Source organism: Psychromonas sp. psych-6C06 (genome assembly GCF_002835465.1).
In the GTDB taxonomy this organism is placed as follows: Bacteria; Pseudomonadota; Gammaproteobacteria; order Enterobacterales; family Psychromonadaceae; genus Psychromonas.
The window spans coordinates 461,372-519,042 of sequence record NZ_PIZM01000006.1; the positions used below are offsets into that span (position 1 = coordinate 461,372).

Sequence of the window (57,671 nt, forward strand, 5' to 3'; positions counted from 1 at the left end):
AGCCAGTTATCGATAATGGATAGCGTGCCTCCCCATTCCTCTTTTGCTTGTTCTAATTTGGTTAGCATTGGACTTCCTTATTATTGCTTTTGTGGAAAATTGAATTCGAAAACTAAAGAATATTGCTGTTATCGTCAACTTGAATTTGAGTTTAGCGCTTATCTTCATGTATAACTGTGAAGTGATTAAGGATTTATAAAGGTAAAAAATGAATAAAGGGAAAAATTGTTGGTGGTTTATCATTGCGCAGGGACAGATTTTGTTGCAACCTCAGGGCGAACTTATCCCTTATGGTAATTTAGATGATCTTCCTTTAACCGAATCCATCGTCAAAGACAGAGTGCATATTGGAGAATACCAATCTAGCCCATGTTATCTAATTAATCTTAAGCAACCGCAAGATATTGGCTTTGGTGAGTACAGTGAACTACGTGCTTTATTAGGTGTGGTTGATGATCGCTTATTTGATATGGCTGGCCGTGCATTTCAACTCGTGCTGTTTTACCAAACCCATCAATTTTGTGGTCAGTGTGGCAATAAAATGCATGCGATTGATTGGGAGGTGGCGATGAAATGTTACCACTGTCAGCATCGTTGCTACCCAAGGGTTTCCCCTTGCATGATTGTTTCGGTACGCAAAGGTAAAAAATTGTTACTTGCTTTGCATCGACGTCATCAGAAAAATAATTTACAAGTATTCACTACGCTTGCGGGTTTTACAGAAGCTGGTGAGACACTAGAACATTGCGTTGAACGTGAAGTATTTGAAGAAGTTGGCCTCAAAGTAAAAAATATTGAGTATGTCGCTAGCCAGCCTTGGCCATTCCCACATTCTTTGATGATGGGGTATGTCGCAGAGTATCAATCAGGTGATATTAATATTGATCCAAAGGAGTTAGTCAGTGCAGCTTGGTACGACTTAGATGACTTACCAAACTTGCCTAATGAAGGAACCTTAGCGAGGCGATTAATTAATTGTCAGATAGATAAGATCTGCTAGAAAGTTATTAAAATAACGGTTAAAAGTGTTAGCATACGCGCAACCTAATTATAAAGAATAACAGGAAAGATAAGCATGACGGAATTAAAAAATGATCGTTATATTCGCGCTTTGTTAAAGCAAGATGTTGATAAAACACCGGTATGGATGATGCGTCAGGCTGGTCGTTACTTGCCAGAATATAAAGCTACACGTGCACAAGCAGGTGATTTTATGTCGCTTTGCCGTAATGCTGATCTTGCCTGTGAAGTGACACTGCAACCTCTGCGCCGTTTCGATCTTGATGCTGCTATTCTATTTTCTGATATTCTAACCATTCCTGATGCGATGGGATTAGGTTTATATTTTGCAGAGGGTGAAGGCCCTAAATTCGAACGACCAATTAGTTGTAAGAAAGATGTTGATAACCTAATCATGCCTGATCCTGAAGGTGAACTGCAGTATGTCATGAATGCGGTACGTACGATTCGTCGTGATTTAAAGGGCGAAGTGCCTTTGATCGGTTTCTCAGGAAGCCCATGGACTTTAGCGACTTATATGATTGAAGGTAGTGGCTCAAAATTTTTCACTAAAATTAAAAAAATGGCCTTTGCTGATCCTCAAATTTTACACGCATTATTAGATAAGTTAGCGGATTCTGTGATTAGTTACTTAAACGCACAAATTGCTGCGGGCGCGCAATCTGTGATGGTATTTGATACCTGGGGCGGTATTTTATCACCACGCGATTACAAAGACTTCTCGCTGCAATATATGGCAAAAATAGTTGATGGCTTAACCCGCAGCTATGATGGTCAAAAAATTCCAGTGACGTTATTTACAAAAAATGGCGGTCAATGGATCGAGCAGATTGCAGATACGGGTTGTGATGGAATCGGTCTGGATTGGACGATTGATATGGCAGAGGCGAAAGCACGTGTTGGCTCTCGTGTTGCGCTTCAGGGTAATATGGACCCATCAATGTTATACGCTTCTCCAGAAAGAATTCGTCAGGAAGTTGCCACTATTCTGGAAGGCTTTGGTACGGGGAATGGTCATGTGTTTAATCTAGGGCACGGTATTCATTTAGATGTGCCACCTGAAAATGCCAAAGTGTTTGTTGATGCAGTACATGAGTTAAGTGTGCCTTACCATCAATAATTATCATTTGTATTTTTCCTGAAAAATATTAAAGCCATGTTTCTGACATGGCTTTTTACTTTCTATCTTCACTAACTCCCTATATTAAAGGCATTTCCCACCTTTTAAAGCACTTTCACTCCTGTTTTAAAGACTAAAAAACCCAGCAAATAAAAATAAATAGCTCAAATTAGCTTCATTTTCGGGTAGAATACCGCGCTTAGATATACATGAGTACAAATAGCTCATTTCGAACTATTGCTGATGATTAATTTAACCGAGGAAAGAGTAAGAAAATGGAAACTAGCCGACCGATCAAAAGAGCACTACTGAGTGTTTCTGACAAAGCAGGTATTGTTGAATTTGCACGTGAATTAGCAGAGAAAGGTGTTGAAATCCTTTCTACAGGTGGTACTTGTAAACTACTTGCTGATAACGGCATTAATGTAACTGAAGTTTCAGATTACACAGGTTTTCCTGAAATGATGGATGGGCGTGTTAAAACACTTCACCCGAAAATCCATGGTGGCATTCTTGCTCGCCGCGGTGTTGACGAAGAGATTATGTCAGCAAACGATATTCAAGCGATTGATATGGTTGTTGTAAACCTATATCCATTTGCTGCAACGGTTGCGAACCCAGATTGTAAACTCGAAGATGCGATTGAAAATATCGATATCGGTGGTCCAACAATGGTTCGCTCTGCAGCGAAAAACCACAAAGATGTAACGATTGTAGTTAATGCGTCTGACTACTCACGTATTTTAGAAGAGATGAACAGCAACGATGGTAGCCTAACTTACCAAACGCGTTTTGACCTAGCGATTGCTGCTTTTGAGCATACTGCTCAATACGATGGCATGATTGCAAACTACTTCGGTACTAAAGTGCCGAGTTACGGTGAAAATAAAGAAGGCGATGAGGAATCTCAATTCCCACGCACTTTCAACATGCAATTCCAGAAGAAGCAAGACATGCGTTACGGTGAGAACTCTCATCAAGCTGCTGCTTTCTATGTTGAAAATGAAGTTCAGGAAGCATCTGTTTCTACTGCAACACAGCTTCAAGGTAAAGCGCTTTCGTATAACAATATCGCCGATACTGACGCGGCACTTGAGTGTGTTAAAGAGTTCTCTGAGCCGGCGTGTGTGATCGTGAAGCATGCAAACCCATGTGGTGTTGCAGTTGCAGGTAATATCTTAGATGCTTACGAAGGTGCTTACAAAACAGATCCTACCTCTGCATTCGGTGGCATTATCGCGTTTAACCGTGAACTAGATGCAGACACGGCAGAAGCGATTGTTTCTCGTCAATTTGTTGAAGTTATTATTGCACCAACAGTAAGCGCAGAAGCTGCACAAATTGTTGCTGCTAAGAAAAATCTACGTTTGCTTGAATGTGGTCAGTGGGCTGATAAAACTACTGAATTCGACATCAAACGTGTTAACGGCGGTTTATTAGTGCAAGACAGAGACCAAGGTATGGTTGGACTTGATGATCTTAAAGTAGTTTCTAAACGTCAACCAACAGAGTCTGAAATGACAGATCTTCTATTTAGCTGGAAAGTGGCTAAATTTGTTAAGTCTAATGCGATTGTTTACGTTAAAAATAGCGCAACGGTTGGCGTTGGTGCAGGTCAAATGAGCCGTGTTTATAGTGCGAAAATCGCAGGTATTAAAGCTGCTGACGAAAACCTAGTGGTTGAAGGTTCAGTAATGGCGTCGGATGCATTCTTCCCATTCCGTGATGGTATCGATGCAGCTGCAGAAGCAGGCATTAGCTGTGTTATTCAGCCAGGTGGTTCAATGCGTGATGACGAAGTTATCGCAGCCGCTGACGAGCACGGCATGGCGATGGTGTTCACGGGGATGCGTCACTTCCGCCATTAATTGGTTTTTACGTCGTGTTTTAATTCGTACTCTGCGTCGGAAGTACTCACTTGCAGTAGCAAGCTCCGTGCTTCCTTCTTGATTACGAACTAAACCACTTAGTAAAAACGCAATTAATCTAATTGTAATTTTAAGGTGGAAAGCGCTTACTTGCAGTAGCAAACTCCGCGCTTCCTTCTTGATTTCGAAAGAAATCACTTAGCAAAAATACAATTAATCTTTTACCTGGATTTAAAATGAAATCATTTAGTAAAAGATAACAAACTTTTTAAATTATTATTAAAGAATTGCAGTGAGTCAGAGTTAAGCTATTTAGCGTTAGTTCAAGAAAAAAGCGCGCAGTTTAGTCGTCTAAATGATCACTTTTGACGATGAAATAGCGTTAAATGGCGACGTTCTGGCTTACGTAAGGAAAACAAAATGAATGTTTTGATTATTGGTAGTGGTGGTCGTGAGCATGCTTTAGCATGGAAAGTGGCACAAAATGAACAAGTTAAAAATATCTTTGTTGCACCGGGTAATGCGGGTAGCGCACTAGAAGCTAAAGTAACTAACGTTAATATCGGTGTTGAAGATATCGATGCATTAGTTGCGTTTGCAAAAGAAAACAACGTTGAGCTAACGATTGTTGGCCCAGAAGCGCCACTTGTCATTGGTGTCGTTGATGCGTTCCAAGAAGCGGGGCTTGCTTGTTTTGGTCCTACTAAAGGTGCTGCACAGTTAGAAGGCTCTAAAGCATTCACTAAAGACTTTTTAGCGCGTCATGATATCCCTACGGCTTGGTACCAAAACTTCACTGAAATTGAACCTGCTTTAGCGTATGTTCGTGAAAAAGGTGCACCAATTGTAATCAAGGCTGATGGTCTTGCTGCTGGTAAAGGTGTCATTGTAGCGATGACCTTACAAGAAGCTGAAGATGCTATTCAAGATATGTTAGCTGGTAACGCTTTTGGCGAAGCTGGTCATCGTGTTGTTGTTGAAGAGTTCTTAGACGGTGAAGAAGCATCATTTATCGTGATGGTCGATGGTAAAAACGTAGTGGCGATGGCAACAAGCCAAGATCACAAACGTGTTGGTGATGGCGATACCGGTCCAAATACCGGTGGAATGGGCGCTTACTCTCCTGCTCCTGTTGTGACACCTGAGATGCATCAGCGTGTGATGGACTTAGTTATTAACCCAACAGTTGAAGGTATGGCTGCCGAAGGTAATACTTACACAGGTTTCCTCTATGCAGGACTGATGATCATGGCAGATGGCACACCAAAAGTGATCGAATATAACTGTCGTTTTGGTGATCCTGAAACACAACCTATCATGTTACGCATGAAGTCTGACATTGTTACTTTATGTCTTGCTGGTGTAAACGGTGAGCTAGATGGAATGGTTGCTGAGTTTGATGAGCGAGCTGCTATTGGTGTTGTTTTAGCCGCTGGCGGTTACCCTGCTGATTACAAAAAAGGTTTAGAAATTTCTGGTATTCCTGCTGAATCTGAAGGGCTGAAAGTATTCCACGCGGGTACTGCTGAAGTCGATGGTAAAGTAGTAACAAGCGGTGGTCGTGTACTTTGTGCTACTGCACTGGGTAACACAGTGACAGAAGCGCAACAGAAAGCTTACCAGCTAACTAAACAGATCAGTTGGGATGGTATGTTCCATCGTAACGACATCGCTTACCGTGCAATTGCACGTGAAGCTGAGAAGTAGTTTTAACAAAGCTGTCAGTTTTTAGCTGTCAGCTATCAGTTAAGGCCTAATACTAAAAAGCCGATGTTCCTAATTTATAGGAGCATCGGCTTTTTTATTTAGTAAGCTTTTGGCTAACAGCTAGGCTCTAAAGCCCAAGTCTGTTTTTTATTATAAAATGGATACTTTACGGACAAACTGAAGAATGAGTGCGACACAAATGCCTTCTATTTTTCTTGCTAAGGCAGGATTGCTTAGCAAGTCCCGCCATGGATGGCGGGCTAGGCTTGACCTGCACAGGGATGTGCAGGTCAAGCCGGTGCGTTTAAGCAATCAGGTAGTGCAAGATAAAAAATAGCGGGTCGGCCTTTCTTTTGGTTCCGTTTTCTTTGGCCGTTCAAAGAAAATGAACTCGACAACGTCGAAATACCCACTGAGAAATACCGAAAACGTAAAAGTTTTAGCTCGAAACGTGCATGTAAAAGTTGAATCAAGCCAGCGCTTAGTCGTTAATGTTCTACAGTTCCACAATCAAGTCTGAATTTGCCTTGGTGCTACAGCTTAACACATAACCCTGTTCAATTTGTTCCGCTGTTAGGGCTTCACTGCTACTACTGACAACCTCTCCTGAGACTTTACATTTACATGCGCCACAGATGCCTGATTTACATGAATATGGGACTTTAACGCCAGCGCCTTGCATTGCATCTAAAAGAGTTTGCTGGTCATTAGCCATAAACTGCTTATCTAATGCAGGTAGGCTAATTTGGTGGTTGATATCAGAAAAAACCGTTTCGCCCTCTTTTGCTTCAGCAACAAAACTTTCTTGATGAAAATAGTCCATATCAAAACCGGTGGCCGAGACAATCTCTTTTACTGATTTCATATATAAAGAGGGTCCACAGATAAAAATAGTTTTCTCACTACTATCTGGCACTAACTGAGTGAAGAGGGATGAGTCTAAACGACCTTGAAAATGTGTTGCGTCATTACTGTTTTCCAATATCAAGCTAAGTTGGAAGTTGTCATGCTGTGAAGCGAGTTCATTCAGTAGTGACACCATGATCACATCATCATAGCTACGTGCGCTATGTATAAAATGAATATTAATATCGATCTGATTATCTAAGATATCGCGTGCGATAGCCAAGCAAGGCGTAATACCGCTACCTGCACTCATTAGTAATAGGTTACTAGTCGTTTTACTCGCTTGGCGTGTAAATGTCCCTGCTGGTGTCATCGCGGGTAACGCATGACCGGCCTGTAAATTATCAATGAGGTAATTAGAGATTTTACCGCCTGGTACGCGTTTAATCGCAACGGTGACGCTGTTAGCTTTTGCTGGTGATGAGCAGATAGAGTAAGCGCGGTATAAAAGTTTATTGTAGTAATTGATCTCAAAAGTAAGAAATTGACCTGCTTGAAAATCAAAGGGGCGTTGGTCTAAATGTTCAAACTCAAAGGTACTTGCGTCACTGGTTTGATCAATACGTTTAATACAACGTAAGCGTTCAAATTGGTCATTATTCATGGGCTTCTCTAATTAGGCTATCAAAAACTTGAATGGTAGCAAAAAAAAAGGTGAAACCGAAGTTTCACCTTTTTTATCAGAAGCAATTAACGGTTAGCCATTAACTGATTCTTTAAGTGCTTTACCAGCAACAAAAGCAGGCACGTTTGCCGCTTTAATTTCGATATCCGCACCTGTTTGTGGGTTACGACCTGTACGTGCTGCACGGTGATTTACTTTGAAAGTACCAAAACCGATTAACTGCACTGGTTCACCATCTTTAAGGCTATCAGTGATGCTTGAAAGAATTTGCTCTAAAGCCGCTTTTGCTTGTACTTTAGTCAGTTCTGATTTTTCTGCGATTTCTGCAACAAGTTGTGTTTTGTTCATTTATCGATTTCCATAATGAGTAAGAGGTAAATTGATGTAACTTACCGAATTAATGTATTTCAAGTGCTATTGCTAAGTAAAGCTTAATGAGTGTAAAAGTCTGATATATCACTTTTAAATGTCCTTATTGTGTTAAAAATCACATAAAAAAGGGGACATTAGTCACTCAGAGCAATGCCTAGGTTAGTTACGCCGTATTCTTGCACGTAGGTTTTCACTGATTTTATCAACTCTGGGCTACGCTCAGCGTCTAGCATTTTTAACAGATGAGTCTGAAATTTAAGCTCTTCAGTAAATAGAGGGTGGCTTTGTAGTGCTTCATCTTCTATCTCTTCACCACTTTGCAATTCAATAAAGCTAGCAATGGTAGAAAAGCTTGTTTGGCTCGCATTGAGCGCTTCTTCTTTTGATTTAATTAAAAAAGAGTTAAAGGCGCAACTCAAAATAACACAATGTTCGATAGCAGGATAAACACCATAAAAGTCATAATCGCGGGAGTCTGGAATAATGGTATCGAAGTGCTCTTGTTGCGTGGTGAAATTAATTTTTGCTCCTTTAACGGTCATTTTCTCCCAGAAAAGATCGTTAAGTTTATCAATTTCTTCACCTAAATCAGTTTCAACCGCATCACAAAAAAGATGAAAATGGAGCAAGGTGTGTTCACTTAATGCCATGCAAAAGACACTTTGTTGCCAGCCAAGCAAGTTTTTTAATGGTTCGTTAATCGGTAATGAAAGCATATTTTTCCTAGGGTAGGGGGGCGTTGAATCGCAAACATTATGTATACCTAACCTCCTCGTTATTGTAAAGCGGGCATCGCCATAAGTCAGAGATAAAAAAACCACCCGAAGGTGGTTTTAATTATATTGTGTATTCAAAGATTAAACTGAGATGTTATTAGTTTAATGTATTCAAGAATGCACGATGTGGTTTAGAGAAGTTGTAACCGTCAAATGCATCCCAGTTAATCGACCATGTCATTAGACCACGGAAGTTAGGGTGTGCGTTTGCTGGTACGTAGTTACCACAGCTTGTTAGGCTAATTAAACAACTAACTGCATCTTGAGCAGCTTGAATAGATGTAAAACCACTTGATGCAGAGCTATTACCAGAAGGTAGGCCGTACGCCATTTGGTCTGCACGTAAACCACGGAAGTAATTTAATGGATCAGTACCGCCACCTGCTTGGAAACCAGTGATCATCATATCGCTTAATGCAACGTGGAAATCAGTAGTACCAGGGAAGTAGATAACGCCATCAGAGCCCGTTAGTGAGCCTGTGTTGTAATGTTGTACGTGTAAAAGATCAAGATCTTCACGTAAACCATCAATCAACGGTAAGTAAGCTCCCCAGATGCCACCAAAGTTTTGTGCGCCACCTTGAACGTAAGCTGTTTCTGGTGCCATCGTTAAGATAAAGTCTTCACCAAAGCGAGCTTTAAGTGTTTTAACTGCTTCAATCATGTAAACAATTGCTGGTGTTTTAGCAACTTGTACCTGATCACCCGCAGTCATGTTCATTGAGCCACCTTCAAGGTCGATATCTAAACCATTTAAGCCGTAAGTTGCAATAATGTCACCCATAGTGCGGATGAAGTTATCACGTGCTGTTGGCGTATCTAAAGAGATGTGTGCATTTGCACCACCTAGAGAGATAAGAACGATTTTACCTTCTGATTGAAGTTTCTTAACACCAGCTTTGAACTCTTCTTCAGTTTCTACGTTATTACAACCGATTGGACATAGTTCAAAGGCAACTTCACCTTCTGCACCACCACGTTTGTTTTCAGCAAATGAAAGGTTAACAATATCCCAGTCACGAGAAACATCGTCTAGACGAATGTAACCAGAGCCATTGTCAAAGTTATGCCAGTAACCCACTAGCGTACGTTTCGGTAGTTTAAGCGATGGTAAATCACCGCCAGATGAACTACTTGATGAAGAACTGCTCGAAGAAGAGCTTGAAGATGATGAGCTACTTGATGAAGAGCTTGAAGATGAAGAACTACTTGAACCAACGTTACAAGACTGTCCTTTATCCCATGCATCATCCCAATGTGCGCCTGTCTCTGGTGCATATGCCCAAGCCGCGTCTGAAGAACACCAGCCTGCAACACTACAACTAAACTCAAAACCAGCATTTTGAACTAACTGTCCGGCTGCATATTTAGTCCCAGCAACATATTGCTCAGCATCACAACCAGTACCTGTGCCGCCTGATGAGCTACTGCTTGAAGATGAGCTACTGCTTGAAGAAGAGCTGCTGCTTGAAGAGGAGCTGCTGCTTGAAGAAGAGCTACTGCTTGAAGATGAGCTACTACTTGAAGAAGAGCTAGAGCCACCATCACACATCTCAGGAGTACCCCAAACAGTCCATTGTCCAGAGTTAGAGGCTGGTGAATCACCCTTTGTCCACCAAGCTGCTTTATACGCTAAACCATCTTGTTGCACTTGTTTACCACCAGTGTAAACCGTATTGCTATCCCACTCTGCAATTGCGCTACAATCAGCTGCAAAAGCATTGCTTGAAAATAGCCCCGCAGCAAGTAGTGCCGCAGGAATTAATTTCATTTTTATTTCCATATCGTTACTTTCCTTTTCCTTATTTAAAAAATCAGCAAAGCTGATCACCAATTAAACGTATCTCTAGGAATGAGGTACGTTTAAATTTTTTAATTTGCTTCAAGTTACTGGCTGTTAAATAACTGCCCGCGCTTGAATTTAATAATGGGCAGGCGATGACCTACCCATGCAAATAATCCATGTTGTTCAATATACTGTGCATACCGGACATAATTTTCATCTGCTGAAAGGTGCTTTTCTTCAGTTCGTGCGCGTAAAAAATAGATAACGTTTTGTAGTAGTAACAGGAAACTCAAACGTAATTTATCATCGAACTCAGGGGCGACTAAGAAAGGCATGAAAATTAACCACCAAGATATATTTTTAGCGATGTAAGCGGGATGTTTGGTATATCTAAATGGGCCATTAGTTAAAATACCGCGGTGGGTCAGGTTTGAAAAACGGATACCAAAGGCCATGCTTGCCCACACATAAATCACCACGAAAAATAGAATCAGCGCTCCATAGCTAAAATGCACCAGTGGTAAATCCCAGAAAAAATTACTCCAATCTCTGCCACTATTGTAGCTAATATACAGGGAGCCAAATACTGCGCCCCAAAAAGGTTGATAACAGATAAGGGCAATAAACCAGCCAAAAAAGGTAGGCTCTGTTGAGCGGATATGCGCATCAAACAAGCGCACTGTAAAACAGTATCCGACGGTGACAAAAAGCAGGTCGATATAAAAGAGAAAGTTATTAAAAAATTGGTAAAGGTTAAGAGAATAGCGTGCGCTAAAGTCACCTGTCAGCGTAAATATTTGTGTTATATCTTGATTAACAATGAGGTTAAGGTTGTTTGATGAGTATTTAAACATTAAAGGTAAAAAGAAAAGCTTTACTGTCCAACCGAGTAAAAGTTGACTGATACTTGACCAATCAACTGATCTGTTTCTTCCTAAAATGAATGCGCCTAATTGCCAGTAGCCATCTTTTGGCGAAACCATCATACGATCAACAAAATAAAAATAGGGGATAGCAACAAGGCATAACCCAGTGAAAATGGATTTCAGTAAATTAAAAAAGGTATCGTAATAACCCCCGCGATACTCTGGAAATAACCAGTAAACCAAGGCAACAAAAGCGAGGCAAGCATAAAAGCCAACTAACTTAATCGCTGTTCGAGTTAAGGAACCTGTATTGTTCTGTTTAAAATCTAAACCTGTGGTAGAGTTTTTGTAAGACTTTAAAAAGAGAGATTCAAGGAAGATAATCGGTATTGCAAGCGACAAGGAGGCAATAATAATCGCTAGGCTAGGCGATGACAGATCGCTACCGCGAAGCCATACAAGGCTGGATAGTGAGCATAGTAATCCAACAGCATTAATCCGCATGCTGGTCGGAGATTTAGGGCATTCTATCATTCAAATAATCCATTATATGAATAGTCGTCGTACAACTTCCTGTCGTTCGATTGATGGATGTTAGCAAAGTGTATTTGAAAATGGTGTGATTTATAGAAGATTTTTACTATTTAGATATAAAAAAAGCGACATCGATGTCGCTTTTTTCTTTTAAACTGGGTGGTTAATTAACCCATGCCATATTTTTTCAATTTTTTACGTAGCGTACCACGGTTAATACCTAGCATAGTTGCTGCACGAGTTTGATTACCACGTGTGTACTGCATGATGATATCTAACATTGGCGCTTCAACTTCCGATAATACTAACTCGTATAACTCAGTTGTGTCTTGGCCGTTTAGCTGTGCCACGTATCCAGAAACAGCTTGACGCACTGAATCTCGAAGTGGTTTTTGAGTTATTTGCCCGGTAGCCGGAATACTGGTTGTTGTTGTAAGTGCTTCTTGAGGAATATTTTGTTCAAACATGGCTGTTAACTCTTTAATTATTCAAAAAAATTTCTAATATATTTAACTGCTCGTTAGGGCAGTCAATAGCATTAAATTGTCGTTTAAAATGACCTAATTGATCTTGCGCTTGTAAATACCAACCTACGTGCTTCCTAGCAATTCGAGGACCCATCACTTCACCATAAAATGCATGTAGCGCTTGTACATGATTTAATAAAAGTGCGGTGACTTCCTGTTTATCCAAAGGTGCTTTGTGCTCACCTGTGGTTAAGTAGTGGTTTATTTCATTGAATATCCAAGGTGCACCCTGTGCACCTCGTCCAATCATAATGGCGTCTGCTCCTGTGTGATCAAGCACAAACTTGGCTTTTTCAACACTGGTTATATCGCCATTAGCAATCACGGGTATGGTTACATTTTCTTTAATTATTTTTATTGTGTCGTACTCTGCTTCGCCTTTGTAAAGGCATTGGCGAGTTCGACCATGTACTGCAAGTGCTTGGATACCAGCTTGTTGGGCAATTTGTGCTATTTCTAGACCGTTTCTACTTTCAGGATCCCAGCCAGTGCGAATTTTCAAAGTCACAGGTATATCTACCGAATCAACCACAGTTTCTAAAATTGCTTTCACAAGTTCAGGGTGAGGCAGTAGGGCAGAGCCCGCTTTCTTTTTGTTCACTTTTTTGGCTGGACATCCCATATTGATATCAACAATCTGCGCGCCTTGTTGCACACATAGCTGTGCAGCGATGGCCATTGCTTCTGGCTCGGAGCCTGCAATTTGCACGGAGCGAATACCCGATTCGCCATGGTAATCCATTCTTAACCTAGATTTTTTGCTATTCCATACGCGGGGATTAGACGACAGCATCTCAGAAACTGCGAGTCCAGCACCTTGATTTCTACAAAGCTCACGGAAGGGACGATCAGTCACTCCGGCCATTGGCGCTAAAATTATATTGTTGTCTAATCGATGTTGCCCAATCTGCATATAAAACAGTCAATCTCTCTAACTCAAGGCGGCGTAGTGTACGCATTTTTGCAAGCAGAATAAAGGTTAATAATTAACCATTTTGCAATTATTTTGCTTGCAAATCGCCCAATATTCAGATTGATCTCATTTTTGTGGTTTTTTTGTCTGTTTTATAGACGCTTTTGACCTGATAAGCGTGCCCACTCTTCTTTCACTTTTGCAGTGTCCATATCAAACCACTCGCCATAGGTTTCAATGAGCTCTTCTGCTTGTTGCTCAAGAATGCCTGAAAGAGCTAATGAACCACCTGGTTTAACGAGCGCTTCAATATTGCCGGATAGCTCCCGAAGTGGCCCTGCAAGAATATTAGCAACGAGTACGTCAGCAAGAATGCCTTCAGGTAGATCGGCAGGCAGGTAAAGCTCAAGTTGGTCTGAAACACCATTACGCTCTGCGTTATCCCGACTAGCTGTAATGGCCTGTGGGTCGATATCAATTCCGATAACACGCTTCGCACCTAGTTTTAGTGCAGCGATAGCAAGAATGCCCGAGCCACAACCAAAGTCTAATACGACTTTGTTTTGTAAATCCTGACCATCAAGCCATGCTAAGCAAAGTGCGGTGGTGGGATGTGTGCCTGTTCCAAATGCTAAACCGGGGTCGAGCATTACATTGACGGCATTTTCATCGGGAACGGGTTTCCAACTTGGGCAGATCCAAAGACGCTCGCCAAACTGCATCGGGTGGAAATTATCCATCCACTCACGCTCCCAGTCTTTATCTTCTAATTGCTCAATTTTAAAAGCAAAATCGTTACTTAATAATGGGCTACCTTTAAGGACTTCAAGGATCGTTTCCATATCTGCGTCAGCTTCATATAAGCCTGTGATATCTGTATCGCCCCAAAGACGAGTTTCGCCCGGTAAGGGTTCAAAAACTGGCGTATCTTGGGCATCGGTAAAGGTCGCTGACAATGCGCCGTTACTCATCAATAATTCGCCAATATCCTCGGCATTTTCAGAGGTTGCATTTAATTTTAGTTGGATCCAAGGCATCTTATTTATCCTAGTGTGATTAAGTTTTTAGGGAGAATACAGGGAAGCGAGTAATTTTCCAATGGTGTAAAAAACAAACGATACGGTTCAACTTTAAAAATCTGTGCTTTAAGGCCTGATATGTGGATAAGTTGATTGTAAATTCTTCAAATTATAATAATATGAGCAAGTTTTCTCCACTGGGTTAAAGAATGAATAAAATTGTAATCATCGATGATCATCAGCTATTTTTACATGGGTTAAAATTAACCCTAGAAAATAGTAATAACGAGGTACTGGTATTTGATAATCCATTACTTGCGTTGATGCAGATCGAACGATTACAACCAGATCTTATTTTAATGGATCTGTGCATGCCTGAGATGGATGGTATCTGTTTAATTGATGAGCTAGCCAAACGGGGTATTTTGTCACCTGTCGTGGTTCTTTCTGCCTGTGAAGAGTACAAAGATGTATTAATTGCACTTCAAAAAGGCGCGATGGGTTTTATTCCTAAAAACTATGCACCACAGGATTTGTTATCTGGGTTAGAGTCAGTGCTCATGGGGAATATTTTTGTTCCTGAAAACATTCAACATCAGTTGGATGTTTTATTACAAGAAGAACAACAAAACAAAGTACGTTATCATCTCTCTGGGCGTCAAGCTGAAATATTAACGTTGTTGTATAAAGGTAAAACTAATCGAGAAATTGCTGAACTGTTATCTATTTCACCTGATACGGTTAAATTCCATCAAAAAGGTATTTATCAGGTTTTAGATGTATCAGGTATGAATAGTCGCGCTAAAGCGATTGAAAAGGCGTTACAAGTTGGACTACTACACGCTTAATATAACACTCAGACAAACTCTTCTTATTATACCAAATTCACTAAATAACTGATCAATCTTACTGGTTAAAAGAAGCTATTTCAGCGTTAAAAATTTCGTAAAGGGAACAACCATTTGCATCAATTTTCGCCTTGAACTAACTCCTTTTTCCTGCGTAATATTTGATCACTATATTAGCGGAATTGGTATTACTCCCAATACTCCCTTTAAAAAATACTTAATGGCTTAGTAGCTGTCGCAATAGTAACCTTAATGCAGCTGGCTTTATCGGCTTATGCAAAACTTTATACAGGTTAGATGCTCCCTCTTTTAGTTTATCGGGATCTACTTCACCGGTTAATAAAACGGCTGGAATACCTTGTTGCTTTTGCGCTACTTTAATCAGGTCAATGCCATTTTTTTCACCTGGTAAACGATAATCAGAGATAATAAGTGCGTATCTATTTTTTGCCAAAACTTGTAATGCTTCTTGACTATTGTCAGCACAATCAACCCGGTAACCCCAGTTCTCTAACAACATTGATAATGCAGCTAAAATGCTAGCATCATCATCAATGAGGAGAATCGACTCGCTACTTTCTGTTGATAATGCCACTTTCTCTTGTATTATTTCTGTTTCTTTTCCTTTTGCAACTTGGAGTGAAAAACAACAGCCAACCTCAGTACTTTTAACTAATATCTCTGTATTTAACAGCTGTGCTTTTCGTTGTGATAATGCTAAACCTAAACCAATCCCTTTCGCTTTATTGTGCTGTGGATTTTTAGGGTAATACTGCTCATCAAATAGTGAATCTAGGTGCGCTTGAGCGATGTTAGGGCCTCTATTATGGACTTGTATATTAACCCCTGTTTTACTCTCACAAACCCTTAATAGAATTTTCCCTGATTGCTGGTGGCCATGTATTAAAGCGTTACTGAGAAGTTGCTCAATAATTTCACTGAGTATTTTTGCGTCGCTATAAAGCGAACATGGAGCAAGGTGGGTTTTCAGTGCAATATTTTTTTCTTTGGCAAGCAATCTATATTTCTCTATCGCACCTGAAAAGCAGGTTGATACAGGTACGTTTTGAATATTAGTTGGCAGAGTTTTGGTGTCTAATGTCGCAAGCTCTAATAATGAAGAGAGCCAATGGTCTAATTGTGTTGACGCATTCATTAAGTTTTCAATGACAATGCTTTGTTGTGCGTCTGAGGCTTGCTGTTTTATCAGGTGGCTATATAAAGCAAGGCTACTTAATGGCTGACGAATATCGTGAATAATATTTTTTAAATAGAAGGACTGTTGGTTTTCTAAGCTGGGCCCTCTTGTGGCTTTTACTGGGCTACTTTTAGAGCTATAAGTATTGTTTTTTATGTGTGAATAGACAGTTAAAAAGCCCAGTGTGAAGAGAAACACTAAGTTTAAAATAAAGACTAACGTGCTGGTATCGCCAACCACTGCGGTAAAAGTATAACTAATGATAGCAATGAGGTTATTGGCTATGAGCAATTGGAAATTATAAGAGAGAATATAAGCGTAAAAAAGTGGTAATAGTAAGGTGAAGTAGAGAAAACTATTTTGTGAAGTCTGTGTTTCAAAGTGACTATTTATGGTGATAAATAGGGTTGTAAAAAGCGTTAATATCGGTATTAAGCGAAGGCTCTGTGCATCTTTGTTAGCAATTAAGCAATGGATAAGATAGGTACACAGGAAAATAGCAGTTAAGGGTAAAATTAAAGGTAAATTGAAAGCAGCGGGGGGCGCAAAAAAACTGTAACTTTGTAGTGTGCCGACTGCATAGAAAAACAAAAAAGCGATGAGTATGACAATGTTATAGAGGCGAAGCGATTGCCACCTTCTAAAAAGAAACTCTTTATTTGTCTGCTTTTGGGTCATATGTAAATTTTATTTATGTAACTTGTTGATGATTATAACAGTTTTATTCTTTGTAGAGATTAAAATATGGCAAAAAAAAAGCCTAACAAAGTTAGGCTCGCCTGTAATATGTCTCTTATTATTACAACTTTTTATAACAATCAAAGTCCATTTTGGGCATCAAAGTGGGTTTACTACTATGCCTTAATTCCTTAAGACAAGTTAAGAATGCACTACCCTGCCCGTTAAAGTAACTACCTACCCGGGTAGTTTTTCAGACTTATTGCATTAATTTCCTTTCTGAGTGAAATTAATGTGATGTATATCACCTTTAATGGGGCTTGCTAATGGCTTAATTTTGCTTTTATAGATTGTAATGCAAGTGAGTACCCCTGTGCACCTAGCCCACAAATAACTCCCTGTGCAACATCAGACAGAAAAGAGTGATGACGAAATTGTTCTCGAGCATGCACATTTGAGAGGTGTACTTCTATAAATGGGATATTGACGCCTAGTAACGCATCTCTTATCGCAACACTTGTGTGGGTGAATGCCGCTGGGTTAATAATAATAAAATCGATTTGATTAAATGAGGCGTGAATTTTTTCGACGAGCTCATACTCTCGGTTACTTTGTATATGAGTTAAGTCAATGTCCATAGCTTCGGCTTGTATGCTTAACTCATCAATAATGTCATTGAGTGTTTGCTTTCCATATACCTCTGGCTCACGTTGTCCGAGTAAGTTTAAATTGGGACCATTTAACACTAATACTTTAATTTTCTTTGGCATAAAAAAAGACTCCTAAAACAAGATGTTTAGGAGTCTATCTGCTTGGTAATTAACTAGCTAGTTTTCTCTTTAGGTAGAGTAAATAGGGGAGACAAAGGTCTCACTTCATTAGCGAATGTTAAAGTTCAGCATTTTCTTTGATTAATTGATCAACCACACTTGGGTCTGCAAGTGTTGATGTATCACCTAACTGGTCACTTTCACCGGTTGCAATTTTACGTAGAATACGACGCATGATTTTACCTGAGCGAGTCTTAGGTAAACCTTCAGCCCAATGTAAAATATCAGGTGTGGCAATAGGTCCAATCTCTTTACGTACCCATTGTTTTACTTCTGCGTAAAGCTCTGGAGAAGAGAATTCGCCTGCATTTAAAGTGACGTAGGCATAGATGCCTTGACCTTTAATTTCGTGCGGAACACCAACAACAGCCGCTTCTGCAATTTTAGGATGAGCAACTAATGCACTTTCGATTTCAGCTGTACCCATACGGTGCCCTGAAACGTTTAACACATCATCAACACGGCCTGTGATCCAGTAGTAACCATCTTCATCACGTCGCGCACCATCTCCAGTACAGTACATGCCTTTAAAGGTTGAGAAGTAGGTTTGTTCAAAGCGATCGTGGTTATTATAAAGTGTACGCATCTGCCCTGGCCAGCTATCAAGCATAACCAAATTACCTTCAACCGCACCTTCTAAGATAACGCCATCGTTATCAACTAATGCAGGCTGTACACCAAAGAATGGACGTGTTGCTGAGCCGGGTTTAAGATCTGTTGCACCTGGAAGTGGGGTAATTAATATGCCGCCCGTTTCTGTTTGCCACCATGTATCAACGATAGGGCAAGATTTATTGCCTATTTTATCGTAATACCATTCCCACGCTTCTGGGTTAATCGGTTCACCCACTGATCCTAGAATACGTAGGGACTCACGAGTAGTTCCTTTAATTGCATCGTCGCCTTTTGCCATTAATGCACGAATTGCAGTCGGGGCAGTATAAAGCAGGGTAACATTATGCTTATCGACGACTTCACTCATTCGTGCTGTCGTTGGGTAAGTTGGAACGCCTTCAAAGAGTAATGTCGTCGCACCATTTGCCAGTGGTCCGTATACCAAATAACTATGACCTGTTATCCAGCCTACATCAGCGGTACACCAGTAAATATCACCTTCTTGATAATCAAAGATGTATTTAAAGGTCATCGTTGCGTAAACAAGGTACCCACCAGTAGTATGCAGTACACCTTTAGGCGTTCCCGTAGAGCCTGATGTATACAGAATAAACAGAGGATCTTCTGCATTCATTGCAGTTGGTTGACACTGTTCTGATTGTGGGGCTGTTATTTTATCCCAGTCTAAATCTCGTTGATCATTCCAAGCTACATCACCACCTGTGTTTTTGAAAACAATGACTTTTTCAACGCAATCTGTTCCCTCTTTTTCTAGCGCTTCATCAACATTTGCTTTTAATGGAACAGCACGGCCACCACGACGACCTTCATCGGCAGTAATAACAATTTTTGATTTACTATCAATAATACGACCTGCAATGGCTTCGGGAGAAAAACCACCAAAAACAATTGAATGAACCGCACCAATACGTGTACAGGCAAGCATTGCAACGGCTGCTTCTGGTGTCATAGGCATGTATAAACAAACCACATCACCTTTTTGTACACCTTGTTCTTTTAATGCGTTTGAAAATTTACAAACTCGCTTATGAAGTTCATTGTAAGTAATACTCTGATCTTGATCAGGAGAGTCGCCTTCCCATAGGATTGCTACTTGCTCTCCTTTTGTTGCTAAATGGCGGTCAATACAGTTGGCAGAAACGTTAAGTTCACCATCCTCAAACCATTTAATATCGATATGTCCCGGATCGTAAGAGCTATTTTTAACTTTAGTATATGGTTTAATCCAATCTAAAATTTTACCCTTCTCACCCCAAAAAGCTTCTGGGTCACTAATAGATGCAGCGTAGTCTGCTAGATATTGGTCATTCGTTAACAGGCTTTTTTCAGCCAACTCTGCTGATACAGGATAAACGTGATTTTCACTCATTCTTAACTCCATCTAATAAAGAGACAAACATTAATTATATTTTTAATGCTTGACGTTGTTTGATATTTCGCCACGTAGTCTAAAACAGCAAAAAAAAATAAATTGTGAGATGGCTAGAGCTTGTTAAACAAATGTTAATTAGCTGTGTATGTAAAATGTTTTTTGCGATCAATATCAATAAAAACAGCAGGCTATAAATAACAGCTCTCTTTCCCTTTATATAAGTGCGGGATTATTTTGCTTTTATGCCTTATTTTCCTAAACTTAATAGAGCGTTTTAATTCATTTTATTCTGATATTAGATTATATATTGCAATAAAAAACTCTTATGTTAACGCGGTAACTTGTTGTTTAGATTGAAATTTATCAAATGGCATTGCAGGAGTCGACTATGTTTTCTCGCAGGACATTTATTCAACATAAAATGAAAAGTGTGGCAAATCAACAAGGGTTTGCTGTTTTAACTTCTGCGGTATTACTCAGTATGGCTGGTATTGCCTTTACAGCTAATATGGCCTCTTCTCAATTAGTTGATAATCAGATTATTGGAAATTACTACCGAAATAATGAAGCATTTGCGAATGCAGAATCGGGGATGAATTTCGTTCTTAGCCAGTTAGATGATTCAACTATCGCTAAACAAATGTTAGCCAACCTGCCTTATGAATATGAAAATAGTAGCAACCATTTCACCATTAAAGTTACGCAGGTAAATCAAAGTAAGATCCTTATTACTTCTGATGCGACATCAATGGACGGCAGTGCAAAGCGACAAATTAATCTTGAAGTAGACTTTTTTGTTAGCTTCCCTATTCCTGCTGCTGCTGTTTCATCAAATGGTAAGCTCAATTTAGATGACAGTGCGTTAGTGAATGATGGTTGTGAAGGTTTGGCTGCGAGTGATTGTTTAGGTGGGGGTAATATTGCTGAGCATATGCTAGTGAGTAACCCTGCTATTGAGGAAGACGCAGATGATTTATGCTCCGGAGGGCAACTTGGGGAAAATGTTATTGCTGATAATGTATTAAAGGGAGAAGGGGATGAAAAAATTATTCAGCCTAACGAGGACGGAACAGGGTACGATTGGGGAGAGCTCTCTATTCCCGAAGGCTCTGAAATTGGTGGCTTAACACCTGACTCTGATCTTGATCCCAATTCACTCTTTGAAGCAACTTTTGGGATGGAGATGAGCCAGGATAATCTTGATGACCTTTGGGATAATGCTGCAAAAATAGACATGCGTTATGGTGGTGATTGCTCCGATATGTTGCAGGATGTGAGCGATCAAGATGAAATTGTATATATCAAGGGGGATTGTAATATTAGTCAGTTTTATGCTGAGCAAAGTAAAACCTCCGAAAATAAGGTCTTTTCTATTGGTTCAACAGAATATCCAAAACTTGTGTTTATTGAAGGTGGGACCTTTATCACTGCACCTAACACGGGCACATCTGTGGTTGGAATGCTGTACTTTTTACCTGCAATCCGCGAGCTTGTTGATGACGATGGTAACTATATTGATGAAGATGGTAACCTGCTCGCTGAGGATGAAGAGCCAATTAAAGTCACCGATGCAAGTGTTGATATGGGAGGGATTGACGTCAATGGAGCTTTATTAAGTGAATATAAGTGCTCTCACGACGGTTACGATAAAACCGATAATAAAGGCACCAAACAACATTTTTCGGCGCGTTTTGATAAGTTAGTATTAGAAGCTCTTTATTCCGATCTCGGTATGGGAGTATCGGGAACTGGCTATCGTTTAGCAGCAGGCACATGGAGAGACTTTTAATGAAATCTTTTAGCTTTAAATTAGGGTTTTCACTGGTGGAAATATTAGTTTCTTTGTTTGTGGTTAGCTTAGCCGCTGTCAATATTTCTGGTCTGCAAAAAATGGTGGGCGATCAAAATAGAAATAATTTCGCACATACCGCGGTTGTGGAGCTCGTTTCAGAAAAGTTAGAAGAGGTAATGCAATTTGATGATATGAATGACGTCCTTAATCTACATAATACTAATGAAACCTATCAAGACAGAGGAACTACCTTTCACTTACTTTGGCATATTAATTCAGTGTCAGGAGCATCAATGACATCGCCAATTCGTGAAGTTTCGATTGATGTTTCTTGGCCAGATGCCACGGGGGCTACACAAACTTTTAATTATGCCGAGCAAATATCGTTTGCTATGTTGCTCGAAGGTGCAGGGGGAACCGCTGGAACAAATGACTTCCCCTATACTATTAGCAATTTATTAGGTACAGATCAGGTCGGATACTTTGAGTCCAAAATGGGTTATAAAAAATCAGCCTATGTTATTTATAATAGCCAGCTTTTTCAGGCAACCGCAGTTCACTCGGTTGGTAATGGCCATCAAAGAGATGTCACTCCCCCAATGAGTAGTGACGGAGAAGTTTCTGAAGGCTGGGAGCATCTAGGGCGAATTGACGATCCAGACCTTTCTGATCTATTTACCGACTGAAGAAAATAGTGATGCCCTTTGTAATGGTATGTTATTGTTAATTTATTGAGTTACAGCAAAGAGCTTCACATGATCAATAGCCAAATACAAATATTAGCGCAGGCTGAAAGTTATCTGCTTTCTGTCACACCTGAGCAATACCAAGAGATTAAGTCTCCTCAGTTTATCAGCTCTTCTGGGCAACATTTACGTCATGTTTTAGACCATTACGTGGCAATGATCCGTGGTTTAAAAGTAGGATGCATTGATTATGATAAGCGAAGTCGAGGCGGTTATGTGGAGTCTGATATTGAAGCAGCCCGAAACTTAATTTTGGAAATTAAATCGTGGTTGTTGGTGCTTACTGATCAGCTATTAACCAAGCCTTTAATGTTATCGACTGAGGTTTGTATTGAAGAAAAGCGAGTGATCACAATGACTACAAGCCTTGCGCGTGAATTAGTTTTTGCTTCCAGCCATGCTATCCACCATTTTGCAATGATGGCACAAATATCAAAAGCTCAAAATATTGCGATTCCAGACAACTTTGGACTTGCGCCTGCAACAGCGACCTTTATGCGAGAGCAATCATGTGCACGTTAACCTATCAATTAACTGAAACAGGTTACGGATTATTTTTCAACCGTGATGAACAACGTAGTCGTGCGCATGCAATCCCACCCGCAGTAAATACCCACTTAAATGCGATATATCCAATTGATCCCGTCGGAAAAGGTACTTGGCTTGCTGTGCATAAAAGTGGTTTATCATTAGCTTTACTGAATAATTACCAAGCAGAAAGAAAACAATTGGCTAGTAAGTTTACCAGTAGAGGTGAATTAATATTGAAGTTACTTAATGACAGTGGGAATGTGATTAAGTCTCTTAAAGCACTCTCGTTGACCTCATATCAACCATTTCAATTATGTGTTTTCCCTAAAGCGTTAACGCGAAATAACGAACGCGTACATTACTTTCTGTGGGATGGCGATTGTTTGACTGAGCATAACAATACGTTACCAGTTACCTCTTCTAGTGTTGAATACGCAAAGGTTTATGAATCGCGAAGCCGTGTATATCAAGAGACGATTGTAGAGCCAAGTGCAACATCAGAGCAGTTTATTGAGTATCACCAATCTCAACAAAAAGATGGGGTGCTTGGTGTGAAAATGTCTCGTTTAGATGCACAAACGGTCAGTTTTAGCTATATCAGTGTGGGTAAGAAAATTCAGTTTTCATACCGAGATTATTTAAATAACAGTGAATATTTGGTTGATATGGAAAAAGAATAATAGGCATAAAAGTACCTCTTTGCCTAATTGAAGCTGATCTTCTGTTGCAAGTCGGAGCGGTTGTTATTTTGCTTTAATGTCCATTTTTTGTAAAAGTGCACCTTCATAAATAGCTTGCTTAATTAATGCAAAAGAGGCAATGGTTGAGTTTGCGGGTAAATCTGAAGAAGATATTTCGATACGATTTTGAAAGTCAGGAAGTGATTGGTGGGTAATACACTGTTTTATTGAACTGAATAAAGTATTTTGCGCCGTGGTTATTTTACCTGCAATGACGATTTTTTCAGGATTGAGCATATTAATTAAAATGGCAATGGTTTTACCTAGGTAGCTTCCTGCTTCAGCAACAATTTTTTCACAGAGTGGATCGCCAATCGCCGCTGCTTGGTAGATATTTTCGATATTAAGTGTTTTTTCACTTAAAGGTGTATATTCACCTCTGCTAATGGCTTGCTTTACTTTTTCAACAATCACGGTATCACTTACCTCTGTTTCAAGGCATCCAAAATTACCACAGTGGCACTGCGTACCATTAGGGTTTACTTGAATATGGCCAATTTCACCAATGTTGAAATTGGCCCCTAACAGCTCTTGGCCGTGCACAATAATTCCAGAGCCTACTCCATGATGGATGCTGATAACAATCGAGTCTTGACAGTTTTTAGTTGCGCCAAAGTAGTGCTCTGCTAGTGCCAATGCGCGCGTGTGGTTACCAATGTAGGTGGGAATATTGAATCTGCTTTCTAGGATATCAACAAGTGCTGTATTGCTGAGTTTACCAAATGCGGTGTAGATAACTCTGCCTTGTTGCGGATTAATTAAACCTGAAAGAGTGATCGAGATGGCTGATATTTTATTACCTAAAGCTTGCTCATCATTGATTAAGGTTTGTATCTCATGTTTTAGTAACTCAATGAGTTGTTCACCATCTTTTTTCTCAATGTTAATGCGTTTATCCGTCGATTTGTGGCCTGTTAAATTATAACGACTTAGTGAAAGTAATTTACGGCCAATTTTAATAGCAATGACATAAATATTTTCGGAGTTTGGAGCTAAAGATATGGCACAACGTCCACCCGTCGAAGCTTGCCTTTCAGTTTCGGTGATGATCCCTTTTTCTATCAAGTGTCTTGTTATTTTGGTTACACTAGCAGGAGCAAGGTTGCTAACTTTCGCTATTTTTACTCGGGAAATTGGCGCGTGTTGCTCAATGACTTTGTAGATGTGGGCACAATTAACCTGTTTAATAAGATCAATATTTGCAACGTTAGAAACTAGTTTTGAGTTTTTTTGTTGCATATGATACCTATCCTTAGGGGCAGTTGATCTTTCGAGTTTATTTTTGCAACAGTTTATTGGCTATTGCTGTAATGACTTCATCAATACCACGCAATACAAAATAAAGAGCCATTTTGCTGTTTATACAACGCTGAGCCTATGACCTGTGGTTATTTCACATGAACAGGCAAAAACGCAGTAAAAATGGTCAAAAAATGTTGCCCTAGGGGGTCAACACAACACCCTTTGCCCTTGCTCTATTTGACTACTTGAAACAGTACGCAATACAAAACGACGTTTTGCTATCCGTCAGACGAACCTCGCTTAGAGTGACTAAGCAACATTCCGTCTGCCGTGCTCAAAACGCGTTATATTGAACAAAATTTAAACGGCAAAGAACAACAGACCCTAGGTGTTATAAATATTAGAAAGAGTAAAGTTGCGTTTGTTGCTAGTCAATTTACATTGTCTAGAATTGTACGTCAGCTTTACTCTAAGTCATAGTTATTAAAAATAGATTATGAAGCTTTGTAGATACCATTAACAACCGTGGCATTTACTTTATAATCGTTGCTAAAAACAGTAAGGTTAGCAATTTTACCTGCTTCAATGCTTCCTAGCTTATGATCAACAGAGATTGCCTTAGCTGGGTAAAGTGTTGCCATACGAATAGCTTCATCAAGCTCAACGCCAACAAACTTTACCGTTTGCTCTATTGACTCGATCATGGTTACCGCTGAGCCACCTAGCGTACCATCTGCACCAAAACATTTGCCATCTTTGTAGTATACAGTCGTACCCACAAAATCAAATGAATCGATATTTGCGCCTGCTGGGGCAACTGCGTCAGTAACTAAAAACAGTTTTTCACCCATTATTTTTTTAGAAATGCGTACATTTTCGTAGGCAACATGGAAGCCATCTACAATCACACCTGCATAAATATCGTTATCATAGATAGCACCAACAACACCTGGCTCTCGGCCTGTAACTGGAGTCATCGCATTAAATAGGTGAGTTGCGCAGTTTGCGCCATTATCGATTGCAACTTTAGCCTGTGCGTAAGTTGCATTGGTGTGTCCAAGTGAAACGACAATATTGCTTTCACTTAATTGTTTAACTACTTCTGCAGGGCAATTTTCAGGGGCTAGTGTCAACATGCCAACAATATCACTATTTTCACAAATAAGATCAATCATCGCACTGTCAGGTTTACGGATAAACTCTTGACGATGGATCCCTTTTTTCTCAACACTTAAGTATGGACCTTCTAAATGTAAGCCTAAAACTTCATTAGGTGTTTTATCCATATAATTGCGAGCGACGTTTAATACGCGCTTAATGCCTTCGTCGGCATCTGTAATAAAAGTAGGTAGGTAACTAGTGGTGCCTGATTTGAGGTTAGCCGCTTGCATAATTTCAAGCGTTTCTTGTGTTTCTGCACCGTTGAGCATCACGCCTCCACAGCCGTTGAGCTGTAAATCGATGAAGCCCGGCGTTAGGTTTGAGCCATTCAAATCGATGCATTCGATATTTGCATCAAGTTCGGATGTGCTGACAATACGTTTGATTAAGTCATTTTCAATAACCACTGCGTGGTCAGTTAATATTGCTTGTGTAGTGAATATCTTACAGTTAGTTAGTGCGTACATTGGGTTCCCCTTAAATAGATAGGGGCCGGCGCCTTAGCGCCGCGATTGCATACCAGTTAGCCATAAGATAGCTTTGATAAGAACTAGTATTTGCAAAATGTAGAGCAGAGCTCTATCCCCTTGATGGTGACCTTTACAGGTTACCGATGTTGTCTGCTTCAAGCTCAGTGAAGTACTTAAGTGTTTTAACTTTAAGCTCCATGGTTGCGCCTTCATCACAAGCGATAATCGCTTTAGGGTGAAGTTGAAGTGCAGATACTGTCCATAAATGATTAACTGAACCTTCAACAGCAGCTTCAAGCGCAAGCGCTTTATTATGACCCGTTACAAGAATGAGTACTTCTTGTGCGTCAAGTAGTGTACCCACACCAATGGTCAATGCTAATTTTGGTACTTGATTTATGTCATTATCAAAGAAGCGTGAGTTTGCAATGCGAGTATCAGGTGTCAGTGTTTTGATACGCGTACGTGAAGCAAGTGAAGAAGCTGGCTCGTTAAATGCAATGTGACCGTCAAGACCGATACCACCCATAAATAGGTTAATTTTACCGTAACTTTTAATTTTGTCTTCGTAACGTTGACATTCAGCTTCTAGGTCATCAGCAAGACCGTCCAGAAGGTTAATATTTTTTTCTTGGATATCGATATGATTGAAGAAGTTGTTGTGCATGAAGCTGTAGTAGCTTTCTGGGTGTGAAGGTTCGATACCTACATATTCGTCCATGTTAAAAGTTACTACGTTTGCAAAGCTTACTTCACCTGCTTTATAAAGTTCAATTAAGCGCTTGTAAGTCGATAGTGGAGTACCACCTGTTGGTAAGCCTAAAACAAACGGACGATCAGCAGTTGGAGCAAACTTATTGATTGCATCAACGATATAACGAGCTGACCAAAGACCAACTTCAGGTGCTGAATTAAGTGGGATTAAACGCATTTTATTCTCCAGTATTTAAAGTAAATTATAAAGTTAATACGTAGCGTAAATTAAGTTTGTGCAACTTACCACCATATTTTAACTAAAAAGGACATTATAGTTGATTACTATCACAAAATAGTTTGTTTTGATTTGCGTAGGGTTAGAAAGTCTTTACAGTCATAGATAGATTTTTTCACGTAGTGCCTTTTTTGGCGTTGCTAAATAAGATCAAACATAAAAACACATACACGAATAATCAAACTTAGGAGAGTTAATAGTGAATATTCTTGGTTACATGCAAAAAGTAGGTAGAGCCTTAATGGTTCCGGTGGCAGTATTACCTGCTGCTGCAATTTTAATGGGTATCGGTTACTGGATCGATCCAAATGGTTGGGGTGGTGAATCTGCGCTAGCTGCATTTTTAATTAAAGCAGGTGCTGCTGTAATTGATAACATGTCTGTATTGTTCGCAGTTGGTGTTGCTTACGGTATGTCTAAAGATAAAGACGGTGCTGCTGCACTTTCTGGTTTAGTAGGTTTCTTAGTAGTAACAACACTACTTTCTCCTGGTGCAGTTGCACAAATTCAGGGCATTCCTGCTGCTGATGTGCCATTTGCATTCAATAAAATCAACAACCAATTCGTTGGTATCTTAGTAGGTATTATCTCTGCTGAGCTTTACAACAAATTCTCAGGTGTTGAACTACATAAAGCGTTAGCGTTCTTCTCGGGTCGACGTTTAGTGCCAATCGTAGTATCAGTGGTAATGATCGTTGTATCATTTGTACTAATGGCTATCTGGCCTGTCATCTTCTCTGGTCTTCAGTCTTTCGGTGAAACGATTTCGGGTCTAGGTGAAGTTGGTGCTGGTATCTACGCATTCTTTAACCGTCTATTGATTCCTGTTGGTCTTCACCATGCACTAAACTCAGTGTTCTGGTTTGACGTTGCAGGTATTAACGATATTCCTAATTTCCTATCTGGTCAGTCTGGCATCGATGCTGGTACAGCTATTCTTGGTAAAACAGGTATGTACCAAGCTGGTTTCTTCCCAATCATGATGTTTGGTCTTCCTGGTGCAGCGCTTGCTATCTACACTGCAGCTAAAGTTGAAAATAAAGAAAAAGTTGCATCTATCATGCTTGCCGCTTCTCTATCTTCTTTCTTCACTGGTGTAACAGAGCCTCTTGAATTCTCGTTCATGTTTGCAGCCCCACTACTATACGTAGTACATGCACTATTAACGGGTGTTTCTGTATTCTTTGCTGCAAGCATGGAATGGATGGCTGGTTTTGGTTTCTCTGCAGGTCTTGTGGATATGGTTCTTTCTTCACAAAACCCGCTAGCTAAACAATGGTACATGCTAATTGTTCAAGGTGTTGCATTCTTCGCAATCTACTACTTCGTATTCCTAGCGCTTATTAAAGGTATGGATCTTAAAACGCCTGGTCGTGAAGAAGCAGATGCTGATGCACCAAAAGCTTCAGCTGCAAAAGAAGATGCGGGTGAGCTAGCAAACCAATACGTTAAAGCATTGGGTGGCATTGAAAACCTTGAAGTAATTGATGCTTGTATTACACGCCTGCGTCTTACATTAAAAGATCGTAGCATTGTAAGCGAAGCTGAACTTAAAGGTCTTGGTGCAATGGGTGTTGTTAAGCTTGGTGAAAATAACCTACAAGTTATTATCGGTCCACAAGCTGAGAGCATTGCTAACCGTATGAAATCGGTAAAATAAACGATTTATTGCTGTCAGCTTAAGGCTGACAGTCAATATTTTTTAAAGACACTGCTTGCAGTGTCTTTTTTTTGTCTGCTATTTACCTTTTAGCTTGAGCTTAGCGGTGGAATATTAGATGATTGCCTTCTTGTTATTTGTAATAGTTTACCTTTAGTGAAACACGGAATTTCTGTGTTTGAGCGAGGTAATTCGTAAAATTATTACTTTTCTTATTTGTTAAATTTTTAGAGGTGAGCAATGACTCAGGTAGACAATAGCCCAAGCAATTTTATTCGTAATATTATCGATGACGATCTTAAAACGGGCAAACACCAGTCTATCCAGACTCGCTTTCCGCCAGAGCCTAATGGTTATTTACATATTGGTCATGCCAAATCGATCTGTTTAAACTTTGGTATCGCTGAAGACTACCAAAACGCAGCTTGTAACCTGCGCTTTGATGACACGAATCCAGTCAAAGAAGACGTTGATTATGTTAATGCAATCGAAAAAGATGTGTCATGGTTAGGTTTTAAATGGCAGGGGGAAGTACGCTATTCTTCAAATTACTTTGAACAACTTTATGCTTATGCCGTTGAGCTTATTGAAAATGACAAAGCTTATGTATGCGAATTGAATGCGGAGCAAACACGAGAATACCGTGGTACATTGACCTCTCCCGGTAAGGATAGCCCTTTTCGTGCTCGTTCCGTTGCTGAAAATCTTGACCTTTTTGCGCGTATGCGTGCAGGGGAGTTTGAAGAAGGTTCGATGATGTTGCGCGCCAAGATAGATATGGCATCGCCAAATATGAAAATGCGTGATCCTGTTATTTATCGTATTCGCTTTGCTCACCATCATCAGACGGGAGACAAGTGGTGTATCTATCCAATGTACGATTTCACGCATTGTATTTCTGATGCGATTGAGGGAATTACACATAGCTTATGTACTTTAGAGTTTGAAGACCATCGTCCATTGTATGATTGGGTTTTAGCGAACATTACAATTGCTGCTAAACCACGCCAAATTGAGTTTTCACGCCTTAATTTACAGTACACATTAACCTCTAAACGTAAATTAAATGCATTAATTGAAGAGAATATCGTAGAGGGCTGGGATGACCCACGTATGCCGACGATTTCTGGTATGCGTCGCCGAGGTTACCCTGCTGCATCATTACGTGAGTTTTCCAAACGTATCGGTGTAACAAAACAAGAAAATACCGTAGAGCTGGCTTCTTTAGAGGCTTGTGTTCGCGAAGATTTAGAAGCTAATGGGCCACGCGCAATGGCTGTATTAGACCCAATCAAAGTGATTATCACTAATTACGACGAAGGCAAAAGTGAGCAGTTAATCGCACCTTGTCATCCGAAAGATGAAGCGATGGGAACACGTGTATTACCGTTTTCTCGTGAGTTATATATCGATCGCGCTGATTTTAAAGAGGTAGGTAATAAGCAATATAAACGCTTAAAGCTTCATAAAGAGGTCCGCCTACGTAACGCTTATGTTATTCGTGCAGATGATTTTAAAACCGATGATGCAGGTAATATTACCGAAGTACATTGTACTTATGATCCCGGCACATTGGGAAAGAACCCTGAAGATGGCCGTAAGGTAAAAGGTGTTATTCATTGGGTTGATGTTACCAACAACTGCCCTGCAGAGTTTCGTGTTTATGATCGCCTCTTTTTAGTTGATAACCCTGCTGCTGAAGACGATGTGCACAGTGCGTTGAATCCAGATTCACTTATTGTTAAACAAGGATTTGTAGAGCTTAGCTTAACAAATGCTGTTGCAGAAAAAGCATATCAGTTTGAGCGAGAAGGGTATTTCTGCGCAGATAATCAAGACTCAAGCGCAGAGCATTTAGTATTTAATCGTACCGTAGCATTACGTGCTACTTTTTAATGATACTAAATGCTAACAGAGGAATTAAACAGGTGAACACTATTGCTTGTTAAAACTTACGCCACCTGTGTCGTGGGCTTGAAAGGAGAACAACTAACTCCTGCATCTCGCGACTTGGTCGTTTAAGTTTTACTGCGTAATATGAGGCCGCTTTCTAAATTCCATCGGCATTACTGGTAAAATAGTCCTAATAATCCTTAAAATTGGGACTATTTTATTTAATCTTTTATTTACACCAAAGTATCAAAGTGTAATAAATGGCGATATTTTTTGTAATGTGCTTTTACCAATTCCTTTAACCTTAACTAACTCTTCAATGCTGACAAAGTCACCATTCTCTTGGCGATAATTGATTATTGCTTGTGCTTTTTTCATGCCAATACCTTTGATTGCTGCCAGTTGTTTATCGGTCGCCAGGTTAACATTCACCTTCTCAATGCTCTGTGAGCTAATGTTTACCTCTTCAGTTTTATCGGCTGCTAATACTTGCATGCCTGTTGAAAGTAGAAATAACGAAGTAACAAACATTAATCTATAAGTTAATTTTCTTAACATGGTATCTCCTTTTTTATTGAGGTTTACACTTAAATTAGATGTTAATTTGATAAAGTCAAGTTGGTGGATAATAATTAATATGGGTTAGCCGATAAAAGTAATAACGAGCTACAAAAAAATATACTCTCAATCTGATAATTCCCTACTTAGTGCGCATATATCACCCTTATTTTGATAGGGAATAACTGATAGGAGTTGTGCGATATATGCTTTCTTGGCGTGGGGGATCACTGCTAATTAGCTTGTAAACTGGACGATGTATTTATTAATGCTTTGTTTGAGGGAAATAGAGTTCATTAAAGGTGCTTGTAATTCGTGGGGTGAGGCTGTTTTCAGTAATTAGTGACTTGATTATTAAAGTAATTTTTTACACTTCTTTTAAGGTGTAAAAAAAGAGATCAGTATCATGTTGTTACCATCGTTTCAATTAGCGTAGTTGTACGACACCCCTGATTGTGCGAAGATTTAACTACGCAAGGCGAATTGATTTATTGAAACCTTTAAAGTGTTAACTGTTACCTGTTTTTAAAAAGCAAACTCTCTTTTTTAGACTAAGCTTTATAGCGAACCTCATAATGAAGAGGCGGTACATGCATCCTTTATTAGTTTTTATAAACTGAAACCTTTCACACTTGAGTTAATTAAATTAGAAACCTAGCTTATTCAATGGGCAAGAAAGGGATTTATTGTTAGTAAATTAAACTGCTAATGCCCGTTTTTATTTTGGTTGGCTTTATACAACTGTTGACTGCTTCCTCCCTAATCAGGTCATGCTGGGGAACCAGAGAGAAGTTGCGATAGCTGTAAAATTTATATTAAGGAAAATTAAAAATGAAAAAAATACAAAGTGGTTTTACACTAATCGAACTATTAATCGTAATCGCGATTATCGGTATTTTGGCTGCGGTTGCGTTGCCTGCATACCAAGATTATGTTACAAAATCTGAAGTGGCTGGCGGACTAGCTGAGATTTCTGGTGCTAAAGCTGCATACACAATCGTTTCTAGCGAAGGTTCTGCTCCTACAGCTGCTGCTAGTATTGGATTAGCAACTTCAACTTCAATCTGTAGTTCATTTGATGTGAATGCATCAGGTATCAAGTGTAATTTTGCAAACGCAAATACTGATTTAAATGGGAAGTTTATTGCTCTTTCTTATGCGTCAGGAACATTCACTTGTAATACTGATGTTGCTGATAATGCATTAGTACCAAAAGCTTGTCGTTAATTTAGTTTATAATGGCGCCTAATAATATTAGTGGCCTTGCTTCAAGCTTGGCCACTCGTGGTTTACTTCCCCTCGACCAACTTCAGCAGATCACCACTAAAGCAGCTAACGAAAAAAAATCATTAGTCAGTTATCTGGTTGAAAATAATTTCATCTCTAGCCTTGAGCTTGCGCAATTTTGTGAAGCTGAATATGGTATTCCTCTATTAGATTCTGAAACCCTTGAACTGGATAATATTCCCGATAAGTTCATCAATGAGAAGTTAATAGAGAAGCATCATGCGTTGCCTGTTTATGTGCAGCAAAAAACCTTATACATAGCCATGTCTGACCCGACTAATGTCGGCGCACTGGAAGATTTTGGTTTTAGCTTTTCGATGCATACCGAAGCCTTATTGGTTGAGGAGGCTTTTTTAAAAGTTGCTATCGATAAGCTTCTCGAAAGCGATGAAGAGTCACTTGATGATATGGATATGGGAGATATCGATGATATTGAAGTCGATGAATCCGATTCCCGTTTAGATGAAGCGCAAGGGGTTGATGATGACGCCCCGATTGTTAAATATATCAATGGTGTCTTAATTGATGCGGTGCGTAAAGGTGCATCTGATTTACATTTCGAACCCTACGAGAAAAAGTATCGTATCCGTTTTCGTATTGATGGCATTTTAAAAGAGGTGGCAACGCCACCGGTTAATCTTGCTAATCGTTTCTCTGCACGTTTAAAAGTAATGTCAAAACTCGATATTGCAGAGCGCCGTTTACCACAAGATGGGCGAATTAAACTTAAAATATCTGCCAAACGTAATATTGACTTACGTGTCAGCACGTTGCCCACGATGTGGGGCGAGAAAATCGTAATGCGTATTCTGGACTCCTCTGCTGCGGCCCTAGATATTGATAAATTAGGTTATAGCGATGAACAGAAAGCCAAATATTTAGCTGCTCTCGATAAGCCACAGGGGATGATTTTAATCACTGGGCCAACTGGTAGTGGTAAAACCGTGTCACTTTATACCGGCTTAAACATTCTCAACACCGTCGAGCGAAATATTTCAACAGCCGAAGATCCGGTAGAGATTAACTTAACCGGCATTAATCAAGTGCAAATCAATACAAAAGCAGGATTAACTTTTGCTTCAGCGTTACGCTCGTTTCTACGTCAAGATCCCGATATTGTAATGGTTGGTGAGATTCGTGATTTAGAAACCGCTGAAATCGGTATTAAAGCAGCGCAAACAGGGCATTTAGTATTATCTACTCTTCATACTAACTCTGCGTCGGAAACATTAACGCGTCTGTTAAATATGGGGGTGCCTGCATTTAACATCGCTTCTTCTGTTTCATTAATCATTGCACAGCGCTTAGCGCGTCGATTATGTGAAGAGTGTAAAGTTGAAGATCATTATAATGATAATGAGCTTGCTACAATCGGATTTAATGTCAATGATATTGAAAAAGGGTTTACACTTTATAAACCAGTTGGTTGTGCAAAATGCAGTGATGGCTATAAAGGCCGTGTGGGTATTTATGAGGTAATGGTAATGACAGATAATATTGGTCACATCATCTTAAATGAAGGTAACGCCATGCAGATAGCCGATGTTGCTGAAGCAGAGGGTATGTATACCTTGCGTCAATCAGCTTTGCATCAAGCCATTGCAGGTATTACTAGCTTAAAAGAAGTTACTAGGGTTACTTAGCTAAAACATAGCGGGTGATTTCATTATAGTTAACAAAGTATATTTCACGGAAAGCCTCTAAGTCAGAAAAGGAACAGGTCATGGCTGCAAATAAAAACGTAAAAGCAACAGTCATCCATACGTTTAAATGGAGTGGGATTAATCGTAAGGGCGCTAAAGTTTCTGGTGAGCTACAGGGAGAGTCAGTTGCCGAGATAAAAGCCGAACTTCGTAAGCAAGGGGTAAATGTTACTAAAACCCAGAAAAAATCTAAGTCAATACTTTCATTTGGTGACAAAATAACACCAATGGATATCGCCGTCGTTTCACGCCAAATTGCAACCATGTTAAGTGCTGGTGTACCACTAGTACAAAGTTTACAGCTAATCGCTAAAAGTAACGAGAAAGCACCATTGCGTGAACTAATGAGCTCTATTGGTAATGAGGTTGCGTCTGGTACGCCCCTTTCGCAAACATTACGCGGCCATCCAAAATATTTTGATGATCTATATTGTGACTTAGTGGATGCGGGTGAGCAATCTGGAGCGCTTGAAACAATTTACGATCGTATCTCTATCTACAAAGAGAAATCTGAAGCGCTTAAATCTAAAATTAAAAAAGCGATGTTTTATCCTGCAGCCGTATTAGCCGTTGCTGGCGTGGTAACCATGTTGCTATTGTTATTTGTTATACCGCAGTTTAAAGATATTTTTGAAGGCTTTGGTGCAGAGCTACCTGCGTTTACATTGTTTGTGTTAGCGATTTCTGATGCAGTGCAAAATTATTGGTATATTATTCTTGGCATCGTTATTGTTGCTATATACACATTTAAAAAAGCACATCTTAAATCACAAAAAGTACGTGATAACACCGATAAATTTGTACTGAAAATACCAGTGATTAGCACTATTCTCGATAAAGCTGCTGTTGCTCGTTTTGCCCGTACTTTATCCACTACTTTTGCTGCTGGTATTCCGTTAGTTGATGCACTTATTTCAGCTGCTGGTGCTTCGGGTAACTATGTTTATCGTACTGCTATTAATAGTGTTCGTACCGAAGTGATGGGGGGGATGCAGATGAACGTGGCAATGAAAACAACCGGTGCTTTTCCAGATATGGTTTCACAAATGGTGATGATTGGTGAAGAGTCTGGTGATTTAGATGGTATGTTGAGTAAAGTTGCTGACATCTATGAGCAACAGGTTGATGATGCCGTTGATGCGTTAACTAGTTTGTTAGAGCCAATGATTATGGTTGTATTAGGTGTCGTAGTCGGTGGTTTGATCGTCGCAATGTACTTACCAATCTTCCAATTAGGTAGTGTAATTGGTTAGATAAAAGGCTTTTAAGGCTAGAAGGTAGCTGGATTAATGCTTTCTGCCTTCTCGCTTTCAGGCCTTTCTACCTTCAAGCTTTGCTGTTTTCAAGCCCTCTCGCTTTTTAGTTTGCTTTCTAATAATGCGGTGGACGCATGTCCACTTCTTCAACACCATCATTGTCAGGCTCTGACTCCTTTAATTTTGTGACTAAGTAAGCGACTTGCTCTGTTAATATTTGCAGGCGACGTTGTTGCTCAAAAATTTCATTATTAAGTGTCTCAATGTTGTCATCCTGAAAGGCTAATTTCATCTCTAACTGCTCAATACGGTTTTCTAATTCTATTGTCATCTTATACCTAATTAATTAATCTGCCAGACCTCAAGAAGCCCAGCGGAGCTTTCAGTAGCAATTTTATCGCTGTCCCATAATGTTGCAGAGTATACTACAGCTGTTTTAGGGCGTGTCGCTTTTCTTGGTGTAACTGTCCAGTTTTGTACACTTAAACCACTATCTACTTCCCATAAGCGAACTGTTTTAGTTCCATTTCCTGTGAGTAGATATTTTCCTTCATCGATAAAGCGCACTGAAGAAAATATAGATTGCCTTGCTTTGTAGATTAAGGTGCTATGTAGCTCGCCCGTTTCAATGTTCCAAATTTGCGATGCTTTTTGATTATCTGCAACAAAAGCGAATCGGCCTTGATCCTCTAGTTTAACCATTGAAATACGGTTCTTGAAATTAAATTCTTGAATAATTTGAGCTGTTTGGGTGTTCCATAAAAAAGCGCGATGGTCGTTTCCTCCAGATAATGCGTACAATCCATTAGCAGAAAGATCTACACTGTTTACCTTCTCGCTATGAATTGGCATCTCTAATCTACGACCTGTTTTTAAATCTATGTGAACTACTTTGCCATTTACTTGTCCATACAACACGTAACGTCCATTTGCTGATAAACGAATATCACGAATAGCAGAGTCACTGACTTGATAAAAGCCGACATTTTTACCGGTTTTTATATTCCAAATCGCAAATTCAGATCGGCTGGCAGAAAGAGCAAAGCTATTGTTAGCAGAGATCCTAACAATATATATATCATTACTTTCTGCGTTGTGATGTTGCCATTGATACAGTAATTTATTGTTACGGTTATCCCAGAAGCTTAACCCATGATGTATGGACGAAGTGATCGAGTAATCGCCATTTTGTGAAATTTCAGCTGCGAATGCACCCTCTACAGCATGTTCATATTGATGAAGGGGAGTATCAGATTGTGAACAAGCGGTTAGAAATATTAGGCTAGATAACAAAAAAAGCAATTTAAAAGGCAGTTTCAATAACATTTTTAATAACATTAGCTAATTAACTTTTGGTTAAAATAATCATTAAGGTTAGTATAAGGTCATCATTTTTGATAGTGGCTAACTCATTAAGTTGCTATCTATTAACAAGTTTTTATATAAAAATCTGGAGTAACAATGAAAAACGTATTTAAAGTTTCTTTATTAGCGGCTGCTGTTGTATTAACAGTAGGTTGTAACGAAAAGAAAGAAGAAGTCGCACCTGTTTCTTTTGAAAATAGCCAAGATAAAGCCGCTTATGCAATCGGAGCCTCATTTGCTAGTTACGTCAACACAACGCTTGAAAAACAAGCTGAGTTTGGCATGACACTAGACAAAGAAGTTATTCTTCGTGGGATTACTGATAAGTTACGTGATAAATCACAGATGACTGAAGAGCAAATGATTGAAACTCTTCAAGCATACGATGCGGAAGTAAAAGCTGCTGCTGAGAAGAAACAGCTTGAAGTTGCTGCTAAGGCAATCGAAGATGCGAAAGCATTCTTAGATGAGAATGCTAAAAAAGAAGGCGTAACAGTGACTGAATCAGGTCTTCAATACTCTGTTATTACTAAGGCTGATGGTCCAAAACCTAAAGCTGAAGACACTGTTTCTGTTCACTATGTAGGTACTTTAGTGGATGGTACTGAGTTTGATAGCTCTGTTAAACGTGGTCAACCGGCTAAATTCCCTCTTAATCGTGTTATTCCTGGCTGGACTGAAGGTGTACAATTAATGAGTGTTGGTGAAAAATACAAGTTCGTTATCCCTGCAGAATTAGCATATGGTGAGCAAGGTGCTGGTTCTATCCCTCCTGGTTCAACATTAATCTTTGAAGTTGAGTTGTTAGAAATTGAAGCTGTTGAAGCCGATGTTCCTGCTGCTGAATAATGGCTAATAGATATCGATGAGCGGTTTCCTCTCATTGTAAATAATCAAGAAGATCGCTTAGTGCGATCTTTTTTTTGGCCCTGTTTTTGTTCATTGTCGTTTTACTGTATCCTTAGCAGCTTATAAATTGAGGTATATATTATGTGGGATGTAATCATCATTGGTGCCGGTGCGTCTGGGTTAATGTGTGCGATTGAAGCGGGTAAACGAGGGCGTAAAGTATTATTGCTCGATCATGCAAAACGTGCAGGGCAAAAAATAATTATGAGTGGTGGTGGACGCTGTAACTTCACCAATCTTTATGTTGAACCTGCAAATTTTCTTTGTGATAACCCACATTTTGTAAAATCAGCATTGAGTCGCTATACCCAATGGGATTTTATTACATTGGTTGATAAGCATAACATTAGTTGGCATGAGCGTGATCATGGGCAACTTTTCTGTGATGATAGTGCCAAGCAAATTGTTACTATGTTACTTGATGAGGCGACTAGAGCCGGCGTTAAAATCCAATTACAATGTGAAATTTTTTCACAGCAACAGATTGCAGATAACCACTTTAGTGTACAAACAAAGCTTGGGCATTATGAAACGCAATCATTGGTCGTTGCAACAGGTGGTTTATCATTACCAAAAATGGGAGCGACACCATTGGCTTATAAAATTGCTGAGCATTACCAATTGCCAGTAAAAGCAACGCGAGCAGGCTTGGTGCCATTTACATTACATCAAGCTGATAAAGAGCGTTTTGCGGACCTTTCCGGAATTAGTTTTCCTGTGACTGCAAGTTGTGAAATTAAAGTAGGTAAAAAAGCCAAGCAGGTAAGTTTTAGTGAAGCGTTACTGTTTACACATCGTGGTTTAAGTGGTCCTGTTATCCTACAAATTTCAAATTATTGGCAACCAGGGGAGTCTATTTCCTTAGATCTCATGCCAAACTTAGATCTATTTTCTGAATTAATGTTAAATCAGAAAAAACGTCCCGAACTAGGGCTCAAAACATTGCTCAGCCAGCAATTACCTAAGCGTGTCGTTGAATGCCTGTTAGAGAGTGCAGAAATTACAAGCTCACCTCTTAAGCAATACAATGAAAAAAAATTACAGCAAGTTGCTACCTTATTTCATAACTGGAGTCCTGCAATTAATGGTACAGAAGGTTACCGGACCGCTGAAGTGACACTTGGCGGTATTGATACTGATTTTATCTCATCACAAACGATGCAATGTAAATCGGTAGCTGGCTTGTATTTTATTGGTGAAGCGTTAGATGTCACCGGCTGGCTTGGTGGTTTCAATTTCGCTTGGGCTTGGTCGAGTGGCTGGGCTGCGGGTCAAGTTGCTTAAATCAATGTAACTTAATACTTTAAAGAGAATAAAATGAATAGTAAAACAACACATAAACCGCGTCCGATGATTGATTTGCTGGTAAGCATCGTTATCCCTTCACTTATTTTGATGAAATTAAGTGGGGATGAACACCTAGGAGCTGCTGGAGGACTTGTTGCTGCGCTTTCATTTCCACTTGCATGGGGATTATTTGAGCTAATAAAGTATAGAAAATTTAACTTCATTGCGCTGTTGGGCTTAGTGAGCGTGTTACTCACTGGTGGCATCGGTTTATTTGAGCTTGATACGAAATGGCTAGCTATTAAAGAGGCCGCTATTCCTGCGATTATTGGTATTGCAGTGCTTGTTTCTACATTTACCCCTTACCCTCTTGTAAAGGCACTGTTATTTAATCCAGAAGTAATGGATATAGAAAAAATAAATCAAAAGTTACGTGAGCATAATGCAACACAGGCTTTTGAAGCTCGTTTGCTCAAAGCCACCTATTTAGTCGCCTGCTCTTTTGCATTTTCAGCGACGATGAATTATATACTCGCTAAATGGTTAGTCACAAGCCCTGCGGGAACAGCAGAGTTTAACGAACAACTCGGGGAGCTTACACTTTATAGTTACCCTATGATAGCGTTGCCTTCCATGGTAATGATGCTGGGTGTTTTTTATTACTTATGGTGTACCATCCGCGATTTAACCGGGCTAAAATTAGAAGAGGTTATGGCCAGCAAAAAATAGAGGTGTATAAAAGTGCTAAAAGAAAGCTTCAGTTTGTTCAACAAGCAGTAATAAACACTACCGTAAGCTTTAAATTAAAGCTGTTTATCTAGTAGGCTTTCTAGCTCCTCAGCTGTTACTGGCTTAGAAAAAAGGTAGCCTTGGTAGTAATCACAATGTTCACTTTTAAGTAGCTGCCTCTGGCTCTCGTATTCAATGCCTTCAGCTACTATTTTCATTCCTAAGTTTTTACCCAATTGAATAATGGTTCGAACGACCATATGGTCGTCTTCATTGTCTACACAGTTATCAATAAAGGACTTATCTATCTTAAGCACGTCCAACGGTAATCGAGCGACTTGGCTTAAGGAGGAGTACCCGGTTCCAAAGTCATCTAATGCTAGGCTCACCCCTAAGTTTTTTAATTGACTCAAGATGTTAATATTATTGTCTTGATTATCCATTAACCAACTTTCTGTTTGTTCTATCTCTAGCCATTTGGGTTGGCACTCGGTTTTCTCTAAAATAGCTTTAACTGTTTGCTTAAAGTTATTGGCTGTTAATTGAATGGAAGAAACATTGACTGCGACATTGCAGAGCGAGTATCTTTTTTGCCAGTTCGTTATTTGTTGGCAAACTTCTTCGATCACCCAATAGCCAATTGGAATTATTTCACCACTTTTTTCTGCAATAGGAATGAACTCTAGAGGGCTGATCACCCCATATTGAGGGTGCTCCCATCGTAATAGTGCTTCTGCAGAAGTGATGCTGTTATTTTCAATTTTCATTTTGGGTTGATAGAGAAGTTGTAACTGTTTTTTCTCTAGTGCGCGTTTAAGATCTCGTTCTAATTGGTTACGTCGTGCAATTGTTTCAATAAAACTTTTATCGAAATAAGTTGAGACACCATTACCCATTGATTTCGATTGGTACATGGCTAAGTCAGCGTAATTACAGAGGGTTTCAATGTTGTTATTATCATCAGGAAATGTTGCGATACCAACACAAGCAGAGAGGAAGCACTTTTTATTGTTAAGTATAAAAGGTGGTTTCATCTGATCGTTAATTGTATTAGTTAAAAGATCAACTTTTGGCCCTAATAAATCTTGTTCGTTAGTTATCAAATAAGCAAACTCATCCCCCCATAATCGATACACCTTATCTATTTTTTGCAGACGCTCTGAAACCTGACAAAGCACTTCATCTCCAGCTAAATGACCGAGTTGATCATTAATGTTTTTGAATCCATCAAGATCTAGAATAATGAGCGCAAAAGGGGACTTTTTCTTCTGTAATTGGCGCATCTTTTTATTGATACTTTTTCTATTGGATAGGCGAGTTAACTCGTCGATATAACTTTCTTGACGAAATAGTCGCATCTTTTGCAATGAATGTTGTTGAAAATAGGTCATGATGGTCGCAAATGTTGCAATCACGACTAGTTCCAGTCCATCCTCAATAACATCGCTGAGAGAATTAGTTTCAATACTTGGGTAATAGGCACTCAGCAATAGAAAGGAGATAAGAATTGGCCACATACTACCGGGTAATATGAGCAGATATAGGAAAGGGATAAAGATATACATCTCCTCAATCTCCTCAATATCGCTAACAAAAATAAAACCTGAGGCGAGTAACAATAAGAAAGATACTAAGCAAGCGTAATATTTATAGTTATTCGGAAGTTTGAGTTGCTTTGAGAAATAGGCTGTTGCTAATAATGTTGCAGCCACGCCATAAAGCGTCAGCGCTGATGGAGTATGATGCAGGCTAATATAAGTGTAAAAAACCACTGTAAATAAAAATAAAAAAATTGCAGGTAAAATAATGCGTTGAGTGATTTTTCTTACATCCACAAAGATTCCTAATGATGATCTTATCTAGTCAATAGGGTAGTAGATAAAAATCGCTTATGCCTTAGTGTGGTCAAAAATTGTGTGATTTATTAGACTTTGATTCATCAATAGATGCAAACATAGAATATTTTTACCAGTGATAATAAAAAAAAGCCCACAATGAAGTGGGCTTTTAGTTAGTAAGGATTATTTAGTGAAGATTATTTAGCTTTTTTAGCTTTTTTTTCTTCTTTAACTTCTGGTGCATCCATAACGTCAACGTAATCTTTACCGTAGTAAGAAGCGATTAATACTTCTTTTAATTCAGCGATTAATGGGTAACGTGGGTTTGCACCAGTACACTGGTCATCAAACGCATCTTCAGCAAGAGAATCAACTTTCGCCATGAACTCAGCTTCGTTAACACCTGCAGCTTGGATAGATAGTGGAATATCGATTGCCACTTTTAGTTCGTCTAACCAAGTTAGTAGGTTGTTTAATTTCTCTTCTGTATTCTTACCACCAAGACCTAAGTGATCTGCAACTTCAGCGTAACGAGCACGTGCTTTTGGACGGTCGTACTGTGAGAATGCAGTTTGTTTAGTTGGTGTATTTGTTGCGTTGTAACGAATTGTATTCGTTAATAACAATGCATTTGCTAAACCATGTGGAATATGGAATTCAGCACCTAGTTTGTGCGCCATTGAGTGACAAACACCTAGGAATGCATTCGCAAATGACATACCAGCGATAGTTGCTGCGTTATGTACTTTCTCACGTGCTTTAGCATCGTTTTTACCGTTAGCGTAAGAGCTTGGTAAGTACTCTTTAAGCATTTTAAGCGCTTGTAGAGCGTGACCGTCAGAGTATTCGTTAGCAAGTACAGAAACATAAGCTTCCATTGCGTGAGTTACAGCATCGTAACCACCGAATGCACATAGAGACTTAGGCATATCCATTACTAGGTTAGCATCGATAACAGCCATGTTTGGCGTTAATTCGTAATCAGCTAATGGGTATTTTTGGCCTGTCGCATCATCTGTAACAACAGCGAACGGTGTAACTTCTGAACCAGTACCTGAAGTCGTTGTAATCGCAACCATTTCTGCTTTAGTACCCATTTTAGGGAACTTGTAGATACGCTTACGGATATCCATGAAACGCATTGATAAATCTTCGAAATCAGTTTCTGGGTGCTCGTACATAACCCACATGATTTTTGCTGCATCCATTGGTGAACCACCACCAACAGCTAGAATAACGTCTGGCTGGTAGCTATGACATGCTGCAGCACCGGCTTTAACAACAGATAATGTTGGATCAGCTTCTACTTCGTGGAATACTTCAACTTCCATGCCTTTCTCTTTTAAGATTGCACGTAGGTCATCAATATAACCATTGTTGAATAGGAAACGGTCTGTCACGATTAGTGCACGTTTTTTGCCATCTAAATCGTCCATTGCGATTGGTAAACAGCCACGACGGAAGTAGATTGATTTAGGTAGTTTATGCCACAACATATTTTCAGCTCGCTTCGCTACAATTTTCTTGTTAATAAGGTGTTTAGGACCTACGTTTTCAGAGATAGCATTACCACCCCATGAACCACAACCTAGCGTTAAAGAAGGCGCTAGCTCGAAGTTGTAAAGGTCACCAATACCACCGTGAGAAGAAGGTGTGTTACACAGAATACGTGCCGTCTTCATTTTATCACCGAAGTATGCGATACGATCAGCGTTTGCATCTTGGTCTGTGTAAAGTACTGAAGTATGACCAACACCACCTATGTCTAACACAATACCTGCTTGACGTACTGCATCTTTAAAGTCTTTCGCTTTAAATAGGCCTAAAGTAGGAGATAGTTTCTCATGTGCAAATTCATCATCGTAAGAAGCTTCTAGGCCCTCACCGATTAAGATTTTAGTTGATGTAGGTACTTTTACGCCTGCTAATTCAGCGATTTTGTATGCTGGTTGACCAACGATTTTAGCGTTAAGTGCGCCATCGATAAGCAGTACTTTACGTACTTTATCTGCATCTACTTTGCTAAGTACCGCTGCGCCGTATTTAGCGAAACGTGCTTTCACTTCATCGTATACAGATTCAACTACGATTGCTGCTTGCTCAGAAGCACAGATAACACCGTTATCGAAAGTTTTAGACATTAAAATTGATGATACAGCACGTTTGATGTCAGCTGTTTCATCGATAACAACAGGTGTATTACCAGCACCAACACCGATAGCTGGTTTACCTGATGAGTAAGCCGCTTTAACCATGCCTGGACCACCAGTTGCAAGGATAAGGTTGATATCGTCATGTTTCATTAATGTGTTAGAAAGCTCAACTGATGGTACGTCGATCCAACCGATAATGTCTTTTGGAGCACCCGCTTTGATTGCTGCGTCTAATACTAATTTTGCCGCGTAGTTGGTTGCATTTTTAGCACGTGGATGTGGCGAGAAGATACAGCCATTACGTGTTTTAAGACAGATTAATGCTTTAAAGATTGCTGTAGAAGTTGGGTTTGTAGTTGGAACGATTGCACAAACGATACCTACTGGCTCAGCGATAGTAATAGTACCGCCTTCATCGTTCTTATCGATAACACCACAGGTTTTTTCGTCTTTATATTTGTTGTAGATAAATTCAGAAGCAAAGTGGTTTTTGATTACTTTGTCTTCCATGATGCCCATGCCAGACTCAGTTGCTGCCATTTTAGCTAATTCGATACGAGCAGTTGAAGCTGCTAGAGATGCAGCGCGGAAGATTTTATCAACCTGCTCTTGTGAGTAACCAGCAAACTCTTTTTGAGCAGCTTTAACTCGTGCAACCATTGCATTTAATTCAGCAACATTACTTACTGTCATATGTTTCTCCATATATAATAAAAGTTCAAAAATTTAAAAATGTTTTAGTAAAAAGGCGTCTTATTTGTAAAACCTATCTTAATAAATAACTTTCAACTTGATTATAGAAATTTACATTTTTGAGGTATTGATCAAGATCATAATGTAAGTTAATTACTAGAAATGGTGATCTAAGTGCTCTTTTTACTTGGTCATTGTCTTTATTTTGATGTTCGGTTGAAGTTTTATAACATACTTTTATTGCTATATCTGTTTATTCAGTTTCTTAATGATATATTTGTGTAATGAGTAATTTACACAATGTTAATGATGCTGATTAAACGTTGCTTTTTTAACAGAAACTTCTTTTTTTAATTAATTGGAATCTACATGTCAAACATATCCACTTCTGCTCGTGCTGCTTTTTATTGCGCTGCTATTGTCATCGCTTTAGCGGGCATTAAGGCTGCAGCTTCTATTATTGTTCCTTTTTTATTGTCGTTATTTGTTGCAATTATTTGCAATCCAGCAATTAATTTTTTAGCAAATAAAAAGGTGCCTCGCGGGATCGCCATTAGTTTAGTAATTATTTTTATATTTGCTCTATTTATTATACTCGGTGGAGTGATAGGTAGCTCGGTTAATGGCTTTCGAGATGCCTTACCTAGTTACGAAGTACAGTTATCAAACGAATTAGATTGGGTGGTTAACTGGATGGCTAGCCATAGCGTATCAATATCGATGAGTGAGGTGCGTGGTTATTTTGACCCAAGTAAAGTCATGGGGTTGGTAACTAGCACACTTAGCGGATTTAGTAGTGTTTTAGGTAACGTGTTTTTATTATTATTAACCGTTGTCTTTATGCTATCAGAGGGGCAGGGCTTTGCTAAAAAGTTACACGTTGCTTTTGATGAGTCAGCATCCGCAGAGAAAAACCTCGATCATTTTTTAACGATGGTCAATCGTTACATGGCGATTAAAACCATGATCAGTTTAGCAACTGGCGTCATTATCGGTTTTGTGTTGTGGGTGATGGGAGTTGACTTCTTTATTCTTTGGGCGCTACTGGCCTTTTTACTTAACTATATTCCTAATATCGGTTCTATTATTGCAGCTGTCCCTGCGGTTATTCTTACCTTTTTACAGCTTGGGTTAATTCCTGCTACTTTTGTGATCGGCTTGTTTGTTTCAGTAAACATGATCATGGGTAGTGTTATTGAGCCTAAGTTTATGGGCAGAAGCCTAGGTTTATCCACTTTAGTGGTGTTTTTATCGTTAATATTCTGGGGGTGGCTATTAGGTATGGTAGGCATGTTATTATCTGTTCCGTTAACGATGATATTTAAGATCGCATTAGAGAATAGTAGTGGTGGGCGTTGGTTTGCAATTTTATTAAGCTCTGATGAAGAAGTGGATGCGCTGGCGCTTGGTGATGAGAGCGCGGATCCTTTTGCTCCTATTAAAGAAAGTATTGATGAGAAAATTGAAGAAGAATAATGAGCTTAATTGAAAAGATTAATTGGAGTGATGTTCAGGCATTACCTGAAAAAGAGCTACAACGTTTATACCATGGCCGAGGTTTTCATTCGCTTGAAACCAGCCATATTAACATTGATTGGTTATCACCAGTGATCTTGATCATTCTCTATAAAGAAGAGACTGATGACTGGGTTTTAACATTAAGTAATGCGTTACTAGTGAAGATGCAGGAGATAGGCTTTGATGTTCTCAGTGTTCAGGTACAGTTCCGTTGCCGTGATTTTGCGCCCACAGAAGTTGTTTGGGGCGAAAAGTGTACCGATTTTACCTCTGTTGAAAATGGCCTGAACTATAAAATAAACCTTGGAACAAACCAGAATTACGGTATCTTTTTAGATATGAAAAATGGGCGAAGTTGGTTACGTGCGAACGCCTCTGAAAAATCAGTGTTAAATCTTTTCTCTTATACCTGTGCTTTTTCAACGGCAGCCATCGCAGGTGGTGCTTCGAGTGTGGTGAACCTTGATATGAGTAAGGCTGCTTTAGCGGTCGGACGAGATAACCATCGTTTGAATGAGCATGACTTAAGTAAGATAAAATACTTAGGCCATGATCTGTTTAAGTCATGGGGTAAAGTAAAGCGTTTAGGACCCTATGATATTGTGATTGCAGATCCTCCCTCTTTGCAAAAAGGCAGTGTTAATATCAAGCGTGATTACCCTAAAATCATTCGCCGTTTACCGGAACTACTGAACCCAGGTGGGCAAGCGTTACTTTGCTTGAACTCCCCCGATTTAGACTTTGCATTTATAGAAGATGTAATAAAAGTAGAGTGTCCAGAGGCAAAGATATTGCAAAAGATTAACCCAGAAGATCACTTTATTAATATTAATCCAGATCGTGGTTTGAAATGTCTTCTCGTAGAGCTAGAAGGGCAGGAAAGCTAGAAGGCCAAAGAAAAAGATGCTGGAATGCTAGAGCAGCTTCAAACCTTCCAGCATAAAAAAGGCCCCGTTTTGATTAAATCAAATCGGGGCCTTTTAACATATGCACAGACTAGAAAGCTACGAACTTTTCTGCCTTATAGCAGGTTTTATCCTTGCGCTGCGCGCTCTTTTTCAGCTGCTTGTGTTGCTTGAATTGCTGTTAACGCGATTGTATAAACGATATCGTCAACTAATGCACCACGAGATAAATCATTCACTGGCTTACGCATGCCTTGAAGCATTGGACCGATACTGATTAAGTCGGCACTACGCTGTACAGCTTTGTAAGTTGTGTTACCTGTATTTAGATCTGGGAAGATAAATACCGTTGCTTTACCTGCAACTTTAGAGTTTGGCGCTTTACTCTTAGCAACGTTTTCCATCACAGCTGCATCGTACTGTAGCGGACCATCGATAAGAAGATCTGGACGACGTTCCTGTGCAATTTTAGTTGCTTCACGTACTTTTTCTACGTCAGAGCCTGCACCTGAATTACCTGTCGAGTAACTGATCATAGCCACTTTAGGGTCAATACCAAATGCGATAGCTGAATCTGCCGATTGAATTGCGATATCTGCAAGTTGCTCAGCCGTTGGATCAGGATTGATTGCACAGTCACCGTACACTAATACTTGATCAGGCAATAGCATGAAGAAGATAGAAGATACTAAACTTGCGCCTGGAGCTGTTTTAACTAACTGTAGTGGCGGACGAATCGTGTTTGCTGTTGTATGCACTGCACCCGAAACAAGGCCTGCTACTTCATTCTCAGCTAACATCATTGTACCTAGTACAACCGTGTCTTGTAATTGCTCACGCGCGACAACTTCAGTTAGACCTTTCGCTTTACGCAACTCAACCATCGGTGCAACATAGTTTTCTAACACATCATTTGGATTGATGATTTCAACATCATCAGTCAATACGATACCTTGCTGTGTAGCAATACGGTGGATCTCTTCTGGGTTACCCAATAGTACAGGTTTCGCAATTCCACGCTGAGCACAAATTAGCGCAGCTTGAATCGTACGAGGCTCTTCACCTTCAGGCAATACGATGCGTTGATTTGCTTTACGCGCAAGCTCTGTTAAGTGGTAGCGGAATGCAGGTGGTGACAAACGACGTGTTAGTGAAGAATCTTCAGTTAACGTATTTAACCAATGCTTGTCGATGTGCCCTGCAATGTACTCTTGTACTTTTTCGATACGCTCAACATCATCAACAGGTATCTCCATGTTGAAGTTTTGTAAGCGTTGGGCTGTTTGCCATGTGTTGCTCTTAATTAATAGAATAGGTAAGCCCGATTCCATTGCACGGCTACATAGCTTCATGACTTCTTCTTCAGGCGGATAGTCACCCGTTAATAGTAAGCAACCAATCTGCATACCATTCATTACTGCTAGACACGCGGCAATGATAACATCACTACGGTCACCAGATGTCACTAACATTGAGCCAGCTTTAAAGTGCTGCACCATGTTAGGGATAGTTCGAGCACAAAAGGTCACGCTGTGTAAACGACGGTTTTCAAGATCACCTTTGTTTAACACTTGCGCTTCTAAGTGTGTTGCAAGATCTTTAACACGTGGAGCGATAAGTTCTGCGCTCCATGGGATACAGCCAAGGATTGGCAGTGGACTCTTGCTAAACATTTGTAACACTTCGAGGTTAGTTTGCGTTCCTGTCAGAGGAATGTCGAACATCTCGCTCATGTCTGGGCTGTTTTTATCCGTTTCATCAATGGGGGCTCCCACTTTATTGATAATACAGCCAACAATATTTTTATTCTTCTTACCACCAAAGGTAGAAACTGCAATTTCCATGCGCTCTTTCAGTTGCTGTGAAGAGTCATTGCTTGGATGCGTTACAAATACCATTTCAGCACCCAGTGCTTTAGCAATGCTGTAGTTGATTTCGTTAGCAAATTGGTGCTTGTCAGTTGGTACTAAACCTTCAACAATGATCACATCGCTGTCTCTGGCAATTTTTTGGAAACGCTCGACAATATTTTCCAATAACTCCGACTTATTACCTGATGAAATTAGGTTTTCAGCATACTTCATTGCAAATGGCTCAGGTGGATTAATGCTAGAGCCATTTCGTAGCGTTGCAGTTGAGCGCTCTGGGCCTGTATCACCTTGACGAGGTTGGGCAATTGGCTTGAAGAAGTTAACTGCTACACCTTGACGCTCCATTGCGCGAACCATACCAAGACTTACAGAAGTAACACCAACGCCAGAGCCGATGGGAATGAGCATAATTGTGCGGGACATAACTATTCCTTTTTTATTAAGGATGAAAAATAGTAATGAGGGGAGTTCCCCCTCGAAAAATAATTATAGATTAAGCTGAAACAAGTGCCGCTGAATCTTGTGCAATTACCCACTCTTCATTGGTTGGAATAACCATTGCGATCGGAGAGTTTTCTATGGTGATAACACCTTGTTTACCAAGAATTGTCGTTTCATTTTTATCGGTATCGACTTGGTAACCAAAGATAGTTAATAAATTAAGTACTTTTTCGCGAACAAGTGATGCGTTTTCACCGATACCACCAGTGAAGACAAGTGCATCAATACGACCCAGTGGCACAGCATATCCTGCGATGTATTTTGCCAGACGGTAGCAGAAGATGTCACGTGCTAAAATAGCTTGTTCGTTGCCTTTTTCACATGCGCTTTGAATATCACGGAAATCACTTGATATGCCTGAAATACCCAACAAGCCACTCTGTTTTTGTAACATGTCCATTACACCAGAGATGCTATAACCCTCACGGGTTACTAGGTGCTCAATAATACTTGGATCGATATCACCACAGCGAGTTCCCATCACCAGCCCTGCAAGTGGTGTCATACCCATACTAGTATCAATACATTGACCATCTTTTATCGCGCATACTGACCCACCATTTCCTAAATGTGCGGTAATAACATTGGTTTCAGTAAGAGGTTTATCGAGTAGTTTAGCCGCTTCACGGCTCACGAATAAGTGGCTTGTACCATGCATACCGTAACGGCGAATGCCTTTCTCTTTATATAGGTGGTATGGAAGTGAATATAAGAAAGAGGTAGCAGGCATTGATTGATGAAATGCTGTATCAAAAACGGCAACTTGATGAAGCTCAGGAAATGCAATACGTGCAGCCTGAATCCCCATAATGGCTGCTGGATTATGTAATGGCGCTAATGAAGCGCATTCTTTAATACCTTTACATACCTCTGGGGTGATAATGACTGATTTAGTAAACTGTTCACCGCCGTGAACAACACGGTGCCCAACGGCAACAAATTGCTCAGCTAATCCAGGTTCTTTTTTTATAATATCTTCTACAATAAAACTAATAGCAGCTGCGTGTGCACTATTAGCTGGTAGATGTGTTGATTCTTTAGCACCTGAAATATTCCATTTTATGCGTGCGTCTGGCAGGTTGAAACATTCAGCAAGACCGCTGATTATTTCATCACCATTGTTAGCGTTAATAACAGCAAATTTAAGGGATGAACTACCACAGTTAAGGACAAGAACTAATTTATTGCTCATGAAATATTCCAGTAATTTAATTAAAAAATATAAGGTAATTAGCAACATAATCGCTAGTAATACCTTTCATATAAAGTAGTGATCATGTAGGTAACACTGTCTTTCATGATCATATTAAGTTTACGCTTCTGTAATAAAATTACAAAGTGCATTTAAGCTAAAGTTATTTAAAATCAATTTTTTTATTAACTATTTATGCTTTCTCTAGTTATGTTAACCTGTGCTCTAATGAATGGGTCTAGGAGGTTATTTTGAATGTATTTTTCGATGTAGTAAGGCGAGGAGATTTTTACTTAAAAAGTTGGCCAACACAGAAAACATTGAATTGTTTATTCATTGACAGTAAGGTGGCTTTTTACACGCGCCTTTCAATTAAAGTAGTTCCTTTATTTGTCATATTAATCATGAGCTTAAATTTATTTTTTCCTGCTTTATTAAGTTGGCCATCAACCGTTACTGTCGCTCTTTTTTTGATGGGGTTACCGGTGCAAGGGTTATATTGGTTAGGTAAACGTGCTAACTCGTTTCTCCCTAGTCAGTTACTTCCTTGGTATATGGAAATAGAAAAAACACTAAATAATCACGTAAATCAAGGCGGTGTAATGGCTAAAAGACCGCGTTATTTAGATTTAGCATTGTTACTTAAAATCGCATTTAAGCGAGGCGGTGATAATTTCTTACAGAATAATGAGCTTATTTAGAAATAAAAGAACATTTTTAAGTTTTTTGTTTGATATTCGCGCTGTTTGTGTAATTTTATTACATATTTCTGTTGCTGTTGTTTCATATTGTTGTGTGTTTTCAACCTCAACCATTCAGAATTAACTTGCCTTTAATTGAGCTTCGGAAAGGTAAGAGATCCTAGCTTGTTAGCTCAGACCTTCTGTTATGCTATTAATGGAGAAGAAGTTACGAAGTGGGCCTTCAAAGAATTATTTGAATACCTTTCTAAGATGCTAAGTGTACTTTATTGGTTGCTTAATTGAGTTAGTCTTTCTGATAAATTTCAATATTAAAATCACATTCAATCTGCCATGTTTTTTCTGCTAATAACGACAACATTTTCTGCTCGTTAAACTTCCAAGCAAAGGGCGTCATCTGGATAAGATCTTTTAATATCTGTTCATTATTAATGCGCATTGGGTAGTTAAGGTTTATCTGTTCTATTTTAGTAAAGCCTTGAGGCGCATCATTCTCGCTTCCATGCTCATTAACTTGATCGTAAATCTTTTCACGTAGCTCTAATAGATGCCGTGGCGCTGGCGTGACGGTAATGAGGAAGCCACTAGGTTTGATTAAGCGCTGTAATTCGCTATCAAGAGAGGGAGCATAAATACGGATAAGTGCATCAATGCTTTTGTCTGTCATGGGGACGTCATAGGCACTAGCTACACAGAAGTTAATTTTTTTATAACGTTTGGCAGCATAACGTATTGCGACTTTAGAGATATCTAAAGCGGTTATTGTTGCGCTATCGGAAAGAACTTGTTCTATATGGCTGGTGTAGTAACCCTCTCCACAGCCAAGATCAAGCAGTGTTGGAGCATTGGTTTTAGCTAGATATTGGCTTATTAAAGCGGATAACTTTTCAGCTAAAGGGAGATAACCACCGCTGTCTAAAAAGGCGCGACGAGCCATCATCATCTCTTTATTATCGCCGGGATTTTTTGAATTTTTAGCATTAACCGGTAAGAGGTTTAAATAGCCTTCTTTGGCGATATCAAAGTGATGATTATTTTCACAAATTTGGGTGTTGTGTTTTTGTGTAAAGTGGCTTCGACAAAGTGGACAGATAAATGGGCTCATGATGGTCTTATCGTTTAGATTTAATGATAGAACGCTACAGACTCGAAAACTGTAGCGTGATTTGCATTGAAAGGGGATTAATATATAACGTTGTCGTTATATTGAAGCAGTATATTTTTAATCTCTTCCATGGTCTCACGTGCTGGTGGGCTAACACCATCTAATGGATAAATTTCACCCATCGCAGTCCACTTGTGTTTACCTAGTTCGTGATAAGGCAACATTTCGATTTTTTCTATGTTTTTCATTGGCTGAATAAACTTACCTAATGTATGCGCATCTTCTACACAATCGGTATAACCAGGGACAACAACATAGCGTAGGTAGACGGGTTGATTTTGCTCAGCTAGATATTTTGCGAAATCTAGGGTGTACTTATTGCTGACATGAGTAAGATCGATATGTTTTTTATTATCCATCTGTTTAATATCAAGCAACACCAAGTCTGCTACGTCTAATACTGCTTTCGTTGTATCATCAATACGGCGAACAAAACCATTTGTATCCAGACAAGTGTGGATCCCTTCTAAACGGCAAGCCTCAAACATCGCTTTTACAAACTCAGGTTGTAACATCGCTTCACCACCTGAAATAGTGATACCACCACCAGATGCATTCATGAAATGTCGATATTGTAATAACTCGGCCATCAACTCATCAACTGTCATATCTTTACCACCTTCAAGATCCCAGGTATCACGATTGTGGCAATATTTACAACGCATTAAGCAGCCCTGTAAAAAGATAATAAAACGAATTCCTGGGCCATCAACTGTGCCGCAGGTTTCAACTGAATGAACATGTCCGATAACTGACATTATGAAACTCCTAAAAATAATTATCTAATGATACGCATGCGTTGATTAGATAATTATTTTTTACCCAAAAAGAAAGGTTTCATCCGCGAAGATGAAACCTTTTTGATTATAACAGGCAAACCTATTGGTTTGCCTTAATAATTTTTAGTTTATAGCGTTGCTGTGAAAGTACGCGCGATTACGTCATTTTTCTGTTCATCAGTTAACGAGTTAAAACGTACTGCGTAACCAGATACACGGATAGTCAACTGAGGGTACTTATCAGGATTTTCCATCGCATCTAATAACATTTCACGGTTCATTACGTTTACGTTTAAGTGCTGACCACCTTCAATATCAGGCGTATGCTTAAAGTAACCATCCATTAGACCCGCTAAGTTTGCTTTTTGTGACTCGTCAGTTTTACCTAACGCATTTGGTACGATAGAGAATGTGTACGAGATACCATCCTGTGCGTAAGCAAACGGTAGTTTAGAAACAGATGTTAATGATGCTACAGCACCTTTCTCATCACGTCCGTGCATTGGGTTTGCACCTGGTGCAAATGGAGTACCAGCGCGACGACCGTCAGGTGTGTTACCTGTTTTCTTACCGTATACAACGTTAGATGTAATAGTAAGGATAGACTGAGTAGCACGTGCGTTACGGTACATTGGACGAGATTGAATCTTCTTCATGAAGCTTTCAACAAGTTCACAAGCGATATCATCAACACGTGGATCGTTATTACCAAATTTAGGGTAATCGCCTTCGATTTCGAAGTCTGTTGCAATACCATCTTCGTCACGTACAGGTTTAACTGTTGCGTATTTGATTGCTGCTAGTGAGTCAGCTGCAATTGAAAGACCAGCAATACCACAAGCCATTGTGCGAGAAACGTCACGATCGTGAAGTGCCATTAGGGCCGCTTCATAGCTGTATTTGTCATGCATGTAGTGGATACAGTTAAGTGCAGTCACGTATTGCTCTGCTAACCAATCCATGAAGTGGTCAAGGTTTGCGTAAACTTCATCGTAATCTAAAACTTCACCAGTAATTGCTGGAAGTGTTTTAGGGCCGACTTGTGCTTTAGACTTTTCATCTACACCGCCGTTAATTGCGTATAAAAGCGTTTTTGCTAAGTTTGCACGTGCACCGAAGAATTGCATCTGTTTACCAACAATCATTGGCGATACACAACAAGCAATAGCGTAGTCATCGTTGTCGAAGTCGTTACGCATTAGGTCATCATTTTCGTACTGGATTGAAGACGTATCGATAGATACTTTCGCACAGTATTTTTTGAAGTTAATTGGAAGCTCTTCAGACCATAAAACAGTGATGTTTGGCTCTGGAGAAGGACCCATTGTGTATTGAGTATGTAGGAAACGGAAACAGTTTTTAGTCACTAGAGTACGACCATCAACACCCATACCACCGATTGATTCTGTTGCCCAGATAGGGTCACCAGAGAATAGGTCATCGTATTCAGGTGTACGTAGGAAACGAACCATACGTAGTTTCATTACTAGGTGGTCAATAAGCTCTTGTGCTTCAGTCTCAGTAATAACGCCTGCTTGTAGATCTTTCTCGATGAAGATATCTAAGAAAGTAGCAGTACGACCAAATGACATTGCCGCGCCATTTTGAGATTTGATTGCCGCTAGGTAACCAAAGTAAGTCCACTGAATCGCTTCTTTAGCGTTTGTCGCTGGGCCTGAGATATCGCTGCCGTATTTAGCTGCCATCTCTTTCATTTGGCCTAAAGCACGGTATTGCTCGAAGATCTCTTCACGTAGCTTCATCGTATCTTCTAAAGAAGATCCTGCTACTAATTCTGCTTCTAAGCTCTTATGTTGAGATGCTTTCTCAGCCATTAAGAAGTCAATTCCGTAAAGTGCAACACGACGGTAATCACCAATGATACGACCACGGCCGTAAGCATCTGGTAAACCAGTTAATACGCCTGATTTACGACATTTAAGGATGTCACCGGTGTAAACATCGAATACACCTTGGTTATGTGTTTTACGGAATTCAGAGTAAGTTTGCTTGATACCTGGATCAAGTTCTTTACCATATACTTTACAAGAACCATCGATCATACGAATACCACCATTTGGGATAATCGCACGTTTCAGTGGTTTTTCAGTTTGTAGGCCTACAATCGTTTCTAGGTCTTTATTAATGTAGCCTGCATCGTGTGCAGTAATAGTAGAAACAACATCAGTATCAAAATCAACAGGAGCATGTGTTGCATTTTCCTGTTTGATGCCCACCATTACGTTTTCCCAAAGCTCATCAGTTGCTTTAGTTGCATCTGCTAAGAAGCTTTCATCACCGTCAAATGGCGTGTAGTTTTGTTGGATAAAGTCACGAACGTTAACTTCTGTTTTCCAAGCGTCACCAGCAAAGCCGTTCCAAGCTGATGCAAAATCTTCGTTAAGTTTTGTCATAAAGATTTACCTTTATAGTTAGAGATTAAAAAAATAGTACTAGAAATTAAAAAATTATTTATAAAATTGCTTTATGTTTTTTCGATGGTCTCAAATAGATCATCCAGTGCATAAGTCCAACCACTACACCGCCACCAATAATATTACCAATAGTGACCGGAATAAGGTTATGAACAATAAAATTCATTGTCGTTATATCGTTAAATTCACTTGGCAAATGGCCAATTGCAGCCCAAAAATCCGGTGATGCATAATGGTGAATCATAATACCTGTTGGTACCATAAACATGTTGGCAATACTGTGTTCAAAACCCGATGCGACAAACATAGCAACTGGCAATAAAACTGCAAACATTTTATCTGTAATTGTCCGTGCCCCAAAGGCCATCCAAATTGCTAAGCAGACCATGATATTGCAAAGCATGCCTAACGCGACAGCTTCTGTGAATGAATGGTGTAGCTTATGTTGTGCGACTTGCAGGGCATTTAACCCCCATTGGCCATTATCAGCGCTGTAAAGACCGGCAAAAAAGATAAGAAAAACTAAGAATGTTGCACCGATGTAGTTGCCAAAATAAACGACTGCCCAGTTCTTAAGCATGCGCGTTGTGGTAATACGATTGCTTGCTTTGGCGATCAAAGTCAGAGTGCTACTCGTAAATAGCTCACCACCAACAACCACGACTAATAACAGTCCCATACTAAATGCTAAGCCACCAACTAGTTTGCTGATTCCCCAAGGCATTTCTTGGGTACCTGTGGTGACGGTAATGTAGAAAACAAATGCTAGGCTAATAAACATGCCCGCTGTAATAGCAAGATAAAATGCAGATAAAAACGCTTTAGTTGCTTTACTATATGCAACCTCGTCTGCTTTTTCTGTGATTTGATGAGGTAATAACTCATCAATCATGTTCTCTGCTCTCATTGTCTTGTTCCTGTTTCTCGGTACATTTATTAGTCTAGCAAATGATTCTGCAACAAACTTGATATAAATCAATTACGTGAAATTAGTTGTAATTTTATTACAGGTTTGACGCTAATCAGCACCTTTTTAGCTGAAAATAGCCGTGTTACCATTAAAAAAAGCGATAAATGTTGCTAATTTTCTTTAAAGTGTGAGCTGTGTAGGTTGCTTTGTTGAAAAAGTACAGTGGAGATACTGTATCACGCTACCGCAGATCAACAAGCCTTATTTCAGTAGTGGTTTATAATTAGATTATATGTATTATTAAACGATAAGTTTTCTTTTATAACAGTGTCATACAACTGTATTTCGATAAGGAGTGATATGATGAACGTTCAAATAATGGTAACCGTTAGTGGTTCTAATCAAACTGATTTAACAAAAGTATTATCCGATAAGACACATGCGCTAGCGGGAAAATGGTTAAACAGTAAAATTAGCCATATCGATGAATATGTTGCGGGCTTAATCAAAATTGAAATTGATGCTGATAATGTCGAAAAACTACTAACTGAGTTTAAGAGCTTAAATATTCATGTTGAGTCGGTCGATCTAGGAATGGTCACACATGAAAAATCGACGCCACTTGACCTTTGCATTGATGGCAAAGATCGCCCCGGTTTAGTAAGGCATATAACACAAGTGCTAAGTGACAATAGTATTAAAGTAGAAAATATGGAGTGTAATCGACTGGGCGTCCCTGCTATTGGTGGCACACTCTTTACTAGCCACTTTAAAATTGTGGTGGATGAGCAGTTTAATAAAACCGCGTTGGTTTCATCTCTACAAGAGATTGCTGATGATCTGATTATTGATTTAAGCGCTTGAAAAAGGCTTTAAGGCTGGAATGCTTTAAGGCTAGAAAGCTGAACGCAGATAAAAAAAGGCTATAAAGCAGCAATGCTTTATAGCCTTTTTACTTTCAGGCCTTTTAGCCTTCAGCCTTCAAGCTTTGATACCTGTTTGTTCGTGTTACAGAAGCGCTAGAATACTAGTATTTCTGCTATCTAGACGAGTAGAACGACTTTGACTTTACTGACTGCTGATAGCTAA

The 57,671-nt window shown here is 39.5% G+C and carries 47 protein-coding genes (1 of these 47 cut by a window edge); 21 read left to right on the forward strand and 26 right to left on the reverse strand.

The features are described from left to right. Positions 1–68: the 5' end (the start) of a sigma D regulator gene (rsd, locus tag CW745_RS10655; RefSeq protein WP_101108624.1), read on the reverse strand. 406 nt of this gene lie to the left of the window's left edge; the window shows 68 of its 474 coding nt (coding positions 1–68); it begins with the start codon at positions 66–68; the stop codon falls past the left edge of the window. A gap of 140 nt (positions 69–208) precedes the next feature. Here rsd and nudC point away from each other — a divergent pair, with 140 nt between their 5' ends. The 4 genes from nudC to purD all read left to right on the forward strand — a co-directional run bounded on the left by nudC (position 209) and on the right by purD (position 5,715). After that, a complete protein-coding gene (nudC, locus tag CW745_RS10660) occupies positions 209–1,000 on the forward strand; it encodes an NAD(+) diphosphatase (RefSeq protein WP_101108625.1) in 792 nt (263 codons plus the stop codon). A 75-nt stretch (positions 1,001–1,075) separates the two neighbouring features. After that, the gene (hemE, locus tag CW745_RS10665) at positions 1,076–2,140 is read left to right on the forward strand and encodes a uroporphyrinogen decarboxylase (RefSeq protein ID WP_101108626.1); all 1,065 of its coding nucleotides are present in this window, start codon (positions 1,076–1,078) and stop codon (positions 2,138–2,140) included. Between the two features lie 275 nt (positions 2,141–2,415). Next, positions 2,416–4,008, forward strand: a complete 1,593-nt coding sequence (gene purH / locus CW745_RS10670; RefSeq protein ID WP_101108627.1) for a bifunctional phosphoribosylaminoimidazolecarboxamide formyltransferase/IMP cyclohydrolase — start codon at positions 2,416–2,418, stop codon at positions 4,006–4,008. A 420-nt stretch (positions 4,009–4,428) separates the two neighbouring features. After that, entirely contained in the window at positions 4,429–5,715 is a 1,287-nt protein-coding gene (gene purD / locus CW745_RS10675; RefSeq protein ID WP_101108628.1) for a phosphoribosylamine--glycine ligase, read from the forward strand. A gap of 496 nt (positions 5,716–6,211) precedes the next feature. On the opposite strand, the gene CW745_RS10680 is transcribed toward purD, so the two are convergent. The 8 genes from CW745_RS10680 to prmA form a co-directional block, all read right to left on the reverse strand. Then, positions 6,212–7,225, reverse strand: coding sequence for a hybrid-cluster NAD(P)-dependent oxidoreductase (locus CW745_RS10680; protein WP_101108629.1), 1,014 nt, complete (start codon positions 7,223–7,225; stop codon positions 6,212–6,214). A gap of 93 nt (positions 7,226–7,318) precedes the next feature. After that, positions 7,319–7,594 carry an HU family DNA-binding protein gene (locus CW745_RS10685; RefSeq protein ID WP_101108630.1) on the reverse strand — a complete coding sequence of 92 codons (276 nt, stop codon included), beginning with the start codon at positions 7,592–7,594 and terminating at the stop codon, positions 7,319–7,321. 158 nt (positions 7,595–7,752) lie between these two features. Further along, positions 7,753–8,334, reverse strand: coding sequence for a YjaG family protein (locus tag CW745_RS10690; protein WP_101108631.1), 582 nt, complete (start codon positions 8,332–8,334; stop codon positions 7,753–7,755). 157 nt (positions 8,335–8,491) lie between these two features. Next, positions 8,492–10,165 carry a glycosyl hydrolase family 18 protein gene (locus CW745_RS10695; RefSeq protein WP_202973188.1) on the reverse strand — a complete coding sequence of 558 codons (1,674 nt, stop codon included), beginning with the start codon at positions 10,163–10,165 and terminating at the stop codon, positions 8,492–8,494. A 116-nt stretch (positions 10,166–10,281) separates the two neighbouring features. Then, positions 10,282–11,580 (reverse strand): isoprenylcysteine carboxylmethyltransferase family protein, encoded by a 1,299-nt coding sequence (locus CW745_RS10700; protein ID WP_101108633.1) that lies wholly within the window; start codon positions 11,578–11,580, stop codon positions 10,282–10,284. A gap of 167 nt (positions 11,581–11,747) precedes the next feature. Continuing rightward, positions 11,748–12,047, reverse strand: coding sequence for a DNA-binding transcriptional regulator Fis (fis, locus tag CW745_RS10705; protein WP_101080750.1), 300 nt, complete (start codon positions 12,045–12,047; stop codon positions 11,748–11,750). A gap of 13 nt (positions 12,048–12,060) precedes the next feature. Further along, complete coding sequence (gene dusB, locus CW745_RS10710) at positions 12,061–13,020, reverse strand: tRNA dihydrouridine synthase DusB (RefSeq protein WP_101108634.1); 960 nt, start codon at positions 13,018–13,020, stop codon at positions 12,061–12,063. 152 nt (positions 13,021–13,172) lie between these two features. Next, a complete protein-coding gene (gene prmA, locus CW745_RS10715) occupies positions 13,173–14,057 on the reverse strand; it encodes a 50S ribosomal protein L11 methyltransferase (RefSeq protein ID WP_101108635.1) in 885 nt (294 codons plus the stop codon). Positions 14,058–14,248: 191 nt separating this feature from the next. Between prmA and CW745_RS10720 the strand changes: the two genes are divergently transcribed. Then, on the forward strand, positions 14,249–14,887 hold the full coding sequence (locus CW745_RS10720) for a response regulator transcription factor (RefSeq protein WP_101108636.1): 639 nt from the start codon (positions 14,249–14,251) through the stop codon (positions 14,885–14,887). A gap of 217 nt (positions 14,888–15,104) precedes the next feature. On the opposite strand, the gene CW745_RS10725 is transcribed toward CW745_RS10720, so the two are convergent. The 3 genes from CW745_RS10725 to acs all read right to left on the reverse strand — a co-directional run bounded on the left by CW745_RS10725 (position 15,105) and on the right by acs (position 19,598). Continuing rightward, a complete protein-coding gene (locus CW745_RS10725; protein WP_101108638.1) occupies positions 15,105–16,763 on the reverse strand; it encodes a hybrid sensor histidine kinase/response regulator in 1,659 nt (552 codons plus the stop codon). 323 nt (positions 16,764–17,086) lie between these two features. Then, positions 17,087–17,533 carry a type II 3-dehydroquinate dehydratase gene (gene aroQ / locus CW745_RS10730; protein WP_101108640.1) on the reverse strand — a complete coding sequence of 149 codons (447 nt, stop codon included), beginning with the start codon at positions 17,531–17,533 and terminating at the stop codon, positions 17,087–17,089. Between the two features lie 118 nt (positions 17,534–17,651). Beyond that, the gene (gene acs, locus CW745_RS10735; protein WP_101108642.1) at positions 17,652–19,598 is read right to left on the reverse strand and encodes an acetate--CoA ligase; all 1,947 of its coding nucleotides are present in this window, start codon (positions 19,596–19,598) and stop codon (positions 17,652–17,654) included. Positions 19,599–19,989: 391 nt separating this feature from the next. On the opposite strand from acs, the gene CW745_RS10740 reads away from it, so the two are divergent. The 4 genes from CW745_RS10740 (at position 19,990) to CW745_RS10755 (ending at position 23,350) form a co-directional block, all read left to right on the forward strand. Beyond that, positions 19,990–21,390: a hypothetical protein gene (locus tag CW745_RS10740; protein ID WP_101108643.1), complete on the forward strand. Its 1,401-nt coding sequence runs from the start codon at positions 19,990–19,992 to the stop codon at positions 21,388–21,390. Then, a complete protein-coding gene (locus CW745_RS10745) occupies positions 21,390–22,079 on the forward strand; it encodes a prepilin-type N-terminal cleavage/methylation domain-containing protein (protein WP_101108644.1) in 690 nt (229 codons plus the stop codon). Before CW745_RS10740 ends, CW745_RS10745 begins: the two co-directional genes overlap by 1 nt. A gap of 69 nt (positions 22,080–22,148) precedes the next feature. After that, the gene (locus CW745_RS10750) at positions 22,149–22,661 is read left to right on the forward strand and encodes a hypothetical protein (protein WP_101108645.1); all 513 of its coding nucleotides are present in this window, start codon (positions 22,149–22,151) and stop codon (positions 22,659–22,661) included. Continuing rightward, positions 22,649–23,350: an NRDE family protein gene (locus CW745_RS10755; RefSeq protein WP_101108647.1), complete on the forward strand. Its 702-nt coding sequence runs from the start codon at positions 22,649–22,651 to the stop codon at positions 23,348–23,350. Before CW745_RS10750 ends, CW745_RS10755 begins: the two co-directional genes overlap by 13 nt. 63 nt (positions 23,351–23,413) lie before the next feature. Here the strand turns inward: CW745_RS10755 and CW745_RS10760 are convergent, their stop codons facing one another. The 3 genes from CW745_RS10760 to nagB all read right to left on the reverse strand — a co-directional run bounded on the left by CW745_RS10760 (position 23,414) and on the right by nagB (position 27,214). Beyond that, positions 23,414–24,649 carry an ROK family transcriptional regulator gene (locus CW745_RS10760; RefSeq protein ID WP_101108649.1) on the reverse strand — a complete coding sequence of 412 codons (1,236 nt, stop codon included), beginning with the start codon at positions 24,647–24,649 and terminating at the stop codon, positions 23,414–23,416. A gap of 497 nt (positions 24,650–25,146) precedes the next feature. Then, complete coding sequence (gene nagA, locus CW745_RS10765; RefSeq protein ID WP_101108650.1) at positions 25,147–26,280, reverse strand: N-acetylglucosamine-6-phosphate deacetylase; 1,134 nt, start codon at positions 26,278–26,280, stop codon at positions 25,147–25,149. A 133-nt stretch (positions 26,281–26,413) separates the two neighbouring features. Further along, positions 26,414–27,214, reverse strand: a complete 801-nt coding sequence (gene nagB / locus CW745_RS10770; protein WP_101108652.1) for a glucosamine-6-phosphate deaminase — start codon at positions 27,212–27,214, stop codon at positions 26,414–26,416. Between the two features lie 259 nt (positions 27,215–27,473). Between nagB and nagE the strand changes: the two genes are divergently transcribed. Together nagE and glnS are read left to right on the forward strand one after the other, a co-directional pair. Next, complete coding sequence (gene nagE / locus CW745_RS10775) at positions 27,474–28,934, forward strand: N-acetylglucosamine-specific PTS transporter subunit IIBC (protein ID WP_101108653.1); 1,461 nt, start codon at positions 27,474–27,476, stop codon at positions 28,932–28,934. A 240-nt stretch (positions 28,935–29,174) separates the two neighbouring features. Then, positions 29,175–30,830 carry a glutamine--tRNA ligase gene (glnS, locus tag CW745_RS10780; protein ID WP_101108654.1) on the forward strand — a complete coding sequence of 552 codons (1,656 nt, stop codon included), beginning with the start codon at positions 29,175–29,177 and terminating at the stop codon, positions 30,828–30,830. A 243-nt stretch (positions 30,831–31,073) separates the two neighbouring features. On the opposite strand, the gene CW745_RS10785 is transcribed toward glnS, so the two are convergent. Further along, on the reverse strand, positions 31,074–31,385 hold the full coding sequence (locus CW745_RS10785) for a helix-hairpin-helix domain-containing protein (protein ID WP_101108656.1): 312 nt from the start codon (positions 31,383–31,385) through the stop codon (positions 31,074–31,076). 831 nt (positions 31,386–32,216) lie between these two features. Between CW745_RS10785 and CW745_RS16930 the strand changes: the two genes are divergently transcribed. The 3 genes from CW745_RS16930 (at position 32,217) to CW745_RS10800 (ending at position 35,628) form a co-directional block, all read left to right on the forward strand. Then, positions 32,217–32,612, forward strand: a complete 396-nt coding sequence (locus CW745_RS16930; protein ID WP_101108658.1) for a pilin — start codon at positions 32,217–32,219, stop codon at positions 32,610–32,612. 11 nt (positions 32,613–32,623) lie between these two features. Next, positions 32,624–34,315 (forward strand): type IV-A pilus assembly ATPase PilB, encoded by a 1,692-nt coding sequence (gene pilB / locus CW745_RS10795; protein ID WP_101108660.1) that lies wholly within the window; start codon positions 32,624–32,626, stop codon positions 34,313–34,315. An 80-nt stretch (positions 34,316–34,395) separates the two neighbouring features. After that, a complete protein-coding gene (locus CW745_RS10800) occupies positions 34,396–35,628 on the forward strand; it encodes a type II secretion system F family protein (protein WP_101108662.1) in 1,233 nt (410 codons plus the stop codon). 118 nt (positions 35,629–35,746) lie between these two features. On the opposite strand, the gene CW745_RS10805 is transcribed toward CW745_RS10800, so the two are convergent. Both CW745_RS10805 and CW745_RS10810 read right to left on the reverse strand, forming a co-directional pair. Beyond that, positions 35,747–35,962 (reverse strand): SlyX family protein, encoded by a 216-nt coding sequence (locus tag CW745_RS10805; protein ID WP_101108663.1) that lies wholly within the window; start codon positions 35,960–35,962, stop codon positions 35,747–35,749. Positions 35,963–35,973: 11 nt separating this feature from the next. Continuing rightward, positions 35,974–36,969: a hypothetical protein gene (locus tag CW745_RS10810; RefSeq protein ID WP_238596782.1), complete on the reverse strand. Its 996-nt coding sequence runs from the start codon at positions 36,967–36,969 to the stop codon at positions 35,974–35,976. A 123-nt stretch (positions 36,970–37,092) separates the two neighbouring features. Here CW745_RS10810 and fkpA point away from each other — a divergent pair, with 123 nt between their 5' ends. The 3 genes from fkpA (at position 37,093) to CW745_RS10825 (ending at position 39,921) form a co-directional block, all read left to right on the forward strand. Continuing rightward, positions 37,093–37,845: an FKBP-type peptidyl-prolyl cis-trans isomerase gene (fkpA, locus tag CW745_RS10815; RefSeq protein ID WP_101108665.1), complete on the forward strand. Its 753-nt coding sequence runs from the start codon at positions 37,093–37,095 to the stop codon at positions 37,843–37,845. A gap of 141 nt (positions 37,846–37,986) precedes the next feature. Next, positions 37,987–39,189 (forward strand): NAD(P)/FAD-dependent oxidoreductase, encoded by a 1,203-nt coding sequence (locus CW745_RS10820; RefSeq protein WP_101108667.1) that lies wholly within the window; start codon positions 37,987–37,989, stop codon positions 39,187–39,189. A 33-nt stretch (positions 39,190–39,222) separates the two neighbouring features. Continuing rightward, entirely contained in the window at positions 39,223–39,921 is a 699-nt protein-coding gene (locus CW745_RS10825; RefSeq protein ID WP_101108668.1) for a VC0807 family protein, read from the forward strand. A gap of 74 nt (positions 39,922–39,995) precedes the next feature. Here the strand turns inward: CW745_RS10825 and CW745_RS10830 are convergent, their stop codons facing one another. Both CW745_RS10830 and adhE read right to left on the reverse strand, forming a co-directional pair. Next, positions 39,996–41,756 carry a bifunctional diguanylate cyclase/phosphodiesterase gene (locus CW745_RS10830; RefSeq protein ID WP_101108669.1) on the reverse strand — a complete coding sequence of 587 codons (1,761 nt, stop codon included), beginning with the start codon at positions 41,754–41,756 and terminating at the stop codon, positions 39,996–39,998. Positions 41,757–41,956: 200 nt separating this feature from the next. After that, positions 41,957–44,605: a bifunctional acetaldehyde-CoA/alcohol dehydrogenase gene (gene adhE / locus CW745_RS10835; RefSeq protein WP_101108671.1), complete on the reverse strand. Its 2,649-nt coding sequence runs from the start codon at positions 44,603–44,605 to the stop codon at positions 41,957–41,959. 369 nt (positions 44,606–44,974) lie between these two features. Between adhE and CW745_RS10840 the strand changes: the two genes are divergently transcribed. Beyond that, positions 44,975–46,081 (forward strand): AI-2E family transporter, encoded by a 1,107-nt coding sequence (locus tag CW745_RS10840; protein WP_101108672.1) that lies wholly within the window; start codon positions 44,975–44,977, stop codon positions 46,079–46,081. Further along, positions 46,081–47,010, forward strand: coding sequence for a class I SAM-dependent methyltransferase (locus CW745_RS10845; RefSeq protein ID WP_101108674.1), 930 nt, complete (start codon positions 46,081–46,083; stop codon positions 47,008–47,010). Before CW745_RS10840 ends, CW745_RS10845 begins: the two co-directional genes overlap by 1 nt. Before the next feature lie 146 nt (positions 47,011–47,156). On the opposite strand, the gene pta is transcribed toward CW745_RS10845, so the two are convergent. Together pta and CW745_RS10855 are read right to left on the reverse strand one after the other, a co-directional pair. Further along, positions 47,157–49,322, reverse strand: coding sequence for a phosphate acetyltransferase (pta, locus tag CW745_RS10850; protein ID WP_101108676.1), 2,166 nt, complete (start codon positions 49,320–49,322; stop codon positions 47,157–47,159). Positions 49,323–49,392: 70 nt separating this feature from the next. Further along, complete coding sequence (locus tag CW745_RS10855; protein WP_101108678.1) at positions 49,393–50,592, reverse strand: acetate kinase; 1,200 nt, start codon at positions 50,590–50,592, stop codon at positions 49,393–49,395. 251 nt (positions 50,593–50,843) lie between these two features. On the opposite strand from CW745_RS10855, the gene yfbV reads away from it, so the two are divergent. Next, positions 50,844–51,293 (forward strand): terminus macrodomain insulation protein YfbV, encoded by a 450-nt coding sequence (gene yfbV, locus CW745_RS10860; protein WP_101108679.1) that lies wholly within the window; start codon positions 50,844–50,846, stop codon positions 51,291–51,293. Between the two features lie 286 nt (positions 51,294–51,579). On the opposite strand, the gene rlmA is transcribed toward yfbV, so the two are convergent. The 4 genes from rlmA to focA all read right to left on the reverse strand — a co-directional run bounded on the left by rlmA (position 51,580) and on the right by focA (position 56,579). Beyond that, positions 51,580–52,398, reverse strand: coding sequence for a 23S rRNA (guanine(745)-N(1))-methyltransferase (gene rlmA / locus CW745_RS10865; RefSeq protein ID WP_101108680.1), 819 nt, complete (start codon positions 52,396–52,398; stop codon positions 51,580–51,582). A 77-nt stretch (positions 52,399–52,475) separates the two neighbouring features. Then, complete coding sequence (pflA, locus tag CW745_RS10870) at positions 52,476–53,216, reverse strand: pyruvate formate lyase 1-activating protein (RefSeq protein ID WP_101108681.1); 741 nt, start codon at positions 53,214–53,216, stop codon at positions 52,476–52,478. Between the two features lie 149 nt (positions 53,217–53,365). Continuing rightward, complete coding sequence (pflB, locus tag CW745_RS10875; RefSeq protein WP_101108682.1) at positions 53,366–55,651, reverse strand: formate C-acetyltransferase; 2,286 nt, start codon at positions 55,649–55,651, stop codon at positions 53,366–53,368. 58 nt (positions 55,652–55,709) lie between these two features. Continuing rightward, positions 55,710–56,579: a formate transporter FocA gene (gene focA / locus CW745_RS10880; protein ID WP_101108683.1), complete on the reverse strand. Its 870-nt coding sequence runs from the start codon at positions 56,577–56,579 to the stop codon at positions 55,710–55,712. A 363-nt stretch (positions 56,580–56,942) separates the two neighbouring features. On the opposite strand from focA, the gene CW745_RS10885 reads away from it, so the two are divergent. Beyond that, the gene (locus tag CW745_RS10885) at positions 56,943–57,446 is read left to right on the forward strand and encodes an ACT domain-containing protein (protein ID WP_101108684.1); all 504 of its coding nucleotides are present in this window, start codon (positions 56,943–56,945) and stop codon (positions 57,444–57,446) included. Positions 57,447–57,671: the final 225 nt, after the last annotated feature.

Bases quoted from the DNA above. Each gene is read 5' to 3' on its own strand.
- CW745_RS10760 (WP_101108649.1), bottom strand. From the start codon at position 24,649: ATGCAACAAAAAAACTCAAAACTAGTTTCTAACGTTGCAAATATTGAT.
- prmA (WP_101108635.1), bottom strand. From the start codon at position 14,057: ATGCCTTGGATCCAACTAAAATTAAATGCAACCTCTGAAAATGCCGAG.
- CW745_RS10740 (WP_101108643.1), top strand. From the start codon at position 19,990: ATGTTTTCTCGCAGGACATTTATTCAACATAAAATGAAAAGTGTGGCA.
- rlmA (WP_101108680.1), bottom strand. From the start codon at position 52,398: ATGAGCCCATTTATCTGTCCACTTTGTCGAAGCCACTTTACACAAAAA.
- CW745_RS10800 (WP_101108662.1), top strand. From the start codon at position 34,396: ATGGCTGCAAATAAAAACGTAAAAGCAACAGTCATCCATACGTTTAAA.
- acs (WP_101108642.1), bottom strand. From the start codon at position 19,598: ATGAGTGAAAATCACGTTTATCCTGTATCAGCAGAGTTGGCTGAAAAA.
- CW745_RS10845 (WP_101108674.1), top strand. From the start codon at position 46,081: ATGAGCTTAATTGAAAAGATTAATTGGAGTGATGTTCAGGCATTACCT.
- hemE (WP_101108626.1), top strand. From the start codon at position 1,076: ATGACGGAATTAAAAAATGATCGTTATATTCGCGCTTTGTTAAAGCAA.
- CW745_RS10680 (WP_101108629.1), bottom strand. From the start codon at position 7,225: ATGAATAATGACCAATTTGAACGCTTACGTTGTATTAAACGTATTGAT.
- purD (WP_101108628.1), top strand. From the start codon at position 4,429: ATGAATGTTTTGATTATTGGTAGTGGTGGTCGTGAGCATGCTTTAGCA.
- CW745_RS10805 (WP_101108663.1), bottom strand. From the start codon at position 35,962: ATGACAATAGAATTAGAAAACCGTATTGAGCAGTTAGAGATGAAATTA.
- fis (WP_101080750.1), bottom strand. From the start codon at position 12,047: ATGTTTGAACAAAATATTCCTCAAGAAGCACTTACAACAACAACCAGT.
- adhE (WP_101108671.1), bottom strand. From the start codon at position 44,605: ATGACAGTAAGTAATGTTGCTGAATTAAATGCAATGGTTGCACGAGTT.
- nagB (WP_101108652.1), bottom strand. From the start codon at position 27,214: ATGCGTTTAATCCCACTTAATTCAGCACCTGAAGTTGGTCTTTGGTCA.
- CW745_RS10785 (WP_101108656.1), bottom strand. From the start codon at position 31,385: ATGTTAAGAAAATTAACTTATAGATTAATGTTTGTTACTTCGTTATTT.
- pilB (WP_101108660.1), top strand. From the start codon at position 32,624: ATGGCGCCTAATAATATTAGTGGCCTTGCTTCAAGCTTGGCCACTCGT.
- CW745_RS16930 (WP_101108658.1), top strand. From the start codon at position 32,217: ATGAAAAAAATACAAAGTGGTTTTACACTAATCGAACTATTAATCGTA.
- dusB (WP_101108634.1), bottom strand. From the start codon at position 13,020: ATGCAGATTGGGCAACATCGATTAGACAACAATATAATTTTAGCGCCA.
- focA (WP_101108683.1), bottom strand. From the start codon at position 56,579: ATGAGAGCAGAGAACATGATTGATGAGTTATTACCTCATCAAATCACA.
- CW745_RS10755 (WP_101108647.1), top strand. From the start codon at position 22,649: ATGTGCACGTTAACCTATCAATTAACTGAAACAGGTTACGGATTATTT.
- CW745_RS10810 (WP_238596782.1), bottom strand. From the start codon at position 36,969: ATGTTATTAAAAATGTTATTGAAACTGCCTTTTAAATTGCTTTTTTTG.
- CW745_RS10720 (WP_101108636.1), top strand. From the start codon at position 14,249: ATGAATAAAATTGTAATCATCGATGATCATCAGCTATTTTTACATGGG.
- nudC (WP_101108625.1), top strand. From the start codon at position 209: ATGAATAAAGGGAAAAATTGTTGGTGGTTTATCATTGCGCAGGGACAG.
- fkpA (WP_101108665.1), top strand. From the start codon at position 37,093: ATGAAAAACGTATTTAAAGTTTCTTTATTAGCGGCTGCTGTTGTATTA.
- CW745_RS10840 (WP_101108672.1), top strand. From the start codon at position 44,975: ATGTCAAACATATCCACTTCTGCTCGTGCTGCTTTTTATTGCGCTGCT.
- CW745_RS10725 (WP_101108638.1), bottom strand. From the start codon at position 16,763: ATGACCCAAAAGCAGACAAATAAAGAGTTTCTTTTTAGAAGGTGGCAA.
- nagA (WP_101108650.1), bottom strand. From the start codon at position 26,280: ATGTACGCACTAACTAACTGTAAGATATTCACTACACAAGCAATATTA.
- CW745_RS10825 (WP_101108668.1), top strand. From the start codon at position 39,223: ATGAATAGTAAAACAACACATAAACCGCGTCCGATGATTGATTTGCTG.
- purH (WP_101108627.1), top strand. From the start codon at position 2,416: ATGGAAACTAGCCGACCGATCAAAAGAGCACTACTGAGTGTTTCTGAC.
- aroQ (WP_101108640.1), bottom strand. From the start codon at position 17,533: ATGCCAAAGAAAATTAAAGTATTAGTGTTAAATGGTCCCAATTTAAAC.
- CW745_RS10885 (WP_101108684.1), top strand. From the start codon at position 56,943: ATGATGAACGTTCAAATAATGGTAACCGTTAGTGGTTCTAATCAAACT.
- CW745_RS10745 (WP_101108644.1), top strand. From the start codon at position 21,390: ATGAAATCTTTTAGCTTTAAATTAGGGTTTTCACTGGTGGAAATATTA.
- CW745_RS10855 (WP_101108678.1), bottom strand. From the start codon at position 50,592: ATGAGCAATAAATTAGTTCTTGTCCTTAACTGTGGTAGTTCATCCCTT.
- CW745_RS10690 (WP_101108631.1), bottom strand. From the start codon at position 8,334: ATGCTTTCATTACCGATTAACGAACCATTAAAAAACTTGCTTGGCTGG.
- CW745_RS10700 (WP_101108633.1), bottom strand. From the start codon at position 11,580: ATGATAGAATGCCCTAAATCTCCGACCAGCATGCGGATTAATGCTGTT.
- CW745_RS10820 (WP_101108667.1), top strand. From the start codon at position 37,987: ATGTGGGATGTAATCATCATTGGTGCCGGTGCGTCTGGGTTAATGTGT.
- CW745_RS10695 (WP_202973188.1), bottom strand. From the start codon at position 10,165: ATGAAATTAATTCCTGCGGCACTACTTGCTGCGGGGCTATTTTCAAGC.
- CW745_RS10750 (WP_101108645.1), top strand. From the start codon at position 22,149: ATGATCAATAGCCAAATACAAATATTAGCGCAGGCTGAAAGTTATCTG.
- pflB (WP_101108682.1), bottom strand. From the start codon at position 55,651: ATGACAAAACTTAACGAAGATTTTGCATCAGCTTGGAACGGCTTTGCT.
- pflA (WP_101108681.1), bottom strand. From the start codon at position 53,216: ATGTCAGTTATCGGACATGTTCATTCAGTTGAAACCTGCGGCACAGTT.
- pta (WP_101108676.1), bottom strand. From the start codon at position 49,322: ATGTCCCGCACAATTATGCTCATTCCCATCGGCTCTGGCGTTGGTGTT.
- CW745_RS10685 (WP_101108630.1), bottom strand. From the start codon at position 7,594: ATGAACAAAACACAACTTGTTGCAGAAATCGCAGAAAAATCAGAACTG.
- glnS (WP_101108654.1), top strand. From the start codon at position 29,175: ATGACTCAGGTAGACAATAGCCCAAGCAATTTTATTCGTAATATTATC.